The following is a 55,969-nucleotide window of genomic DNA, read 5'->3' on the forward strand; positions in this document are numbered from 1 at the left end:
GTTTGGTAGTAGATAGGATCGTCTCCATCTGTCCCTCCTGCAATGGCTTTTTCTGGCATATTCGAAGTATGACAGGAGATTCTTTCAGCAATCTGACGTTCACCTTACACTAGCCTTAAATTTGCTGCAAAAGCCGATTATCCCGCGCCAAAGCCGCTATAGTAGAGAGAGGTGATGACAGATGGACGAACTGAAACAGAAAAAGCTGCTTATCGTCGATGATGAGCCTGAAATCCGAAAAATGATCGAGCATTTTTTGCGCAAAGAAGGATTTATGCGCATTTACCATGCGGGCGATTGCAGAGAAGCGCTGGAGCTTTGTCGTTCCATCCAGCCTGACCTCGCCATTCTTGATGTCATGCTGCCGGATGGCGACGGCTTTTCCTTGCTGCAAGCGATCCGGCATATTTCGAACCTGCCTGTGCTGTTTTTGTCTGCCAAAGGACAGGATGAAGACCGAATCCTCGGCCTCGGACTGGGCGCGGATGATTACATCGTGAAGCCGTTTTTGCCACGGGAGCTTGTCTTGCGGCTAACGGCTATTTTGCGCAGAGTGTACATTCCCCACACGCCGGAAAAACGCCCTGTTTTTCAACTGGACGACCGTCTCATTGACTTGGAGGCTGGCACCATTCGTCATGGCGGAACAAATATCCCGCTGACCGCAAAAGAAATCGCTCTGCTCGGCAAGTTTTATGAGAACTACAATCGCATCGTCACGAGCGACGCGCTCTGTCAGGCCGCATGGGGCGACGACTATTACGGCTATGAAAATACGCTGATGGTGCACATTCGGCGCATTCGGGAAAAAATCGAAGCGAATCCTTCCCGGCCCGCTCATTTGCTGACCGTGCGCGGACTCGGCTACAAGCTGATCGTAAAGGAGGAGTAACGATGGAAGGCACCTCGCGCATTATCAAACGTTTTGTTCACGCCACCATCCTGATTTCGCTGCTGCTCTTGGCTCTCAATGCTGTCGTGCTCTTGATCTGGATCGGCAGCGGGATCAGCGATGGCGCCTCTCCTTCCGCTGTTGTGCATTTCGTCAGCGACGACTTGCATGGCAAGCGAGACGCCTATGCCATCGCTCCCCGCTCGCAACAACTGTTGGAGCAAAACGGGGCGTGGGCCATGCTGATCGACTCCAAAGGCTACGTGGCATGGAAGTTCCAGCTCCCTGCCGAACTGGAACGGCCGTACTCTCTCGCAGATGTAGCCAAGTTTTCACGCAGCTTCCTGGGCGATTATCCGGTCTTCACCTGGGAACATCCAGATGGCCTTGTCGTCGTCGGTTACCCGAAAGGCTCCTACGCCAAATACCAGCATATTCTTCCGGTTGGCTGGGTGGAGAATTTGCCCGGGAAGGCGTTCTTTTTGTTGGCAGGCAACATCGTGCTGGCTCTGTTGCTCTCGCTGTTCATCGGTTCCAGACTCATCGCTTCCATCCGCCCGCTGACAAGCGGCATTCAAGCGTTGGGAGCAGACAAGCCTGTCCAGATTGAGCCAAAAGGCGTGCTGGCGAATCTGGCGGTAAGCATCAATCATGTGTCCGCCCTGCTGCAACAAAAAAACGCAGCTCTGAAAGCAAGAGACGCGGCCCGCTCCAACTGGATTTCCGGCGTTTCCCACGACATCCGTACGCCGCTTTCCATGCTCCTCGGCTACGCGAGCGACATCGCTGACAGCCCGGAACTGCCGGCAGAACAGAGGCGCTTGGCCGCGATCATGCGCCAACAAGCCGAGCGCATCCGTTCTTTGGTGAGTGATTTGAACCTCGTCTCCATGCTCGAATACGAGATGCAGCCGCTGGGCAAAAAACCGCTGCGGTTGTCGGCAGTCGCCAGACAAGCGGCCTCGGAGCTGTTGAACAACGGACTGGATGAGCGATATCAGCTGGAAGTAGAGCTTGGAGATGAATCCCCGCAAATCGATGGGGATGAGCGCCTTTTGTTGCGTGCCCTTGCCAATCTTTTGCAAAACAGCATCGACCATAATCCGGCGGGGTGCCAGCTGCGCATCCAAACCTTTTTTGATCCCGGCAACCAAGCTTGTCACGTAGTCGTCTCAGACAACGGAAGCGGAATTTCCCCAGACGAACTGCCCGACTTGCTGGAACTGCCTTACGCAAGCAAACGCAAACGCCCGCGCCAGAACGGACACGGCTTCGGCCTTCCCATGGCCGAGCGAATTGCCAAGGCTCACGGAGGAAAGCTGTCGTTATCGAGCGAGATCGGCAAAGGCTTCTGCGCGAGTATGGAGCTGCCTGTCCTCTCGCAAAAAGAAAAGAGCAAGCCGTAATGGCCTGCTCTTTCTCCGGTTAGATTTCTTACTATTGCGAATAAAAGGTTCGTGACTGCGGTGCAAAAAACAACCGTACGTCACAGCACGGCGTCCCATTTGCTCACTAATTTTTTGCATTCACCGGATTTCAGTTGGTTCGCTCCGTTTGACGCTTATCGCTGAATAGCTGTGTTAAGCTAATCATTCAATCCTTTTCCGTTTAGAATTTGCTCCATGTATTTTTCCACTCTCGCCACTCGCGTCTTGGATTGTTTCGGTTCAGAAAAATAATAAAGGTATGCTCTCTGCCGTCCCGGTGTCAACGCTTCGAAGGCAGCTTTCAGGTCAGGATTTTCAGCCAATTTCGTTTGAAATTCTTCAGGAGCGGTATATTCTTCTGTCTTCTTGAAATCCACTTCCAAACCGGCTTTTTCCACTTCAATAGCCTGATGAATATAGGCTTTCAAGACGTCTTCCATCTCCACGATTTCTTGTACGTTGGTAAAGCGAATTTGCCGCGCCGCCTGTACATTTTCCGTCTGCTGGATGAGGATTCCGTGCGGATCTTGCAACAACGCACCTTTGTGGAACAGGAGCGCACAGTATTCTTTGAAACCATGGATTAAAACGACGTTCTTTTTCTCAAGCGTGTAACAAGGATGCATCCATTTAAAATCTTCGGTCAGCCCACAGTCGAGAACGATTCTGCGCAACTGCACAAATTCTTCCTGCCACTTTTTCGCTTTGCTTAAAAATTCGTCGACCTTCGGATGCGCACTACTATTTGTCATCAAAGAGCACTCCTCTTCCATCTTTTGATCAACTGACAGTGAAAAGAATGTTCATTCAGTCGTAATAACCTCTTGCTCTTAATTTTGCCCATTCTATCATAATTAAGACTGTGACTATGCGAACAACCGCGACAATTCACTTGCACGCAATTGAAAAACCTCCCATTCGAGCACTCTATCCCGTTTGCTGCAACTGGAAGGCTTTTCATTTGTGTGTATGGAAATGATCATCCATTCATCTAGCATTGCGGACGGAGGTAATCAGCGGTACATCCGGCTATCCGGTTATTATGCCAACGCCTTTTCCAGCTCGCTGCACCACTTGCTCCAGCCGTACTTCGCTCCACCCAGTGCCTGCTCATTGGAGATTCCGGATTGTTCGAGATGCAGGTTAACTTTTCCGTCTCCTAAATCCTGTAGCGTCCAGACAACTGTGTGCTTCTCTCCCCCGCTGCCCCACGTGTAGGACAAGCGGTTTGGTTCGTCTACGATAAGCACTTCGCCCTCAACGACTCCATCCCAATATTCGGTCGGCTGAGTGCGAAACTGAAAACGATGTCCCACCACAGGTTTAAAATCATTTTCCATCGGCTCTCCAGTCTGGATGTTGCACACCCATTTGGCCAGCTTGCTTGAATCAGTCAAAGCGGACCACAGCTTCTCAAGCGTTGTCTTGTACTGAAAATCCAAAGATAATGTCAAACTCATTCTGCTTCCTCCTCTAATAGTTGGTTCAAGCGCAACAAATTCGCACTCCAAAACTTGCTGTAGAAAGCCACCCAATCTTGAATTTCCCTCAGTGGAGCCGCGTTGAGCCTAAATCGCGTTTCCCTGCCGACTTTGCGGTCGAGCACCAGTCCGGCCTCTTTCAGAATTGTCAAATGCTTGGATACCGCCGTCCGGCCCATTTGAAACTGTGCCGTTAGTTCATGAAGCGGCAGCTCCTCTGCTCCGGCCAATAACTCAATCAGTCGTCGCCTGGTTGGGTCCGCTACAGCATCAAACACATCCCGAGACTGGTTGTTTTCGTTTTCATTCTCGTTCACAACACTCCCTCCAAAATATTAATTTCTGTAGGACATAGGTATTGGTGGCGCGAAAGGACGAATGTTAATTTTGAGCACCTCCCTAAAGTTTGCACCCTGTGAATGCAGCGCCCATGCGGCGAGATTTAGCGCGGAATAAAAGAGCGGGAAGATAGCAGAAAACTCGCAATCACCGTAAGCGTTGGCAAACACATGAGAGAAAGCTGCACCAGTCATTCAAATGTAGATACCAGCGTGAACCATTCTTTCAGCCGAGGTAAACCTGGCACGGCAAGAGCGATGGCTCCGAGCACTTTTCAAATCTCGGGGATGGTTAAGAGGGTTAAGATAGTCAAGACGGTCAAGATGTATAGCGGGCAACCAAACTTCGCCACCAGCTCGACGCTTCTCCCGCTTGCATCAGTTGACCAATGCAACTTACCATCACCGTTGCTGCGAGTAAGAATGTCGCTGACCAATAAGCAGTTATTTTTCCCCAGGGCTGAATTTCTACACTCGCGATTGTTCTGGCCCTGATCAGCTGGTCCATCTGTCTCCCCTCTCATCCATATTTCCAATGAGGCTTATTCAGGTTGTGAGCTTTGCAAATGGTTTTTTCTTATTGGACACCTTTTAGTGTCTGTTTTGATAATAAGACACTAAAAGGTGTCCTGTCAACAAGAGCTTTTTTTCTGCATAGGTCTGAAAGTCAGTGCGTGGGGAGAATTTGTCCCCTGAACACGTGCTAAAAAGCCTCGGCGCGTTAATGCCGAAGCTATCTATGTCCGCTAGCTCAAATCCCCTGGAAAATTGTATACTTGCTACCCAATCTATATACTTGAACGGATGTTAGGATGCTGACAAGGAGATAGGTGCATCTTGCGGGATTGTGGGTCTCCCCAACATAGGGAAATCGACAAATACACGCTCTCCCTTCGGCTGTGACTTATGACTCGCTATACGTTTGCTCTTTCGTCATTTGCTTCCCATATAGCAAATGCGCCATAACCTAAAAACTCGCGCACCTCAAGAAGTTAGCGCCTGTAACGCTCAGATCACTCATGAAAATCGCTCCTGTTCGTCTTTGTGTAAACTTCAGCCATTGGCAAACGCCAACTCAACACAGCTTCGGCAAACGCAAAACATCTGAGAAGATGAACAAGCCAACTGAGCCATCCCCGAAAATGAATGTCGCGTCTTAGCGCACGCGGCAATGCCCCCTTTATTTTTCCTTAGTGTGCGCATCTTCATGCAATGCTGTTCCCTCCCTCGTTAACAAATTGTCTGGTTTGTCGAACATAAACAATGTAAATTCAGACATATGAGTTGTACGATAATATTGCCTGTTGTTCATTTTCTTTCTGATCCGTTGAATTCCAATCCTCTCCCAAATTATGCGTTTGTGATCGATATTCATGTGTTACGCAATAACTCGGCTACGCCTGAAAGCTATGCCATTGCCGGAGTGATCCGGACGTCTACTCAATCAAACGTTCCTCTTCCTCCAACAAATGCTAACGGAATAACTACATTTGACATTATTTTCATGTCCCAAATAGATAGTGGAGACGGAGTGAGCGTTCAGGTCAAGTCCGCTTTTAACCATAGATTCCTGCGGGCTGCCCTTGTTAACACGAGATGAGCTGCATGATTATTCCAAGCACAAATCCGAGTTTCTGTTTTCTGATGCAAAACAACTGACAGGCAGACTTTTATGCAGCGCCCCTGAACTGAACTTGCCATCAATCGCAAGAAAGAGAGTGCTTTTTAAGTGATTTCCTTACCTCGGAACGGAAATCCATTCGATGAAACCACATGTTATCGCTCGTATGAAAGACAGTGCAAAAAAAGTGGATAATCCGCATTCACTGTTGAATCGGATTATCCACCAATTGCTCCCCAAGCTTGGGTCTATTTTTCTATCTTAATCTACCTGTCCGCGATCGCCTCCACGCCATCCGCCTGCTTCATCGCTGTATGCGGCAGAACATCCGTATAACTCAGCGCAACAATACTATTCAAGACGTTGTACAAAAAATGCGGCTTGATTTGCGATTGCAAAAACGCAACCTCCAGATCGACCGCCTTGGCGAGCGACTCCTTCATCGCCAGCAGGCTGCCGATTCTTGCCTTCAGCTCCGCCAGTTCGAACGGCTTCGGCAAGAAGTCGTTCGCCCCCGCTTCGAACGCCGCTACCTTGTCTTGCGGTTGAATCGCAGCCGTCACCATCAGCACGGGAAGCTCCAGCAGCGTTTACGTTTTGCGAATCTCCTGGCACACTTCGTACCCCGACATGCCCGGCATCATCAGGTCGAGAATGACAAGATCTATCTTATGCCGCTGGCTGATTTGTTCCAGCGCCTCATAACCGTTTTTGACGGCAATGACGTTATAGCCAAAAGGCTCCAGCGGCGCATCGAACAGATAGGGAATGTTTTGCGCTTCGATTCCTGTGCCTGTGTCCTGAACCGAAATTTCAATCATGCCGTCCGTCTGTCGCCGCTGCCGTTACGGCAATACTGCCGCCCTCGGTATGCTTGACCGCGTTGTCGATCAGATTGCCGATGTTTTCAAACCGTAAACCGCTGCCGTATCGCCGACTTTGATCCGCAGACGGTATGTTGCCATGCCCAAAGTATTCATCTGGTCCGACCACGAGCCCGGCACTTCGATCCGCCTCGGCAAACGATTGTTTTCATTCGCGGGGGAGGATGTGAAATCTTCATGGAAGAGTAGCTTGTCCGGGTAAAACTCCCATTCGCCGTCCAACGGAACGATGCCTTTGTCTGCAAACCGACATGCGGTCAAATCCAGCAGCCCGTTCTCCACCCTTGGCGTCTGCTTCCCGTCCGGCGAGAACCAAACGAGAAACATGCCGTATGTTGCGGCCAATATGACCAGCGTGACCAGTGCCGCTGCAATCGTTTTTCTCATCGTCCGCTCATCCCTGGTGTCTCATTTGTTGATACAATCTTACCGTCTCCTCTTCCATCGCGACCCCCAGCTCATCGCGAATGACCCGCTCCAACTGCCAATAAACGCGTAGCGCCTCATTGCGGTTGCCCGCTTCCAGATGCAATTTGATGAGCTCGCGGCCATCCGTCTCCGACTCCGGTGCAATCGCCAAAATGCGCTGCAAGCTGCCCGCCGCGAGTACCGCATTGCCGCCCATTCAAAAGAGCCTGTACATGCGGCGAAGTGCACGGATGTATTGGCTACATTTCTGATTTCCTCGACACAAATGGTCCTACTCCTTGCTTTCGTCGGTTTCGCCTTCGTTCCCTGCAAATCGTTTCCGTCCCAACAATAGCGGTAAAATGGGGCACGTCCCCTGCTTGGTAACACCCTCGCGTCACCCCATTCTTGCCGAGTTGCTTACTCCGCAATCGCTTTCTTATGCCGCATGCACCAAGCCACGACCATCTCGCGTAATTTTTTTTGACGGTAGAGCAGCATTTCTACTACCATTTCTTTTTCGAGTTTTGGCAATACGTTTTCCGGTACTGTCTCCACAATGTCTCGTATCATGTGTTCAGGAATTTTCTCGATTTTATCCACATGCGGCAAAAGCTGGCGAAAGGTGCGGATATAGGCGCGCAAGCCTCTTGGATAGTGGAAATTGTATTTGCTTACATTCAGCCAGTAATCCGCGCTCCAATGGATTTTTCTCCACGTAACTCCCCCTAAAACCGCGCTGCCGTGGTCGATCAAATAAAAATCATAGTGCTTCCCTTTGAGGAAAACAATCAGATTTCCCCCGTGCCGATCAATGTTGCAAATCCATATATCAAAAACAAACGTAAGTAACAGTTGTTCGGGATTGTGCAAATGTTTAACGGGCGAACCGCCTGTTTTTTTGGTTAGCTGGAACCAGTTGAAATGGGCGGCCATCGGCTTAGCAATGGAGACGATCCCTTGCTTTCCCTCAACAACCGTTAGTTCTACAGTCGCTACGTTTAGCTCCAGCAGCTTGGCTAGATGATAAGCAATCAGCTCGTTTGCAATCACATTGCCCCACTTCGCGTTTTTCTTGCAAGGAAATTTGAAGTATCCTCGTTGAATTTTGCCGTTCACAGATCGCCAGACGGACCAGACTGTGCCGAATCTGCGAGAAAATTTGCGGTGAGTTCTCCACTTGTTTGTGCTCATCCCTCCACCCCCTTGTACAATTTATGTAGGACAGGCAAGGCGAGGAACGGCATATATAATGACTGGCCGAACTCATTTATTTGTCAGTTTCTCGGTGTTTCGGATGAACTCTCATTTGTCGAGGAAGTCACGCTCCTACTGCCTGTGCGCTAGTCTCCCCATCTGCTTCGCTCGTCATTTTAGGACAATCATTCATTATCCGTTTTCTCGTTATGGTATTTGTCACAATCCCAATTCCACAATCCTTGCCGTCCGTTCACCGGCACCGGAGCGATCGGCTTTACGTCAACCATCTGCCAGGCAAACCTTCCGCGAGCAAACCAACCGAAGCTGAGTTCATTGCCTTTTATCGGTATCGCCGCATCATCTGCGTCACGCCAGGCGGCAACTTCGCCTGTTCCGGGGGCGATAATGATTTGCAGGCAATCTTCAAGCTTTACGGTTGCAATCACCGCGCCTGTCGGCAAATTATCTGCCGAGTAGCCATGTTTGGAAAGGACCGACCGTATTGGCTCCCTGTAGCACGCCTCCTTGTCCACCTTTTTGGCCGCGTGAATCGCGAGAGGGCCGCGGTATTTCGTGGCCCACCCCCGGGTTTCAAAGCGTTTCTCGCCAAGAGCGATCAATGTTGCCCAAGGCTGGTGGATCGTGATTGTCTTCATGCCGTTTCCTCCTGTGAAATCCTCGAATCTTTCTACCGAAGTCCCTTCTTAATGTAAGGACAATTTGTCGCGACATTAAGGAGGAGATTATTCATGCTGAAAAAGGGTTATTGTTGCGTTCCATTCAAATTTATTTATCAGTATAAAACAAACAAACCGCCCTGTGGACGGTCTACATTATATGGCACTTTAGCAAATTGAAATTGGATAAATCGACTCACGCAGGATAACAGATCGCTCCAAAGATCGGAATCGAAAATGTGTTTACGCAGCAACGTAGTCTCGTTGAAGGTAAGGTGAATGGCTGTATCAACATACTAGCGATCTAGACTTGTTCGAATGAGATAAGATTAGCCCCCTTTTATGAAAAGAGGGCACTCATCCAGTCACACAAACCTATGCTCCATTCACTGCGGCATTGAGATAACCAAGTCTAGCATCCTCTCCGTATCCATGCCACTATCGTTTTACAAGCACCCAGACGATTTCGCAATCTTCGCTCCCGTCGTTGTATGCCCAGTGGGCCTCGCCAGCAGGAATAAGAGACGCATCATTTGCTGACATCCGATATTCACCTTCTTCCGTACCGGCAAGAATCGTTCCTTTTACGACGATTGAATACTCGTCCTGCGCATGACTCCCCGAACCGCTTAAAGGAATACGCGCACCAGGCGGAACGACGACGACACCGAAAGTAGCTTTTCCGTTCTCTACCTGCTCTTCGGTAAACAATATTTTCAGGGTTACACCTGGGCGATCTTCCGGTTGAATCGCATTGGCATTTACAATGAGCATTGCTGTTCCCCCTGTTCAAAAGACTGACGCAGCGGTGTCACCCCTTCTACACGATACGTTGCCTTGTCCAGCTCTACTCCGTACAAATCTCTTGCTTGTTCTACGGAAATATAGCCATTTTTGGCATCCAGGACGACCTTCTCTACCGGACGTTCCAGCGGGTTGCCGTATCCTCCGCCTGTTGCGGTAACAAGGCGCACGACATCTCCTTTATTAAGCGGAAAGCGTGCATATTTGCCAAATGGACCAACCACTTCGCCATTGGCTTTGACGATCTCAAATTCATTGCGGGAGCCGTCATGCCCCCCGTTAAAGCCCCATGGCAAATATTTGTGACGGCCAAAGGTTGCCGTGATCGTCTGACCATCAGACATCGCGCGGTACGAGCGGATAGCTCCTGAACCGCCGCGATATTTACCGGCACCAGCCCCATCCGTACGCAGGCTGTACTCCTCAACCATGATGCCATAACGTGTCTCGGCTACTTCGACCGGCACGTTGTACGTTTCCCCATCGCCGATGCAAAACTGTCCGGCCATCCCGTCCAGTCCGTCTCCTGCGCCCCATCCTCCGACTGAAGGCTCAACCACAAGGAACGGTTCGTTCGTATCCGGATGGATGCCGGATAGCACCACCCCGCACACCGAAAGCAGATGCCCCGCATTCAACCGATGGGGAACGACCGGTGCCAGTGCCTTCCAGACGAGATCCGCTCCATACATCATGGTTTCCCAGTAGGTTGATACGGCTGCCGGGCGTTCCGCTGAGAAAATGGAACGGTCATCGATAAGAATGTGGAGCGGGCGGAAAACGCCATCGTTTACATCCTGAGACGGGTTGGTCACCGCAAGGAAAATGACGCGAACGGCGGAAACCAAGGCGGTATAGGAGCAATTGACTGGACCCAGCACTTGCGGATGACTACCGCGGAAATCGCAAATAAACTCGTCATCGGTAATCGTGACCTTCACCTGTACCTTGAACGGACCGTTTCCAACTCCGTCATCATCAATAAAATCTACGGCTTCATACGTGCCCTTAGGCAGCTTGGCAATTTCTTTTACCGCCAACTGTTCGCCATGTCTTAACAAATGGTCAATGGCATCCTTCACTACCGCTTTTCCATGCTTATCGCACAATTCGCGAAAGCGCTTCTCCCCTGTTCGCAATGCTGCTACCTGCGCCCACATATCACCAAGCGAGAGATCGGGAAAGCGGACATTTGCTGCAATGATATCAACCAACGGCTGATTCAGCTTGCCTGCTTCAAATAGTTTGACGCAAGGAAATTGCAAACCTTCCTGAAAAATCTCCGTGGAGTCGGTCGTCCAGGAACCCGGGTCTTTTCCGCCTACTTCGGTCCAGTGGGCCTTGTTGGCCGAAAAGGCAATCAGCTCGCCCTCGTAAAAGATTGGCAGCACAAGACCTACATCAGACAAGTGGGAACCTCCTCCACCGTAAGGATCATTTATGATGATGATATCCCCCGGCTTTAGCTCCCCATGCTCGGAAAACTTTTTCAAAGTTTCCTTCACCATAAAGGTCAGCATCCCGATAAATCCGGTCACACCGTTGCCTTGCGTCAGAAGTTGACCTTTTGCATCTGTCAAGCCGCTGGCGAAATCGAGCACCTCGTAAATAATCGGACTCATCGACGTGCGCGCCAATGTATGAAACATTTCTTCCCCAATGGCGATCAGGGAATCTTTCACAATCTCAAGCGTAAACTGGTCATGTTTCAACGTTGTCTCACTCATCTGACTACACCCCCGTAGTAATGATTAGATTGCCATATTCATCAACAATGAGATGCTGTCCAGGATAAATGACCGTTGAAGAAGAAGGTTCCTCGACAATTGCCGGACCCTTCACCGCGCTTCCGGCATTCAGCAGCTCGCGGTCGTAGACTGTCGTGTCAATCCATCCATACTCTTCGAACAGAACCGGACGCACTTCTTTGCGCGCTTCCTCGCTATTGTCCCCTTGTCTTCCCAGACTGGCTATCCGTGGTTTTTGCACCATGCCGAACGCCGTTAGATGGAGGTTTACAATCTCCGTCGGTGCATGCTCCAGTTTGAACGTGTAATGCTGCTCGTGCAGGTCATGGAAGCGATAAATCACTTCCTCAATCGCTTTTGCATCCATCAGTCCATTTGGCACGGGAACCTTGACAGCATGCTCCTGTCCGACGTAACGGATGTCCGCATAGCGTACGAACAGTACTTGATCCGCTGCAATTCCTTCGCGCTCGTATTGGTCGGTCGCTTCTTTTTCCAGTTGGCTCCATTCGCGATTCAGTTCTTCCTGATTCAGTCCGTTCATTCGGCGAATATACGTCTGGATGTAGTCGTGCCGCAAGTCAGTCATCAGCATGCCCCATGCGGAGAAGACCGAAGCCGCAATCGGGATGATGACTTTTTTCACACCCAATTCCTTGGCCAATGCCAGCGCATGCATCGGTCCTCCCCCTCCGAATGCAACCAGGGAAAACTCCCGCGGGTCGTAACCCTTGCGAATGGAAATGAGCTTCAGCGCATTCAGCATGTTGGAGTTGGCAATGCGGATAATTCCCAGTGCCGCCTCTTCCACGGAGATGCCGAAGTGCTTTGCGATCTTTTCGTCGATCGCTTGCTTGACCGCTTCCATATTTACCTCGTTTTGAAAATTGGCAGGCGATAACCGCCCTGTAACCAAATTGGCATCGGTTGTAGTCGGACTTTCACCGCCACGCCCATAGGCGACCGGCCCTGGCAACGCCCCGGCCGACTGTGGCCCCACCTTTAATGAGCCGGCACCGTCGATCCAGGCAATAGAACCTCCGCCATTCCCGATCTCCACGATATCAACCACTGGTACTTTAATCGGATATCCGGCATTTCGTTCATCTTTCTCAATCCGGTATTCGGTCGTAACCTTTACTTCCCCTTTGTCAATCAGGGAGCATTTGGCCGTCGTCCCTCCGATATCAAAAGCAATGATGTTTTCTTCCCCAAGAATTTGCCCTAAGATGGCTGAGCCAAAAATCCCGGCTACTGGCCCCGACTCGACCATGTTGATCGGCGTTTCTTTTGACTGCTCAAAAGTAGTCGTGCCAGAGTTGGACTGCATGATATATTTGTTGCCGTCAAGCCCGATGTCGTGAAGATGGTTACTCAACTTGTCGATGTAGGACTTGGCAATCGGCTTGACATAAGAGTTCAGCACTGCCGTACTGGTCCGCTCGTACTCGCGCCATTCCTTGGTCACCTCATGCGAAGCCGTCACGGCTACCTCCGGCCAAATTTCCCTGATCGCTTCTACCGCCAGCTTTTCATGAATGGGGTTGGCGTAGGCATGCAGGAATGAGACCGCAATAGCCTCGACTCCCTCCGCTCGCAGTTGCTCGACAGTGGCCTTCACCTCTTCCACCGCCAATTCGGTCATGACTTCCCCCTTATAGTTGATCCGCTCGCTGACCTCCTTCCTCAGAAAGCGCGCAACAAACGGAGTCGGCTTCTGATAACGAACATTGAACAAATCGGGACGGTTGCCTCGGGCAATTTCCAACACATCGCGGAACCCTTTTGTCGTGATTAACCCGGTCTTTACTCCCTTGCGCTCCGTCAATGCGTTGATAATTACCGTCGTTCCGTGGATAAAGGTCGCGATTTCCAAAGGATCAATCCCAGCCTTTTGAATCACTTGGATAACCCCTTGCTCAAAATGGGGCGGTGTTGTATCGCTTTTAGCGGTACCGATTTTACCGTGCTCATCTAGGTACACCAGGTCAGTAAACGTTCCTCCAATATCTGTAGCTACACGCATAGGAACCACCCTTCTAGGAGTAATGGAATGTTACAGCATTAATGCAAAATCTCGCCTTCCGTTTCCTTCAGGAAAAGCGAAGCCACAAATGTAACGACAAGAAAAGCGGAGATAAAGGAAACCGTAGTCAAAAAGCTGCTGTTGATCGCCAGCATGGCTCCGATTACACTTGGTGCAATCGCGTTGGCTACACGCTGGCCGGTCATCCCTACAGAATAGCTGACACCGCGGACCTCTGTCGGATACAGCTCAGCCATCCATGTATCCCATACTCCCCACGCCCCCAAGCTGAAGAACGAAAGGGCAAAATTCCAGATGTACATTTCCTGCAAAGTATTTGCGTTGGCAAATCCAAACCCGCTGATCGCTGCAAAAAAGACGAACAGCGCCATTACTTTTTTGCGCCCATATTTGCCCGTCAAATACGAGGAAACCATGTAACCGGGAAACATGAAGAGGGCGGATATAGCCATAAAGCCCATTCCTTCCGGCGCACTCAATCCTTTTTTCGCCAAAAGTGCCGGCATCCAGGAGGACAGTCCCCAATATCCCCAGGAAAAACTAAAGTTGATGACGAGCTGCAAAATTGTCGAACGCCGGAATTGCCCGCTAAAAATCTCCAGGAAAGAACCTGTTTTCACATTCTCCACAGCAAGCTCGACGCTGTTGATCTCTTTTTGCATCGTGCCTTTGGAAAGTTTGTCAATAACCTCCTTCGCCTCCGAATGGCGCCCTTTTCCGGCCAACCAGTACGGCGACTCAGGTACAAACGCAGCGATTGCCAGAAACCACAAACCGGCAAGCGAACTGACGCCAATAATCCAGCGCCAGCCCAGCTCCATAAAGAGGTAGGTCGTGCCAATGGCAAGCAAATAGCCTACTGGCCATCCAGAAGCCAGATACACCGCAGCCTTCCCACGCACCTTCATGGGGAGCAGCTCCTCGAAGTAGGGGAACGTTGCCACCAAAACCCCAGAGAGCGCCACACCGGACAAGAAGCGGGTCCACCACAGCATTTCGTAGGTGAGTGAGAATGCACTAATAAGCGAAATGATTCCATAGAGGCCAAAACTGATAATCATTGATTGCTTGCGGCCGATTTTATCAACGAGCTTTCCCCATAGCAGGCATCCCGGGATCATCCCGAGATAAATGGAGCCGATAAGCGATCCGATTTGAGTGCCGTCCAGTTGAAACTCGCCGCCAATTGAAGCGCTTGCCAGAATGACAATCATCATTTCCCACGATTCAATCACAAAGGAGAAAAAAAGCACCAATCCCGCTTGCCAATGCTGACTGGTAACCGGCATGTTTTCAAACAGCGCCCCAACGGGTACTGATCGCTTTTGCAGTACCTCCACTCCGCTTTCTGCTCTCATAAATGGCCCCCCTTATCTCTTCTCACAGCCGCTAACTTTGTTTTTAAAACAGCTTCCAGCAGGCCACTTCTTCATCAGGCGGCGACTGGTAGCCATCCAGCTTGCTGTGGCTCCAACCGAATTTTTGGTTGAGCTCTATCAAAAATTCGGCGTATTTAAAAGGTGCAAGGCTTGCGTCAATAACCGGAACCCCCAGCTCCTCCTGAATTTCCCGATAAAAGCCAAATTCAATCGTGCATCCCAGCACAAGCACATTGGCTCCATCCTTCTCGACAGCCTCTCGCGCCGCCTCACGCATCCGCTGCATCGTCACCTGATGATCTTTCTGAAAATCGTGCACGCCCATATCGAGTGACTTGAAAGAAGCCAATTTGTCGGCAAAGCCATATTTATGGACGTTCTCTCTCATCTCCGGTATCCACTTGCGCCGCCCGACAATGATCGAGATACTCTCGCCCAATGTCGACGCAATATGCAAGCTGGCTTCTGCCGGAGCCGTGACGACCATTTTTTTCGAAATCTCTCGGGCCGCCCTCAAGACAGGATCGTAGAAGCAGCCGATAATTGCCGCATCGTAGCCGTCTTCTTCGGCTTTTTTAATCACGCGGAGGATTTCCGGCATCAGCATCACTTCGTAGCAGTTGTACTCCAGATGAGTCGGTCCAGGACCCGGGGTCAAGGAAACCACATCCACAATCGTCCCCGCCTGCTTGATCCTGTCAAACTCGCTCTTGAAAATGGTGTTGAACAAATCAGTAGTGACCGGATTGATCCACAAAATTCTTTTCTCCATGCGAATGCCCCCTCATCGGTTTTGGTTTTTCCCAATCTTGTGTGTCCATCATGCAGCCCACAGCCCCCTATCCTGCATAGCTTTCAATCATACTGCTTGTTTCTGTTCACATTATTTCACACAAAAATAATAATCTTAATATTTAAAACAAACAAAAAACAGCCTGTATCTTTGTCTATCACAGACAAACCGAGCTGCTTCGCGCTTCTATTATGGCAATAGCTTCCTGGCCTTCAGCGCCAGATGGAAATTCAATCTTTCCTCAGGCTTTTTAAAAGGATCAAACCCGAGAATCTCCTTCACTTTTTCAATCCGGTATTTGACCGTATTGGGATGTACGAACAACCGCTTTGCGACATCTGTAAAGATTTCCTTTTCATCCAGATACGCTTCTACCGTCTTTACCAGATCCGTTTGATTTTTGGCATCATATTGATAGAGCTGATCGAGAAGCCCCGCTGTAAACTGGTCTAACAACTTGCCGGATAGTTCCCCCAGAATCCCGAATACCCCCAGCTCATTCACTGCTGTAATACTGCCCGTCCCAAACATTTTGCAGCCGAGCTCAAGGGCTTGCAGCGCTTCCCTGTAGCTTTGGTCCAAGTTCAACGGCGACGGATAAAAACCGCCGATTCCGGCAGATACGCGGGCTTTGCCGCTTCCCGCTTCGATAGCCTCTTTTAACAGGACCGCAAGATTTTTCGCTTCCTGTTGCGAATGTTGCTTGTCAAATTGCCTGTCAAAATGAATGAAAATGACCAACATGTCCCCCTTTACCACAAAATTGCATTTGGGAGCATGCTGATTGATCGTTGACCGGACCGCCGCGTGAATGCGGCTTTCCAGTTTCCCCATCTCTTTTTCAAGCCCATCGCTGAAGTCAAAACGCATGACCAGCACCATATGTTTTTTCACCAGGTTAAGTCCGACCGCTCTCGCCCTCTCGTACAAATCCTCTTCTCTAACATATTTCCCTTCGAACATTTCCGTCAAAAAGTCGCTTCGCATGCGTCTTTTCGCCTCGGTAATCGCCCGCTGCTTGGCAATCTCCAGAGCGACCGCAGTAGAAGCGTGCGAGATGGCAATGAAATCAAGCTCTTGTAAGAAAGCCCCCATCTCTAAGGTAAAAATGTACCCCAGAGGATCGCTTATCACTCCGGCAGGCATAACGATCAGCCGTACAGACCGCCCCTCTATCTCAAACAAGCTGGAGTGAAACGCCATCTCCAGCGCAGAATCGTGGGTCCAGTTTCCAGCTTTATCAAACTGAATCCGCTCCGACATTTCTGTCATAAGCAAACACTTTTTTAAAAACGAATGTTCTTCCGCTTCTTTTGACCCTAAAGCCAAAATTTCGAACATATCGTCGGTAATCATGACTGGCTGCTTGATTAATCCGGTCAGCGTCTTGGCAATCGCATTCACATCGCCGCCATGCAGTATGACGCGGGTCATCTCCCGGTTAATCTCTTCCGATTGTTTCAACAACTGTGATTGCCGATTCAGGATCGTCCCTAACACGGCAGAAAAAACCGTAGCATAAGGCATCGCAGGAGGCAACAAAATGACAGGAAGGCCGGAAATATTCGCTGCCTCCACGATCGCCTTCTGCATGATCTTGTCAGCAATCATCGGATGAATCCCCAGAGCTGCTGCCCCGTTTTCAGCAAGCTTTTTAATCGTATTCACTTGCGCCTCCAGATCATCTTTCAAGCTGTGAAAGGTGGTCAGCACAAGCTCGCCTCCCAAAACCAAATGCTCCACTTCGGTTATGGGCATTTCCAAAACATTTACCTGATTGATGATCCTGTCCAAACCATCGAAACCGGCGATAACACGTAAACTTTGCAGCGCGTCCAACCGCAGCATCTCCTGCACCGTAATCCCCATTTTCGATCCTCCTCTCGGCCTAACCTTCCTGGAAGTAGATAAGACACGTTTCCTGATTCGTTGATTAGACGAGCTTTACAAGATCATACTGGTTCGTAAGAGAGAGTTGCGGATATTATTGTTTTTTCTAGCTCGTTCATTTTTGTTTGGCTTCGTTCATGTATTTGTAAGTCTGGTCGGGAAAGTCTTAATTGCGAATAGTCGCATTTATTATACCATTTTGTATTTGGATTGACTTTTGGTAGTGGTAGTGGCAGTGCCTTGGGCAGTCTGGGCATTTCGCTTGGGTTTCTGGATGAATATCCGAATACTACACTGGAAAACATCCGTACGATGATTAACTCGAGTTATGGAATGGCTTCTGTCCTTCTACGACCAACGAGGGCAACACAGCAGGGAGAACCGTACTCGCCTTTTTTGCAAATTGAACCTGCAATGGCTTATCAATACGGTTTACCATTGCTACTTGTGATTGAGGACGGGTTTCCGGCAGGCGGCATTTGGGGAGGGGCTGGTCAGCTCGCTCCATTTACTCCCATCGTTTGGTTGTTTCTGGTTCTGTATTGGTAGATGATTTTTTAAAAAGTCCCCAGTGGAAATCCGCTCTGAAAAACTGGGCCGGACAAGTTAGAAGCGGGTACTTTATACAGACAGGACCCGCATTTCAGTATCGCTGTGATGACTGAAAATTGAGTCAGTTCATGCATAACGAGACTTCGCTGTCAACGCAAAAAAGCCACCTCTGCAGGTGGCTTTTTTTATGTAGGTGGAGGCGGGGGGATTCGAACCCCCGTCCGAAAACAGCGATACATGAGCATCTCCGAGCGCAGTCACTCATTTAAATTTCGGCGACGGATTCGCGGAGTGACGCGCTGACCCGTTACCTAGCCTGATTGATCTTCTTCCTTCGGCTCCAGGCGGAAGCCTCCGGCGTATCCCACTAAAGTTGAGCGCTAGTCATGCCACATGGGCGATGGAATGGTAGCGCCTCACTGGTTATTAAGCAGCGAGAGAAAGTTGTTTGTTGCCAGTTAATGGCGTTTGCGTTGGTGACGAGGTCCGCAACCCCCCGGCTCGCTTCTCATGCTCTACCATCCCCGTCGAATCCAGAACGCCCCCGAGGTATAAGGTGAGAAAAAGTCCAGATGACGAGCCATTATCGACATCCAGACTGTGTTTACAAGTCAGTCCATGCAAGCTTGTACCGCTTGCTGTTGTTCCACTACTATAGCACAAGCGATGGCGGAAACTCAACGTTGATTGCTGCCAGGCTTGCCATAGCCATCCATTATGCCTTTTGGCGGTCGCGCAAGGCGCGCTCGACTTCGCGGGCTGCGTCCTTTTTCTTGAGGTCTTCGCGCTTGTCGTAGTTCTTTTTCCCTTTGACGAGAGCAAGCTCGACTTTGGCCCAGCCGCCTTTCAAATAAATGCTCAGCGGAACCAGCGAGTAGCCTCTTTCGCGGATCAGACCGTTCAACTTGAGGATTTCCAGCCGTCTCATCAGCAGCTTGCGGGTGCGCTCCGGTTCATGGTTGAAACGGTTGCCCTGCTCGTACGGGCTGATGTGCACGTTGTACAGCAGCAATTCGCCATTTTGCACGCGGGCAAAGCTGTCTTTGAGCTGGACGCGCGCTGCACGCACGGCCTTGATCTCCGTTCCGGTCAGGGCAATGCCTGCTTCGAATACTTGCTCGATGTGGTAATCGTGGCGTGCTTTTCGGTTTTGGGCGACTGTCTTGGTTCCGGTTTTATCTTTTGACATGGAGATCACCTCACTCGTACGTACTGCGTATCGTAACAGTTAGTCTAGCAAATTTTGCCGATGGTGGCAAGCGATTTTCCCGGAAGCTTCGGGGGCTTTCCTGGCCGATTGGCACTCAAATCAAGCCCCCTTGGCTCTTATACAATCGTTTAACGGCGCTTCCGTTTGACCTGGCTGGCTACATTCTTGCGGTTTTTCTTTTTGGAGCGGACAAAATCTTCCCAGAAGCCTTTCTGGTTCTGTGATTGATTTTCTTCTCCGCCTATCCCGATTGGCAGTACCTCTTCCTTGGCACCTGCTGATCCGGAAGCTGGTGGACGAGAAGCTTTTGTTCCTTCGCTTCTGCGGCGATCCTTGTATTTTTGCCGGATTTCAGCCGGGTGCTTTTTGTCCTTTTGGCGATCTGGACGTTCTGGACGACCTCCGCGGGAACGATCCTGCTTGCCGCGAGTCGGCTTGCGCTCTCCTCCGCGTCCGTCGATGACGCGCGGTGTACGTTCGCGGCTGCCGCGGAAACCTGCCGCTTTGGTCATGCCGACGATTTCAAAATCGATGGTGCGTTCATCCACGTTGACACTCGCCACGCGAACCTGCACAACATCCCCGATGCGGTACTGCTTGCCAGTCCGCTCCCCTACCAGCGCATACATCTTCTCATGGTAGTGATAGTAATCGTCGGTCAGGAAGCTGATGTGCACCAGCCCCTCGATCGTATTGGGCAGCTCCACGAAAATTCCGAACGAGGTAACACTGGAGATGACGCCTTCAAATTCTTCTCCGATGTGCTCTTTCATGAACTCCGCTTTTTTCAGGTCGTCCGTCTCACGCTCGGCGTCCACAGCCAGTCGCTCGCGCTGGGAAGCGTGCTCGGCGATAACCGGCATTTGCTCCGCCCAATACGCCAAACGCTTCTCTGACAGGTTGTTGCCCTGCTCGATCCAATCCCGAATGCGGCGATGGACAATCAGGTCCGGGTAGCGGCGAATCGGCGATGTAAAATGCGTGTAAAACTCGGTGGACAGCCCGTAGTGACCGAGGCTTTCCGCGTCGTAGCGCGCTTGCTTCATGGAGCGCAGCATGACCGTGCTGATGATGATTTCTTCCGGCGTGCCTTTGACTTCCTCCAAGAGCTGTTGCAGCGCACGAGGATGCACAGAGTTGCCTTTTCCCCGGATCGAATAGCCGAAGTTCGTGATAAACTCCATGAAAGACATGAGCTTCTCCGCGTTCGGGTCTTCGTGAATGCGGTACATGAACGGCTGCTTCATCCAGTGGAAATGCTCTGCCACTGTCTCGTTGGCTGCCAGCATAAATTCTTCAATAATCTGCTCGGCAATCGAGCGCGTGCGGAAGCCGATCTCTGTCGGTGTGCCTTCTTCGTTGACAAAAATTTTCGCTTCGCGGAAGTCGAAGTCGATGGCTCCGCGCTGCATCCGTTTGGAGCGCAGCTTCAGTGCCAGCTTCTTCATTTCCTCGAACATCGGGACAAGCTCGCTATACTTCTCAAGCAAAGCTTCGTCCTTGTCTTCCAGGATGCTGCGCACATCGGCGTACGTCATGCGCTCGTTGGTACGGATAACGCTGAGGAAAATATCGTACTTCACCAGCTGCGCATTTTGGTCCATCTCCATATCGCAGGAGATCGTCAGCCGATCCACTTTTGGATTCAAGCTGCATATCCCGTTCGACAAGCGGTGCGGCAGCATCGGGATGACACGGTCGACCAAATAGACGCTCGTACCCCGGCGATACGCTTCATTGTCCAGCGCAGACTTTTCACGGACGTAGTAGCTGACGTCGGCAATATGCACGCCAAGCCTTACATTTCCGTTCGGCAACACTTCAAGCGACACGGCGTCGTCCAAATCCTTCGCGTCCGCTCCGTCGATTGTGACCATCATCCGGTCGCGGAGATCGCGGCGTTCCTTGATTTCGTCTTCGGAAATTTCGTCCGGCGAAGCCTCTGCTTCTGCCAGCACCTCATCCGGGAACGCTTCCGGCAGATTGAACTTGCGGATAATCGACAGGATATCGACTCCCGGGTCGTTTTTGTGCCCCAGAATCTCGACGATTTCTCCTTCTGGATTCACCCGTCCTTCCGGGTAGCGGACGATATTGACGACTACTTTGTGGCCGTCTACCGCTCCGTTGTACGCCGTTTTCGGGATGAAAATGTCTTTGCCAATCCGCTTTTCATCCGGGATGACAAACGCGTAGTACGTCTCGTCCTTGAACGTCCCGACAACTTGGGTCATTCCCCGCTCGACGACGCGAACGATCCGTCCTTCCAGGCGATTGCCGCCCGCTTCCTTTTCCACACGAACCAGCACGGTATCACCGTGAATCGCTCCGTTCATGTCGTTGGCGTGTACGTATACATCTTCCATGTCAGGTGTTTCCGGGATGATAAACCCAAAGCCTTTTGGATGGCTTTGCAGACGTCCGCGCACCAAATTCATTTTTTCAGGTACACCATATCGATTCGCACGAGTGCGGATAATCTCTCCGCCGGCTTCCAGTGCGTTCAGCGTCTTCACCAGTTCCTTGAAGGAAGCTGAGTCCTTGATTTCAAACGCTTCCTCCAGTTCCTTCACTGTCATCGGGTGATAGGCCTGCTCGCGCATGAACGCGAGTATTTTTTCTTGATCTGTCATTCACAAACCTCCTTTTTTCGCGTGGCTCTACCGCGCTGTTCCATTTCTCCATTACTATGTAGTATTCACCGTTCATCCACATCGCAATCGGAATAGCGAAAAAGACAGCAAGTCGCACTCGCTGTCTTTCGGCTATTCGTCTATTACGCTCCTGTTTTCAAGAAATACCCGAGCAAAATCGCAAAAATCATGAAAGCAACCGCAAATACAACGGTCAGTTTCCCTAAAAGTGCGTCAATCCCACGGGCTTTTTGTTTGCCCATCAGTTGCTCTGCACCGCCACCAATCGCTCCCGAAAGGCCGGCACTCTTTCCAGATTGCAGCAACACGACGATAATTAAGCCAATACTTGCGATCACAAGTAAAATTTTCGCAGCCAATGCCATCTACATTCACCTCAAAACGGATTTCCAAGGCGGTAAAAAACCAATATAACCACTTTATCATACTTGTCTGGTTACAGCAACCCGCTATCCTTTCCATTATATGTGGAGCAATCATCCGCAAAATAATCTCCGACTTTTTAGGCACAATAGATAGAGATAGTGAAAGATTGTTTACACAAAATTGGCAAATTGTGTACTTTCTTTGTCTGTTTGGCAGTCGCCTTGCAACTGTCAAGATTTTGCCGTAAAATTGCAGTTGAACCTTTATTATTTGCATCGGGAGGTCTTTGTCAAATGGCTGGGTCCAACAAAAAAGACATGAATCAAAACGACGTAATTGATTCCGCGAAGGCCTTTTTCACTTCGTTTGGTATCTTGTTTCTAGTTTTTCTCATTGCACTCGTAGGATCGATTATTTTCCCGCCAAAACATGGGGAAGAAGCTCAAGGTGGCGGCGCACCTACTGCCAACATTGACGCTGCAGCTATTTTCAAACAAAACTGTGCTTCCTGTCACGGGCAAAACCTTGAAGGAATCGCAGGTCCAAACCTGACCAAAGTCGGGGCAACTTACAGCGCTGAAGACATCGCCAAAATTATCAAAGAAGGTAAAGGCGGCATGCCTCCAGGAATGCTGAAAAAGCAACCAGAAATTCAAGCGGTTGCACAATGGCTGTCGGAGCACAAATAAGTACATAGATAGCCGTAAGGAGAAACACCGAAGACTCGTCCTCTTCGGTGTTTTGCCGTTGATGGGGGGATTTGCATGAGCACCGTCATGGAGATTGAATCGTTGGGCAAAAAAGTTTTCGCTTCTGCCGATTCCTGGCTTTTTCGCGACTTGAACGCAACCATCTCAGAACCTGCTATTATTGGAATCCTCGGAAAATCCGGTCAGGGCAAAAGCACGCTGCTCCGCATTTTAGGCCGACTGTTGGCTCCCGATCACGGAACCGTCCGAATGGAGCAAAAAGCAATGGAGCAATGGCCGAGCGCCTTGTGGCGAATGAAAATGAGCTACGTCGCCCAGCAGGCGACCATGCTGCCCGGTACGGTAGAAGACAATTTGCGAACCGCAAGCATGCTGCACCAGCGCCCTTTTGACCAACAGCTCGCCCGCGCCCTGTTTGAACAGCTTCATCTGGAACAGGTCGAATGGTCGAAGCCAGCGCAGCAACTGTCTGGCGGCGAAAAACAGCGTGTAGCCCTCGTGCGGACACTGCTCCTGCGTCCGGCTGTTCTGCTATTGGATGAAGTCACAGCCTCGCTGGATACGAGAAGCAAACTGGCAACCGAGCAATTGCTCGTCGATTTGCACAAACAAACAGGCACGACCATCCTCTGGGTCACGCACGATCTGGAAGAGGCGAAAAACAACTGCGAACGCATCTGGTTCATGGCAGATCATCAGCTGCAGGCAGACATGCCCAGCCACGCGTTTTTTCAGGCGCCGCCCACCGAACAGGCGCGGGACTTTTTGCAGACATCACTAGCACAAGCTCATCCAGGCGCGAAAGAGGTACACCATATATGACGTATACATCGATCTGGATCGCATTTGCCTTCGTACTGATTGCCCTCCTCCTCTCCTTGTGGCAGCGGCTTGGGCTGGAAAAGGAAATTGCCGTCGGCACGATCCGCTCGACGCTGCAACTTTTGGCGATTGGCTACGTGTTGCATTTCGTCTTTCATTCGGACAGCATCCTGTTCATTTTGCTGCTCATCGCCATGATGATTGCCGTCGCCTCCTGGAACGCGGCGAGCAAAGCGAAAAAGCTGCGCGGCATTTTTGGGCGCATCGCTCTTTCGCTTGCGCTCACGGAGCTGGTCACCATGGGGCTGTTGGTGACGCTCGGACTGGTTTCGCCGACACCTCAGTACCTGATTCCGATGAGCGGCATGATTATCGGCAGCTCCATGATCGTTTGCAGCCTGTTTCTTACCCATATGAACAGGGAAGTGGAAACCTCGCGCGGCGAGATCGAGGCGCTTTTGTGCCTGGGAGCGACTACCCGGCAAGCGGTGCAAATCGTCCTCAAGCGCGCCGTGAAAGCAAGCATGATCCCTACTTTTGATACGATGAAAACGATTGGGCTTGTCCAGTTGCCCGGCATGATGACGGGGATGATTATTGCTGGCGCCAGTCCTATCGAAGCTGTTCGTTACCAGATTCTCATCATGCTCAGCTTCAGCTCGTCTGCTGCTGTCTCCGCCGTTCTGATCAGCATGCTGAGCTATCGGCTCTGGTTTACACGCGATTCCATGTTGCACTCATAACGTTCTTTCCAAAAACTGTCGGTCATGTTTCCGGCAGTTTTTTTCGTCTTTTGTAATGAAAGCACGCCTTGGTCGTCAAATTACAAGTAGAAAGCATAAAAGGTGGTTCAGCTATGGACAAAAACAGCATCATCGAGCAATGGTTTCTGCGCTATAGCGACGACATCTACAAGTTCCTCGTCTACTACACCGGAAACAAGGACGTGGAGGATCTTGTCCAGGATGTGTTCCTCAAGGCGCTGCGGTCACTGGAGTCATTCGAAGGCCGATCGCAACCGAAAACATGGCTGCTCACCATCGCCAGACATACAGCGATCGACTTTGCCCGCAAAAATCGGCTGCGCAACTGGCTGCCGGACAAATGGCTTGCCGGGGTTCAATCGGAAGCAAAAACGCCGGAGGAAATTTTGCATCTGCACGCCGAACAGCAAGCCCTGTACCAAGCCGTCAGAAAAATGAAGCCCGCTTATCGCGAAGTATTGATCCTGCGCGGGATAAAGGGGTTATCTCCCAAAGAAACGGCCGAAATTCTCGACTGGTCGGAAAACAAAGTAAACGTGACCATGCACCGGGCCATGAAGGCGGTAAAAGAGCATTTGATGCAAGACAGAAAGGAGATGGTAGGCGATGCCATCTAAAACAGACGACCAGCTTCTAAACGACATGAAAGGACTACCTGACATGAAAATGAACCAGGATAAAAAACAGGAAATCATCTCCACGATCCGCTCGACTGACACTCATTCCTTGCCTAAACGAACAGCCGCTTCCCCCGGCCGCTTCTCTGCTCTGGGTAAAGGCTTGGCCGTATGCTCTGTTCTGGCGGCCACGATCTGGATGGGAGCGACCCTCATCAGCAACAACCAGCAAAGCACCATGCCGGAATCAATCACAAGCAACACGCCCGGCTCGACTTCTGCTTCCCCTGGCCCAGCGGCTGGAAAAGGAAATGCCGTAACCCCTGCGCCTGTTCAGCCGCAATCGGAGCAATTGCTGCCGCTCATCCGCAAAGACGCCGAAAAAGGCAAAGTGATTGAGGTTCCTTACAGCGTGGAGCAGACTGTTTTTGATCAAGTCGAAAAAGATTGGGGCAAGCCGGATCATACCGATCAGGCAAACGGCCTGACCTACTCCACCTATGCCAAACGCGGTGTCGTGTTCGGCTACAACAAAGGCATGCAGGTGGTCGATATCCGCACGAACGATCCCCGCTTGGCGAAACTCAATGCGGACATGGTGGAAAAGGCGATGGGAAAACCCGGCCGTATTTCCGAGTTCGCCGGTAAAACGATTTACACATACGACGTAACAGACAAATACCAAATCAAGTTTATCTTCCAAGGCAAGAAAACCGCCAGTGCCAAGGATCTCGTCCTGGTTCGCTACAACGTCTACTACCCGCAAGGCAACAAAAACCTGATGCTGTACGGAAGCAATGCCGATATTTTGCAAAGCATCCGCGATCTGGCCAAAAACGGGCAAACTTTCGGCAGCGAATATCGCGTCGAAAAAGACTTATTTGATGACATCGAAAAACAGATCGGCAAACCAGATATCGTCGCGACCTTCAATGGAATTACCTACAATACCTACATGGACAAAGGATTGGTCTTCGCCTTCAACAAAGGCATGCAAGTCGTGGATATTCGCTCCTACGATGCACGCCTGCAAGCAATCAGCCAAGCGGAAGTTCTGCAAACGTTGGGCAAGCCGAACAGTGCCACGACCGCAGCAGGTGAAACCATCTACACGTACAAAGTTACGCCTGACTACGAGTTGAAAATCATCTTTAGCGGAACGGGCGGCAAGCCGGAGAAACTCTACATCGATCACGTCAACATTTACTATCCGCGCGGCACGATCAACAACATGGCAGGCTGATCAGCACCATTTTGTACGCAAAAAAAGACGAGGGCACCCGCCCCCGTCTTTTTGCTTTCCAGCTTATTTGCCGATGATGTAGCCTTCCAGCTCATCCAGCACTTTGTTAGCCGCGATTACGCCGCCGGAAGTGTTCCAGATCGTATCATCCACTTTGAACGCTTTGCCAGCTTTTACGACATTCAGGTTTTTCCAGAGCGGATCGTTCGTCCATTCTTGCTCCAGCTTGGACGCTTCTCCTTTGCCTGGCTCATACGTGAAGTAGAACATGATGTCGCCGTCCATTTCCGGAATGCGCTCTTTGGTTACTTCTGCTGCGAACTCTTCTTTGTCCTGGGATGCTGGACGAGCCAGGCCCAAGTCTTTGAAAATGGAGCCAGTGAAAGTGTCTTTGTAGTAAATACGCACTTTACCAGGCATGAAACGTACGACGGAAATTTGCGTTTTCAGCTTGTCGCCCGCTTTTTCCTTGAAGTCTGCTACGCGTTTGTTCCAGTCAGCGATGACTTTCTCGCCTTCCGCTTTTTTGTTTACCGCTTCTGCGTACAAGTTGAAGTTTGCTTTCCAGTCGCCGCGCGGTTCTTCTACGAATACAGTTGGTGCGATAGCGGACAGTTGTTGGTAAATTTTCTCATGACGGAACTTCATACCGAGAATCAAGTCTGGCTTCAGCGCAGCGATTGCTTCCAGGTTTGGCTGGCTTTCCGTACCAACCGACTTCGTTCCTTCGAGGAAAGATTTGGTAAAGTCGTAAAATTGAGTCGGGTCAATAGTCGAACCAACTGCACCTACTGGCTTTACGCCAAGCGCCATCAATGTTTCAGTACCTTGGTTGGTCAGCATAACGACGCGTTCCGGAGTACCTTTGATTGTGGTTTCGCCCATCGCGTGTTTTACTGTATAAGATTGGCCGGAACCGTTGGAGTTGCCTGTAGCTTGGTCAGCAGGCTTCTGTTCTGCCGGTTTTTGCTCTGTTGCTTGCGGTGTGCCACAACCTGTGACGATCAGCAACAGCGCCATCAAAACGGCGAAGAACGCTTTACCGCCTGCGGTCCGATATGTACGAGAAAACATGATGTGAGGACCCCCTTGATTTTTGTCTATGGAAAATGTGAGTCAAAGACATTGACTATCCTACCTTTATGCATGGCCACAGTCAAGCATAAAATGATAATGACTATCAGCATCATTGACACATATCCGAGCTGGCTCTAAACTTAGCATTGTGGCGGAATCGTTAACAAAACAGAACAACAAGAAATAGATAAGGATGTAGCCCTCATGAATTGTTTACTCGCAAGTAACATTCGGAAAATTCTGGGAGTGGTTATCGCCATTCTGCTCTTGCTTTACCTCAGCTATGCCAGCCTCGTTTTTGGCGTTATTGACACCAGCTGGCAAAACGCAATCGACGCCTACACCCATTTCAACGGTTCGAACGAACATATTGTCATTAAAGAAGTTCGGGTTCCCCGCGTGCTGAACGCGCTGACGGTAGGCTTTTGTCTCGGCCTGGCCGGGACCCTGCTTCAATCGTTAACGAGAAACCCTGTTGCAGATGTCGAGTTATTCGGACTGAACGCAGGCGCTTCTCTCTTTGTCGTTTTTGCCGTTACCTTTGTCGGGATCAGTTCGCTGACGGAGTTTACCTGGATTGCCTTTCTGGGGGCGGCGGTCGCCGGATTTGTCGTCTACTTGCTTGGCTCGTTTGGCAGAGACGGCCTTACGCCTGTCAAGCTGGTGCTTGCGGGTGCGGCGATTACGGCTTTGGCCGCTTCGATTCGTCACGCCATGATGGTCTTGAATGAAAAAGCTGCCGACGAGGTGCTTTTCTGGTTGGCTGGCTCTGTCGGGGGAAGAAAGCTGGAGTATTTGGCAACCGTCTTTCCTTATATGGTCTTTGCCTGGATTGCCGCCTTCCTGTTGGCCCGTCCGATTCAGACGCTGCTCATGGGTGATGATGTGGCAAAAGGGCTTGGGCAGCGCACACTGCTAGTCAAGCTGTCGACAGGTGTGGTCATCGTTCTGCTTTCCGGCTGCGCCGTTGCGGTTGCAGGGCCGATCGGCTTTGTCGGGCTCGTCACGCCGCATCTGGCTCGCTATCTCGTTGGAATCGAAACACACTGGGTGCTTCTGTACAGCGGCCTGCTCGGCTCGATCCTGTTGCTGCTCGCCGATATCGGCGCGCGCTTTATCGCCATGCCAGCCGAGGTTCCTATCGGTGTCATGACAGCCCTGATCGGTGTGCCGTTCTTCATCTATGTCGCACGAAAGGGGCTGGATAAGGAATGAAACCATACCTCTCTCTGCGGTTTGGCAAACGTCTGTCTTTTCAGCTGCATAAAAAAACCGTTCTTTTTTCCGGCATCGCTTTGCTGGTTGCACTCGCTGTCACGGTGATCAGTCTCGGCATGGGCGAGATGAAAATTGCGCCACTCGATGTCGTCAAAGTCCTTCTCGGCATCGGTTCTGATGAAAATGCTCTGATCGTCCAGCAATTTCGCCTGCCCCGCATCCTGACTGCGATTCTGGTCGGTGCTGCCTTGGCTTCGGCCGGGGCGATCATGCAAGGAATTATCCGCAACCCGCTCGCTTCACCTGACGTTCTCGGCGTAGCCGGAGGGGCTTCTGTTGCGGCTGTAGCCTTTTTGCTCGTCTTCGATACTGTCAGCATCAAATGGCTGCCGCCTACCGCTTTTCTCGGCGCCTTGCTGACCACGTTTCTTTTATACGCGTTGTCCTGGAAAAAAGGCGTCACGCCGATGCGCCTCGTCATGATCGGTGTCGGAATCAAGATTGCTGCGGGCGCGTTCGTCACGATCCTGATCATGTTCAGTCCGTTTTTGCTGCAAAACAAAGCCTTGCTCTGGTTGACCGGAAGCATCTACGGGGTAGACTGGAACGATGTGTTCATGATCCTGCCATGGGTCGTCATCCTGATCGTCGTTGCGGCTGTCCTGGCACGACGGGTCAATATCCAGCAGCTCGGGGATGACGTGGCGACAAGCCTGGGAAGCTCGCTCCAATGGGATCGGTTCCTGCTGCTCATGATTTGTGCAGCTTTGACCGGAACAGCCGTTTCTGTAGGCGGAGACATCAGCTTCGTCGCTTTGCTCGCGCCGCATATCGCCAAGCAGCTAATCGGGCCGTCCTTTGGCGGTGCCCTGCCTCTGTCGGCATTCCTGGGCGCCGTGATTGTGCTGATTGCCGATCTGATCGCCCGCATGGCTTTTTCTCCAATCGAAGTGCCTGTCGGGGTTTTCACTTCTGCGATTGGCGCTCCGTTCTTCATCTATTTGCTGTACAAAAATCGAAATCGTTAGCGAAAGGAGTCTTGCCCTCATGCAAGCTTTGGAAACCCGCAAACTGACCTTGTCCTACGGGGAACGCAACATCATCGAAGCGCTCGACTTGAATATTCCGCGTGGAAAAATTACGGTTTTCATCGGCAGCAACGGCAGCGGCAAATCGACACTGCTGCGCTCCCTCGCTCGCCTGCTAAAGCCAAAAGAAGGAGCCATTCTGCTTGAGGGCGAATCCATCGCCAAACGCTCTACAAAAGAAGTGGCAAAGCGCCTGGCTATTCTCCCGCAAGGACCTTCGGCACCGGAAGGCTTGAGTATTCACCAGTTGGTCAAGCAGGGGCGTTACCCTTATCAAAACTGGCTTCAGCAATGGTCGGAAGAAGATGAGCAAATGGTGAAGAAAGCGCTGGAAGCAACTCAACTGACGGAAATGGCCAGCCGATCCGTAGACAGCCTCTCCGGCGGTCAGCGCCAACGAGCCTGGATCGCCATGACGCTGGCTCAAGGCACCGATACGATTTTGCTCGATGAACCGACAACGTACCTCGACATGTCGCATCAGATTGAAATTCTCGATCTGTTGTATGAACTGAACGAGACTGAGCAGCGGACGATTGTAATGGTTCTTCACGATTTGAATCTGGCTTGCCGTTACGCCCACCATATTGTCGCCGTGCACAATCAGACGGTTGTGGCCGAAGGGGCGCCGGAAGACATTTTGACGACCGATCTCGTCCGCACCGTGTTCGATATGGATTGCCAGATCACACTCGATCCGTTGTACGGCACTCCCATGTGCATCCCTTACAGCAAATGCCGCATCGGTGGCAACACCGCGAAAGCAAAAGAAGCAGTGATGTCGTAAGCGACCGCTACTCTGAAAAGACTGCCCCTGCCTGTTATCCAGGAGCAGTCTTTTTTTCATGCGAAAAAGCAAAACATCCGCTGATGCCCATTGCCTGCTTCGCTCATAAGATGCAATAGCAAGGGCTAACTGGAATTGACTTTGGGAAAGGAAAGAAAGGAGGGGGCCGAAATGCCACACCAGATGCGCGAAGAGTGCGTTCGTCTGCCAAAAATATACGATTGGGTGCTAACGACCAGCTATTCCCGCTCGCGGCTGCCGGTTCCTGAGCCTTTTTTCACTCAGTTGAAAAACTGTCTGCAAAGCGGCATGGCGATCTCCGTGAGCTGCCTGCCCCCAGACGACCCTTGCACTTGTGCCCCTATCCGCTGCCACCTCCACGCCCCTCTGCGCCGGACTTTTCACATCGTTGGCGGCCAGCGTGTGCCGATTGCTGTTGCCCGATTTATCGTCGAAGCAACTGTTTCTGTTCTCTTTTTTGCAGACGGCGACTTGCTTTTTGAGCTTCCTGTCCCGCTCGCTTTGGAAGAGCAGGCAGCGATCAGCCTGCCTCCCCCTTTAGATCTAGAAAACATCTCCTGCCGGATCGCAGCGGCTGAATGTCGCGCTGATTCAGCACTGTTGCCACAGATGGGGCTTATCGAAATCGATGCTTTTGCCTGCCTGGAAATGGTGGTCGAAGCCCCGGCCGTTTTGCAGGTGATGGGACGTCACTGCACTCCGCGGTCCGATTCGATTCCCGTTCCTCCCCGCAAGCTCCCGCTAAGCTGTACCCCCTTTCGCCTGCCTCCGAACTGCCCCAGGCTGACTGCTCCTTGAACAAAAAGAAGCGATGCCTGCGCATCGTCTGCACAAGCATCGCTTCGTTGTATTTCGTTATTTTTTCAGGTTGTAGAAAGCTTTGCGTCCGCCAAAACGAGCGGTATCAGCCAGCTCATCCTCAATGCGCAGCAATTGGTTGTACTTCGCTACGCGGTCAGTACGGGAAGGCGCACCTGTCTTGATTTGTCCCGCATTGGTAGCTACTGCGATATCCGAGATGGTGGAGTCTTCGGTTTCGCCGGAACGGTGGGAAATAACAGCTGTGTAGCCTGCCAGCTTCGCCATTTCAATCGCTTCAAACGTCTCTGTCAGCGTACCGATCTGGTTTACTTTTACCAGAATGGAGTTGCCTGTAGATGTTTCGATACCGCGCGCCAGACGCTCTGTGTTGGTTACGAACAAGTCGTCACCTACGAGCTGCACTTTGCTGCCCAGCTTGTCAGTCAGAGCTTTCCAGCCATCCCAGTCGTCTTCGGACAGGCCGTCTTCGATGGAGATGATTGGATATTTGCTTACCAGATCTTCGTAGAACGCGATCATTTCTTCGGTTGTTTTCACAACGCCTTCGCCTTCGAAGTGGTATTTGCCGTCTTTGAACATTTCGGTAGCTGCTACGTCCAGAGCGAGGAACACGTCTTTGCCTGGCTCATAGCCAGCTGCCTTGATCGCATCCAGGATAGTCGTAATCGCTTCTTCGTTGGATTTCAGGTTTGGAGCGAAGCCGCCCTCATCGCCTACTGCCGTGCTCAGTCCTTTGTCATGCAGCACTTTTTTCAGGGAGTGGAAAATTTCCGCACCCATGCGCAGCGCTTCCTTGAAGGACTCTGCACCTACTGGCATAACCATAAATTCCTGAATGTCTACAGTGTTGTCGGCATGCTTTCCGCCGTTCAGGATGTTCATCATTGGAACTGGCAGCGTTCTTGCGTTGAATCCGCCCAGGTAGTTGTAAAGCGGCACTCCCAAAGAGTCAGCAGCTGCGCGAGCTACTGCCATGGAGACGCCGAGGATCGCATTTGCGCCCAGCTTGCCTTTGTTGTCTGTACCGTCGAGCTGGATCATCGCCATATCGATGCCTACTTGATCCAGAGCGTCCATGCCGATCAGCTCAGGCGCAATGATTTCGTTGACGTTTTCTACTGCTTTCAGAACGCCTTTGCCCAGGTAACGGGACTTGTCGCCGTCACGCAGCTCAACTGCTTCATAGGCACCTGTGGATGCTCCGGATGGTACTGCTGCGCGGCCCATGGAGCCATCTTCGAGGTACACTTCCACTTCCACAGTCGGGTTGCCGCGGGAGTCCATAATTTCGCGTGCGTAAATGTCAGTAATCATTGCCATTTCTCGTCCATCTCCTTTTAAAATGCGAGTCGCCCCACAAGTATTTGGTATGGCTATCCAGACATCTATCAGTGTGTCTTAGAGACGCCTATTTTGCAAGTAACGATTTCCCTGTCATTTCAACAGGCTGTTCTGCTCCCAAAAGGTCGAGCAAGGTTGGCGACAGATCGGCCAAAACTCCGTCTTCTCTGAGCGTAGCGCCTGCTTTGGTCACAATGACTGGCACAGGGTACGTGCTGTGCGAAGTGATCGGACGCCCATCTGCATCCAGCATCAAATCCGCATTGCCGTGGTCTGCCGTGATGATCGCCGCCCCGCCTTTGGCCAAAATCGCATCGACGACCCGACCGAGGCAAGCGTCGACTGTCTCCACCGCTTTGATCGTCGGCTCCATTTTACCGGAGTGACCCACCATGTCGCAGTTGGCAAAGTTGAGAATGATCGCGTCGAAATGATCGGCTTCAATCTCCGCCACGACCGCATCTGTCAGTTCAGGCGCACTCATTTCCGGCTGGAGGTCGTACGTCGCCACTTTTGGCGAAGGAATCAGGATGCGCTTCTCGCCTGGAAACTCCTGCTCGCGGCCGCCGCTGAAAAAGAAGGTCACGTGCGGATATTTTTCCGTCTCCGCGATGCGCAGCTGCTTCAAGCCTTGCTGTGCCAGCACCTCGCCCAACGTGTTGTCCAAGTTGGAAGGCTTGTAAGCGACATACCCGTTCACCGTCTCGGAAAAATGCGTCAGGCAGACGAAGTGCAGATCGCGCGGGTGGTTCTCTCCGCGATCAAAGCCGCGGAAATCATCGTTCGTAAAAGCTTGCGAGATTTGGATGGCACGATCCGGGCGGAAGTTGTAAAAGATGATGGAATCTCCGTTCTCGATCGTCGCTACAGGCTTGTCGTCAGCGCCAAGGATAACCGTCGGCATGACAAATTCGTCCATGATCGACTTTTCATAGGATTCCTTGACCGCCTGAATCGGGTCGTGATAGGCAGGAGCATCCGCATACACCATGGCGCGGTAAGCTTTCTCTACCCGCTCCCAACGCTTGTCGCGGTCCATCGCGTAGTAGCGACCTTGCACCGTTGCGATCTGACCAACGCCGATTTCCGCAATCTTCGCTTGCAACTGCGCAATGTATCCGACGGCACTGTCCGGGGATACGTCGCGCCCGTCGAGGAAGCCGTGAATATAAACGCGGTCAAAGCTTTGCTTTTTGGCCAGCTCCAAAATCGCGTACAAATGCTCGATATGGCTGTGCACGCCTCCATCAGACAAAAGCCCGAACAGATGCAGCTTCTTGCCGTTTTGCTTCGCGTGCTCGATGGCAGCAATCAACGTCTCGTTTTCAAAAAAGGCGCCTTCCCGAATCGACTTGGTGATGCGAGTCAAATCTTGATAAACAACGCGGCCCGCACCGATGTTCAGGTGCCCTACCTCGGAGTTCCCCATCTGCCCTTCCGGCAAGCCGACAGCCAGTCCACTCGCTTCAAGCGTTGCATGAGGGTACTCGTTCCAGAGGCGGTCAAAGTTCGGTTTATTGGCTTGCGCTACTGCATTGCCATACGTTTCGCTCCGCAAAGCAAAACCATCCAAAATCAACAGCGCTACCGGTTTCGGTCTTTGTGCCATTTGTTTCTCCTCCTCCTATTGCTGCTGTGCACCTGCCACAAGCTGCAAATAGCTGTCTGCTGCCAGGCTCGCTCCGCCTACCAGCGCGCCGTCGATATCAGGCTGCGCCATATAGCTTGCGATGTTCTCCGGCTTGACGCTGCCGCCGTACTGAATCCGCACGGCTTCCGCTGTCGCTTGGCCGAATCGCTCTGCTACGACACTGCGAATAATCGCAATCGTCTCGTTAGCGTCTTCAGCCGTAGAAGATTTGCCTGTGCCAATCGCCCAAATCGGTTCGTAAGCAATAATCGCTTTTGCCACCTGCTCGGCTGTCAATCCGGCAAAAGCTCCTTCTGTCTGCGTGCGCACGACGTTAGCTGTCTCGCCTGCTTCCCGCTGCTCCAGGCTTTCTCCGACACACACAATCGGCACCAGGTCTGCTGCCAGCGCAGCGACCACTTTTTGATTCACCGTCTCATCTGTTTCATTGAAGTATTGACGACGCTCGGAATGGCCGAGAATCACGTATTCGACGCCGATCTCTTTCAGCATGGACGCGCTGACTTCCCCTGTGTATGCCCCTTGCTCGGCAAAATGCATGTTTTGCGCGCCCACGGCAATATCCGTTCCTGCCAATGCCTCTGTCAAAGCAGCCAAAGCTGTAAATGGTGCGCAAATGACTTTTTGTACGCCGGAAGTGTTGTTCCCTGCTTTGGCTTCTGCTGCAAAAGCTTTCGCCTCGGCAATCGTCTTGAACATCTTCCAGTTCCCCGCGATAATTGGTGTCCGCATGCAAACTCCCCCGCTTCGCTCTTATTCGTGATCTGCCAGTACAGCAACGCCCGGCAGTTCTTTGCCTTCCATAAACTCCAGAGACGCTCCGCCACCTGTAGAAATGTGGGTCATCTGCTCGGCTACGCCTGCTTTTTCCACCGCAGCTACCGAATCGCCGCCGCCGATGATCGTCGTTCCTGTGCACGCAGCCATCGCTTTGGCTACGGCAATCGTGCCAGCTGCAAAAGCGTCCATTTCAAATACGCCCATAGGACCGTTCCAGACAACCGTTTTGGACTCTACGATTACACTGTGGTATTGCTCCACCGTTTTTGGCCCGATGTCGAGCGCCATCCAGCCTTCCGGAATCGCGTCGATCGCCACAACCTTTTTCTCGGCATCCGCTGCAAAACGGTCTGCGACAACGACGTCGACTGGCATCAGCAACTGGACGCCGCGCTCTTTTGCCTGCTCCATCAAGCTGCGCGCCAGATCGAGCTTGTCATCCTCACACAGCGAAGCACCGATGCCGTAGCCCTGTGCTTTGAGGAATGTATTCGCCATGCCGCCGCCGATGATCAAGTGATCCACTTTGGTCAGCAGATTTTCGATGACAGCAATTTTATCTTTGACCTTTGCTCCGCCGACGATCGCCGTAAATGGACGCTCCGGCTTGGACAAGGCTCCGCCCATGAAGCGGATTTCCTTTTCCATCAAAAGCCCCGCAACAGCCGGTATGTACTGGGCAATTCCTGCTGTAGAAGCGTGTGCCCGGTGTGCGGCTCCAAAAGCGTCATTGACAAACAGATCGGCCAGCGCCGCAAAGCTTTTTGCCAGTTCTGGATCGTTCTTTTCTTCTCCCGCATGGAAGCGTACGTTTTCGAGCAAGATCACGTCGCCGTTTTCCATGCTTCCTACTACCGCTTCGACATCTGCCCCTGTGGAATCGTCAAGCTTACGGACTTCCTTGTCCAGGAGCGCAGACAAATGGGACGCGACAGGAGTAAGGCGCATCTCTTCGACTACTTGCCCCTTTGGACGGCCAAAATGGCTCGCCAGGATTACTTTCGCTCCTTTTTCCATCAGGAAACGGATGGTTGGCACAGCGGCACGGATGCGAGTATCATCTGTGATGGTCCCGTCCTGCATCGGCACATTAAAGTCGACACGGCAAAATACGCGCTTGCCTGCCAGCTCAACATCGCGGATAGATTTCTTGTTCATGAACGATCCTCCCAAATCAATGGCTTTTTATTCGGAAAAAACATATGGGAAAAGGGAGATTGCTCTCCCTTTTTTCACAACAGTTCTATTTTACGTGTTAGAAGCCGCGCTGTGCAACAAAATGACACAAGTCTACGACACGATTGGAATAACCCCACTCGTTGTCGTACCAGGAAACTACTTTCACCATGTTTCCTTCCAGTACCATAGTGGACAGAGCATCGATTGTGGAGGACGCCGGGTTTCCGTTGTAGTCGGACGATACAAGCGGGTCTTCGGAGTAGCCCAGAATGTTTTTCATCGGGCCTTCAGCTGCTTCTTTCAGCGCGCTGTTCACTTCATCTACCGTTACGTCAGCTTTCAGCTCAACGACCAGGTCGACAACCGACACATTTGGAGTTGGCACGCGCATAGCGAAGCCGTTCAGCTTTCCTTTCAGCTCAGGCAGTACGAGCGCTACTGCTTTCGCTGCTCCAGTGGAGGTAGGAATGATGTTTTCCGCAGCGGCACGGGCACGACGCAAGTCTTTGTGCGGCAGGTCGAGAATTTGTTGGTCGTTGGTGTAGGAGTGAACGGTAGTCATCAAGCCGCGAACGATGCCGAATTTATCGTTGAGCACTTTGGCAAACGGAGCCAGGCAGTTCGTTGTGCAGGATGCATTGGAGATGACGGTGTGCTTCGCAGCATCGTATTTGTCTTCGTTTACACCCATAACGACCGTGATGTCTTCATTGGTAGCAGGGGCGGAAATGATGACTTTTTTCGCTCCGCCTTCCAGGTGCTTCGCTGCGTCTTCACGCTTCGTGAATCGGCCAGTAGACTCCACGACGATTTCCACGCCGTAGTCTGCCCATTTCAGTTGAGCAGGATCACGCTCTGCGAGAACCTTGATTTCTTTTCCGCCTACGATCAGCGTGTTTTCTCCCGCTTCTACGGAGAGATCCAGAACGCCGTGCACGGAATCGTATTTCAGCAGGTGAGCGAGCGTTTTCGCGTCAGTAAGATCGTTTACTGCGACGATTTCCACGTTCGGATTGCCAAGTGCTGCGCGGAATACGTTGCGACCAATTCGTCCAAATCCGTTAATCCCTACTTTTACCATGAGAAAAACCTCCTGATCGTTAACTAGCTTTATTCTTTATGGCTATCATCCCACCTTCCGGAAGAAACCATCGGGTGGAGAGAATGGTGACAATCGGCAACAAAATGCTGAAAAATACAAAGGGCAACGTCTGTACGGTGGGAACTCCCAGCGTCAGAGCCATCATCATCGACAATCCGTTCCACGGAATCAGCACAGGCATGACTACCGTAGAATCGAGCATGGTTTTCCCCAGCAACTCGCGCCCTTTGCTCCATTGGGAGAATCGGTCCAAAAGCGTCGTTCCCAGCACCAGAATCGGAATGGTCTGGTTACAGCTGATGATGATAACCAGGAGCGACAAAGCAGTTGCTTTCGCTACCAGCAGCGTCGGATTTTTCGTCTCGCCCATCCATTTATCGACAATCGGGGCAAGAATTTGGGCCTGGTTCAATATGCCGTTCAAAAACCCTGCCAAAACAATCAGCAGCAGGACGTTCAAAATGGCAACCATCCCCCCGCCGTGTACAAGCTGATCCAGCCTTGTACCTGAGTGCAGCTCGTAGCCGTTCAGCATGGCGGAAAAAAACGTGCTGACATCAAGCTGCCCGTGAACGAGCACCATCACCGCACTGACGACAATGCCGAGCAAAAGAGCCGTTACGGCCTTGATCTGCAGGGCAAAAGACCCGATGAGGACAAGCAGCGGCAGCATGAGCAGCCAGTTAATCGAAAAGTGGCTCGTCAAAAGCTCCTGATACATTTGAATCATTTCGCCTGAACCTGCCTGTGACCGGAACAGGTCGAGAGCGAGAAACAAAACGGCGCATATGCCTGTGGCAAGCATGGCAGGACGTCTCGTTTTTCCATCTTGCGCTTCTGTCATCCCTACATTGGAGAGGACAAGCAGACGGCTGCTGGATATCGGTGAAAATCGTTCCCCCACCATCGCTCCCGAGATCAAGGCTCCGCCCGTAATCGCTGGCGATATCCCTGCTGCGTGGGCAATCCCCATCAAGGAAAGTCCGATGGTGCTAAGCGTGCCGACAGACGTTCCAAGCAGGTAACTGACTGCTCCTGTCAGCAAAAAGGAGAGAACGAACAAATAGTCGACGTTGACGATGGACAACCCGTAATAAATGATCGCGGGTATCGTTCCTCCCATCATCAAAAGCGGAATCAGCACGCCCACCAAAAACAGGATCATGAGAACCGGCTTCGTCTTCTTGACACCTTCCCAGCCAAAGGCGAATTGCTGCCTGATGGAAAAGCCCAGCTTTCTTACACTTACCAGTGTGACCAGGATCGCAAAAACAATCCCCCATGCGATCGGCAAACCGAGCGACAAACTGAGCACGATTCCCGCAATCATCGCCAGGATCGGCGTAACTTGCGCCATAGACATACGATCAACTTCCTTCCCCGTTACAATCGTGTGGACAAGAGTGCTCTTGCCGCTCCCTCATCTGTAATGAGTACATTCTGACACGATTGTTTGGCAAAGGAAAGAATCGCTTTTGCCTTGCTTTCGCCCCCTGCTATGGAAAGCACGGTTTCAGCCTTGTGCACTTCTTCCAACTGAAGTCCGATAGTCGGCATCCGGTGGACCGTTTCGCCTGCTTCATTAAAGTAGTAGCCAAACGCTTCGGATACCGCTCCCGCTTCTGCCAGATCAGCCAGCTCTTCTTCGGAGTAATTGCGCCGACGAGCCATGGCGATCGCGTCGCCAATCCCGTGCAGCACGATCCGCGTATTTTGCAAAAGCGCGAGAACGTCTTGCACCTGAGGCTCTTTGAGCAATGTTTGCAGCGCTTCCGGGTGCAACCGATCCGGCACGTGCAGCAGCCGATAAGTAGCCCCTGTCTTGGCAGCCATCGCGGCAGCGAGCGTGTTGGCTTGCAGCTCCACTCTCTCGCCCAGCCCGCCGCGAGCAGGTACGAACTGTACATGCTTGAACGAAGCGGAAGGCGTCAGGTGATTGGCTACGCTGGCAATCGAAGTGCCGCCAGTCACAGCGACAATATCGCCCTCTTGGATCGCTTGCTTCAAAACTCTCGCGCCTACGCGTCCAAGCTCGGCTTTGACCCAGGGAGACTGGTCTGCATCGCCCTGCACCACGATCACTTCCGGGATGCCGAGCTTCTTTTGCAGCCCTTCTGCCAAGTCCCGGAGGCCAAACAGCTCGCCGACAAGCGGCTCCATGTCGTCCAACACTTGCTGTCCTTCGCCGCTCAACTGCATTCCCGCAGCGGTAACCGTCAGAAGCCCTGTCTCTTTCAACAGCTCTACCTCGGAACGCAAAATGCGCTCGGTAGTGTTCATCGCCTGAGCAAGCCCTCTGCGCCCAATCGGCTGCAAGTGATAGATCGATCGGAGCAACATGTACCTTTCACGCAAGACCCTGGTCAGGTCAGGCAGCAACTTCTGTTGCAGTTCCAGTAAACGTCGCATGTGCTTACATCCTTGGCTGTAAAATTGATCGGGACGTTTTTTGTCCCTGTATATACATTTTTTGTCCCGATTCGTACAAAAAAAAGATCACTTGCTACAACTTGAATGTAGCATATCGCAGGCAAACATGCAAGCTCCCCCTGACCTAAATATTGGCACAGGGGGAGCTTTTTTCAGTCAATTCTGACGCCTGGCAAATTCCGCTCGCAGCTCTTCCATGGTCACGACATGAGTGATCGAGCGAAATACGACCTCTCCATCAATCGCGACTACCGGAATCACCAGCATCATCTCTTCGTGCAGCTGTTCATCGCTTTCGATATCCACGACGCTTAGCTGTAAAGGAAACTCCTCTGCCAAAGCGCGGATGATCAGTTCCACATCTTCGCACAGATGGCATTTTTTTCGTCCGTACAAGACAATTTCAAGCTGCCTGTTGTTCATTGGCTTTTAAAACCTCTTTCGTTTGGCCGAGGATGGAATCAGCATTTCCTCCCGATACTTGGCGACCGTGCGGCGAGAAATCTCGATTCCTTCTGCAAGCAGCATTTCCCCCAGCTTCTGGTCGGAGAGTGGCGCCTTGCGATCCTCCTGCTCAATCAGCGCCTTGATCCTGCGTTTTACGCTCTCGGAGGACGTTGCAGACCCGCTGGAAGTGGTGAGTGCCGAAGTGAAAAAGTATTTCAGCTCGAAAATTCCCCGCGGCGTTTGCACGTATTTGTTGCTGGTTGCCCGGCTGATCGTCGATTCATGCAAGCTGACGCGCTCGGCAATTTCCTTTTGCGTCATCGGCTTCAAATAATGGATGCCCCGGTCAAAAAAGTCGCGTTGCATGTCCACGATCGCCTGCGTTACGCGCATGAGAGTCAGCCGGCGCTGTTCCAGGCTCTTCGCCAGCCACATGGCGGCGTTGAGCTTGTCGTGGATAAACTGCTTCGCTTCTTCCTGACTTTTTTGCTGACTGAGCATTTTTTCATAAAAGCTGTTGATTTTCAAGCGCGGAGCCGCCACATCGTTGACTAGCACCACGTACTCGCTGCCGACTTTTTCCACGGTCACGTCCGGGATGACGTATCTTGTCTCGGATTGAGAGAACTGAGCACCCGGCCTGGGATTCAGCGTCCGAACGAGATCCGCCATCGTCTGCACTTCCTGCGGCGTGCAGCCTACTTTGTCGGCAATGCGCTGGTAACGGTTGTCTGCGAGGTCTTGCAGGTGGTTGCGGACGACCATGACGATCTTCTCGTCATCGAGCGCCAGGTGCTCCAACTGCAACAGCAAACATTCCTCCAGACTGCGCGCCGCTACTCCTACCGGGTCAAAGTGCTGCAAGACCGACAGTACATCCTCAATCTCCAGCATCTCTACTCCGAGATTGCGGCTCGCTTCCTCCAGCGTTATTTCCAGGTAACCTTTTTCGTCCAGGTTTCCGATCAAAAACAGTGCGATTTGCCTTTGCAAAGGGGAGAAGCCCTTCACGTAGCCAAGCTGCCGCTCCAGATGCTCATACAAGTTTTCGCTGCCTTGCTGAACATAATCCAACGGGTTGTAAGTGCTTTCATTTTTTGCCGGAGAGTACTCACCCGTCGCGCGGTTGCCAACGATTTCCTTCCAGTCAATCTCTGGCGCCGGCTTTTCGGCTTTCGCCGAGGCCACTTCTCCCGCTACTTCCAGGTCGAATACAGGATTTTCGTTGGCCTGATCCTGCAAATAGGAAATCAGGTCAACAGCTGAGTATTGCAATATGGTAATGGCTTGACGCAATTCCGGCGTCATCACTAATTTCAGCGTCTGTTCTTGATACAACCCCAGTCCCATGTTCATGAAGTTCGCCCCCTTCCCACTGCTTCTTGCGAGATGTCTCTTTAATTTTCATTATATTCGTTCTCTCTTGCAATTTTCCTGCCAATTTTTGAAGATGATCTGCAAAAATTAATGCTCCGCTTCTGTTCACACTCATGAAAAAAAATCACACAAAATCTCGTTTTTCGTTTGCATTTTCCTGTGGTAATCCCTTATAATTGATTAGTGTCACCCATTCACATCATACGCCTGTAGCTCAGTGGATAGAGCAATGGTCTCCGGAACCATGTGCGGGGGTTCGATTCCCTTCAGGCGTACCATATGAAAAAAGACTGGACTCGTTCCAGTCTTTTTTGTTTTCCCTCGGTCTGACCTTGTCTTTCTACCTGAAAGCCTGCGACAGCACATCCCCATCGCAGGCTCGCAGGCAAACCATTCATTCGTTCTGCGCTACTGATCCAGCTCTTTCTGCGCCAGCTCTTTCCCCGGAAGCGGATCTACCTGCTCCGGTTTGCGGGCATAAGCTTTGTTTGTAATCAATATCGTGAGTCCGATGATGAGGACAAAGACAATCACCAACGCAACAATAAACCCCGTACTCATGCAAGACACCTCCGCCTGTTTTCCTTCTTTCATTATAGCCTATTTTTTCGTCCAGTTTGAACCGTCCTCCGTTTGCCAATTTTTCGTTTTCCATATTGTCCCTTTCTATTCTGAATTTGGTGATAGGAAAATAACCCCAATAGCTCGAATACTATGACTATCTTGACACGAATCTGCAAATCCAAATAATTGAATGCCAAGGCAGGATAGCTATGACAGATAAGCTCACGCCCACATACAAGTGGAAAAAAAGGCGCTCCCACCCCGACGCGGCGAGACTCTTCTTCCCGGATCAGATTTTGAAAGCATTTTTTCACTTTACGACAGACGCCATCTCAATCAGTGACATGAACAACCAGATCGTTTTGGTCAATCAGGCATTTGAACAGTATTACGGCTGGTCGCTTGCGGAAATCAACGCCTCCCCGTACTGCTTTATCCCGGACGAGCTTGTCAGCGAGACGAGACAGTTGTTTGATGCCGTCCGAAACATGGGCGTGCATTTGACCAACTACGAAACGATCCGCAGGCGAAAAGACGGCACACAGGTGGAGGTTACGTTGTCCGCCGCCCCCATACGCGACGCAAACGGAAGCATCATCGCCGCTTCGTGCCTCACGCGAGACATTTCCGAGCGCAAACGGGTCGAAAAAGCGTTGCTTCAAACAGAAACCAAGTATCGACTGTTGATAGACCATACCCAAGATATCGTCACGATTTTCGACGAGTCGCTGAAGCGTGTCTACGTTTCCCCCTCTGTCGAGCAGCAATTGGGCTATTTGCCTTCCGAACTCGTCTCCCCCGGCAGCCTGGAGATTACACATCCAGACGATTTCCCCCTGCTTTTGACCAAGAAGCAAGAAATTTTCGAAAAGAATCAGCCGGTTTTCCTGGAATTTCGCTCCCGGCACAAAAATGGAACATGGATTTCTTTTGAGACACGCGGGATTCCCGTTGCTTCCGAGGATGGCACGGTGAAAAACGTCATGTTTGTCTCCCGCAATGTCATGGAGCGCAAAGTATCTGAAGCGGCCTTGTCCAAAATCAGAAAAGAAAGCCAACTTATCGCGGAGCATACGGACGATTTGATTTTGATAACCGACAAGCACGGAGACATCGTCCACCTCTCTCCCTCATACGAGCGAGTCACGGGAACGATGAGGCATGCCGGCAAGCTGTCCTTCAAAAACATTCACCCGGATGATCTGGAACGCGTCGACCTGCAATTTCAAGATTTAATGGAAACGCTGGAGCCGCGAACGTGTGAATTTCGCTATCGCACGGTGAGCGGCGACTGGCTCGTGCTGGAGGCAAAAGGAACCCCGATCCTGGCCGACAACGGCGAATGCGACGGCTTCATTATCGTTTCCCGCGATATTACCGAGCGGAGAAACAACGAGATGCTGCTGCGCAATGCCGAGAAACTCTCTGTCATCGGCGAGCTGGCAGCGGGCATCGCTCACGAAATCCGCAATCCGCTCACTTCGCTGCGCGGCTTTATTCAGCTGTTGAAGCCGACGCTGGTTGATCATCAAATGTACGCAGACATCATGCTTTCCGAGCTGGATCGAATCAATTTCATCGTCAGTGAGTTGCTCGTGCTCGCGAAGCCGCACAACGTCAAGATCAAATCTCTCCCGCTGGTCTTCTTGCTGAAAAATGTGCTGACCTTGCTGGCGTCAGAAGCAAACTTGAAGAACATCCGCTTCCACACCGCTTTTGGCTGCGATCCCCTCATCTCCGGGGAAGAAAACCAGCTCAAGCAAGTGTTTATCAACGTCATCAAAAATGCAATCGAGGCCATGAGCGGGCATGGAGATGTCACCCTGACCACTTCGGCAAAAGCCGCTGGCCAAGTGGTCATCACGATTACCGACAATGGCTGCGGCATACCGGAAGAGCTGCTTCCCAAGCTGGGCGAGCCTTTTTTCACGACCAAAGACAATGGAACCGGATTAGGGCTGATGATCAGCCGCAAAATCATCAAAGACCACGACGGCCATCTGGAAGTGAGCAGCAAGCCAGGTGAAGGAACTACGGTAAAAATCACGTTGCCGATTGTCGCCGCTGAAAAAGGGCTATCCTAAAGAAAGGCGTCAAGCCAAACCGCATGGAGGTGCCCGATGGATTTTACCAAGATGAGTACGAGTGAGTTCGTCGCCAAAATTCATGAATCACAAGCCAAAAACCTCAGAAGCCGCAAGCATCAAGGCTACGGCCATCCAGAAAAACGCCTGCCGAGCAAGCAAGGAATCTGGTAAACACAAAAACCCACCCAGGAGCTTATCGCTCGCTTGGGTGGGCTTTTGCTTATTGCGGGTCTTGCTTATTCAGGTTGCGATCTCGCTCGGACTTTTGCTTTTGCGTGCCCTGCGTCTTGCTGCTGTGTCCCTGATTGCCGCCGTTTTTCGTATTGCGATTGTTTGACATGCGAATCCCTCCTCATGTTAGCTGGTCTTCGTGCCAAACGTAGTATGTCCGAAACGGCCTGATCATACTGAGCGATTATTTCGCTTCCCCGATGTATACTTTTTGACCGTTCTCGTATTTGTACACATATACGGACGCGAACTCGTTGTCGCCTTTTTCGTTGAACGTTACGTTAACGAATTTGCCTTTGTAGTCTTTTGTTTTGTGCACAGCTTCCAGCACTTGCTCACGGGTTGGCTTTTTGCCGCCGTTCGCTTTGATCGCCTCTTCCAAACCGCTGAGCATTACACCCATGGAGTCATAGCCAAAGGATGTGAAGATACCCACTTTGTTGCCAGTCGATTTTTCAAAGTCTTCGATCCATTTCTTGCCTTCAGGTGTAGCCCCTACATCGCCGACAGTAGAAGTGAACACTACGTTGTTCGCGTTATCGGCACCAGCGATTTTCACCAGGTCAGCAGAGTCGTAGCCGTCTCCACCCATGAAGATGCCTTTGTAGCCTTTTTCGCGCGCTTGCTTCACGATAATGCCCGCATCGGAGTAGTAACCGCCGAAGTAGATCATTTCCGGATTTTTGGATACGATCTGGTTGATGACGGCACTGTAATCTTTCTCTCCAGCTGTTACCCCTTCAAAGCCGACAATTTCCACGCCGTCTTTTTCAAATTGCTTTTTCACTTCTTCAGCAAGCCCTTGACCGTAAGCAGCCTTGTCGTGCATGACGAACGCTGTTTTTACGCCCAGTTGGTTTTTCGCATAGATCGCTGCCTTGGAACCTTGCTGATCGTCACGCGCACAGATGCGGTGTACGATCTTTTTGCCTTGCTCCGTCAGGTCAGAGCCTGTCGCAGATGGCGATACCATGACGAGCTTCTCTTGATCGTATTGAGCAGCAGCAGTGATGGAGGCACCCGTTGTTGCGTGGCCTACAACCCCTACTACATCAGGATTGGAAATCAACATTTGTGCGACCGCTACCCCTTGTTTCGGGTCAGCCTGGTCGTCTTGTGCGGAAAGCTGTACTTCAAAGCCGAGTGCTTTGAACGCCTCTTGTTTTTCTTTCAGGGCATATTCAGCACCTGCTTTGGCCGTGCTTCCGTAATCGGAATATTGACCGGACATCGGACCGACTACAGCGATGACCAGTTTTTCCCCAGCCCCTCCGCCTCCGGTGCTTCCGCCGCCGTTTGCATTCGATTGTGGTGCGCTGGACTGGCCGCCCCCGCAGCCTGCAAGCAATGTCCCCAGTGCTACGGTAGCAGCCAGGATCGACAGTGATTTTTGTTTCTTCATAGCGAAACATCCCCCTCTTTATTTACGTGCAAACTATGAATCACTCTTTTATTGTAGGATATTTTAGAAAATTTGCAATAGAAATGATAATATTTTGGTTGTTTTATTGTGGAAGTTTATATTCCTGCATGATATATTTTCTGAAAATTAAATAAAATAGCCACACCCGTGAAAGGTGCGGCTTCTTTTTTGGTAAATATTTGTTACTCTTTGTATTTTTGGGAATACGCTTTGCACATAACGTATATAGCCACTACCACAAAGCCAACCAGCAACGCTACACTGGCAAACGTGGTTCCTTGCATTTTTGTAAGTCCCCTCTCGATTGCGCCTGCTTTTTCTCTATTATACGAGAAGCCACAGGGCAATCACAACGGAGGAATCATCCAAAGCGTTACTTGTTGATCTCGGTAGTCAGTTTGTATGTCCATGTTTTTGCATCGTAGGACACTTTTGCACCAAGCTCTTCCGCGATGAACACCAGCGGTACCAATACGCCACCAGTCACGGGACGCGGCGGGTTTGCTACACGGGTTTCTTTTCCGTTTTTGTATGCAAACGTGTTGTTTTCATACATGCGCAGGCCGTACTTGTTGTCTTTGGAAACCAGCAGCGATTTGGTTGTGGAATCCCAAGCAGCTGCACCGCCCAGTGCGACTGCCAAAGTGCTTGCATTGACATAAGCTACCCCGTTCTCAGTCACGATGTCCTGAGGAAATGGCAGCTCTTTGCCGTTAAGTTGAACCGTGATTTTGATTTGTTGTTTGGCAGGTGCCGTTTGAGCAAAAGCCGCTGTTGCAGCTACGCTTCCGGTCAGCAAAGCAGCTGTCAGCATCAATGTGGAAAACTTGCGAAGCATAATAAACACCCCTTGATTGTTATGAAATGAATTCCAATTTTGTGTTTTTCGACACAAATCTTCATATTCCTCCTTTTTTGTTCCATACTTTTCCTATGTAAAGGATTAGCCAATTATGCCAAAACTATGGGAATCAACGCATGCTATCCCGCGAACAAATGTTTTTGTGCACAACCTGTGGATAAAACTGTGGATAATTATAAAGATGGGAGGGTGCCTTCATGGCAGGCGAGCGATTTTTTCTGATATACCAGGAAGCCAGTGACGAAGAATGCCTGTTGACGATCCAGCCGTACAAAAATCAGCAGGAGCTGGCAGAAGCCATCAATCACTTATCGGCCTTGCAAATAGACGAGTATACGATCATCAAAGGGAAAAAAATGAAGGCGACGCTCAAGCTTGCCGTTGATCTGGCGGAAGCGGAGGACACAGAGGAAGAATGAAATCATTCGTTCCGCCATAGGTTTAGAGAGAGACAATTTGGCAACCATGGTAGGGAGGGCGTGCACTTATGTGTTTGACCTTCATTGACCTTTTGTGTATGATAATCTTACAAAGAGAGGAGGAAGACTAGATGCACATGAATTTGATTCCAACCGTCATTGAACAGACAAACCGCGGTGAACGTGCTTACGATATTTATTCGCGCCTGCTCAAAGACCGCATCATCTTTCTGGGAACTCCCATCAACGACACGGTAGCCAACATTGTGGTGGCCCAGCTGTTGTTCCTTCAGGCGGAAGATCCGGAGAAAGACATTCATCTGTACATAAATAGCCCGGGCGGTTCCATCACTGCCGGCATGGCGATTTACGATACGATGCACTTCATCAAACCTGACGTTTCCACCATTTGTATCGGAATGGCTGCTTCCATGGGAGCTTTCCTGTTGGCTGCCGGAACAAAAGGCAAGCGCTATGCCCTGCCGAACAGTGAAGTCATGATTCACCAGCCTCTGGGCGGTGCACAAGGTCAAGCAAGCGATATCGAAATCGCGGCAAAACGCATTTTGAAAATGCGCGACCACTTGAACACCATCCTGGCTGAACGGACAGGACAGCCACTGGAGCGCATCCAAAAAGATACGGATCGCGACAACTTCCTCTCCGCTGCGGAAGCAGTAGAGTACGGACTGATCGACAAAGTGATTACTTCAGAGCCATCTGCGAAAAAGTAACGACTTTCGTCACAAAAACACTCGTGCCAACGACTGGCCGAGTGTTTTTTGCATCTACTTCACAATTCCTCCAACTGGCTGACATACACAGTCAAGCTGTTGCCCGGATTTCTTTCCTGATGAATACGCGCTGTGGACGTCTTCTCATCGACAGAGTCGATCCATACCGATTCACCCTGGTATTCTACCTTTATTTTCTCAGGAGAATAAAGGATTGCCTGCGCTCTTGTCAGATCCATGGCTTCGTCCCTCTTATCGCTCGTTTTCTAAGGCTTGCTGCGCGGAGCTTGCCCCTGTCATCGTATCCACGCTGGTTTCTTCGATCAGACCGTTCTGATCAGAAACGATTCCGCCGCCAAGCCCTTCATTGATCATCCGGTCGATGTCCATGTCATAAGAATCCCGGCCTTCGTTGCAGCTATCCTGACACGTGTCACGATTGCTCATGAGTCATTCCTCCTTTTTGCGCTCTACATTGTTTAGCAATACCCTCCGTTCACGAAATTGATGCATGGGCATCTGTACAAAAAAAGACACTCCCCTTTCGGGACAGTGTCTTCATCCATCTTTCTACTCTTCCTTGCTTACCAACGTCGTGAGGCTCGATACTGCCTGGGAGGCATCCGGCCCTTCCGCCAAAATGGTAATCTCCGTTCCGGAGCTGATCGCGAGGCTCATGATACCCATGATGCTTTTCGCGTTAACTTTTTTGTTGCCTTTTTCTACGAATACTTCCGATACAAAGCGGTTGGCCTCCTGCACGAAAAAGGCAGCCGGACGAGCCTGCAAACCGGTCTTCAACTGAACCACAACCTGCTGTTGAACCATGAATGGACCTCCTTACTTGTAGACTATTATCCTTTAGTATAGCATGCAATTACATCGAAAGATTTTGTTTTTCTCGTATTTTGTCAGCGATTTCATTAATTTTTCGCAAGCGGTGATTAATTCCCGATTTGCTGACAACTCCACTCGGGACCATTTCCCCCAACTCTTTCAAATTGATATCGGGGTGAGCCACGCGAAGCTCCGCCACTTCCCGCAGGCGTCTGGGCAAATTCTCCAGCCCCATTTCCTGATCGATGAGCTGAATGTTTTCCATTTGTCTTGTGGCAGCGTTTACCGTTTTGTTGATGTTGGCAATCTCGCAATTATGCAGCCGGTTTACAGAGTTTCGCATGTCCTTGACGATCCGGACATCTTCGAAGTACAAGAGAGCCTGATGCGCACCGATAAGACTTAAAAACTCGGTAATTCTCTCGCCCTCTTTTATATAGAGGACGTACCCTTTTTTCCGCTCGATGCACTTGGCATTTAGTTTATACCGATTGGCGATCTTGGTCAATGCTTCGCAGAAATCCTGGTAGGAAGTGAATATTTCCAGATGGTAGCTGGACGCTTCCGGGTGATTGACCGATCCGCCCGCCAGAAAAGCTCCACGCAGGTAGGCGGCCCGGCAACACGACTTTTTCACGATTTCAGGAGCGATCCCCGGTACGAACGAGAGACTGCTGTCCATGATCGCCAGGTTTTGCAAGATCTCATTGGCCTGGTTGGGTATACGCACGATGTAGACGTTATTCTTTTTCAGACGCATTTTTTTGCGGACGAGCAGCTCACAGTGCGTCTGAAACAGCTTTTTGATCAAGGTGTAAATCCTTCTGGCAATCGCCGCGTTTTCCGTCGTCACATCCAGCACCAGGCGTCCTGCCCCGAACTGCAAGCTCCCATTCATGCGGATCAAGGCAGACAATTCGGCCTTGTTGCAGCAATCGGCGCCCTCCATCATGGTCAGTTCTTTCTTGGTATGTGCGGCGAATGACATCGAACTTCACTACTCCTTCTCTATCTTCAGCACCTTTCGTCTGCGCTTGACGAGTGAAACGACTTGCTTGCTTACTGCATGCGCATCATGACGCAGGTAACCGTCCTCGAATGTGACCAGCGGCTTTGCAACAATATGCAAGCCGAGCTGACGCAGCTTTTTCAGATCGCACGGGACGGGAGCAGCTCCTTTTTCCGCGTATTTCTCCAATACGTGGTTCGGCAGCTCTGCTGAGTTGACAATGATCGTATCTAAAAATGATTCGTTAACATGTTCGTACATAACCTGCACATGCTTGGAGGCGGAAAAACCGTCCGTCTCTCCTGGCTGTGTCATTACATTGCAAATGTAAATCTTTGGGGCCGTAGAGCGTCTGAGCGCAGCAAACAAGCCTCGCACCAGCAAATTGGGCAGTATGCTCGTATACAAGCTGCCCGGGCCAATCAAAATGGCATCCGCCTCGGCGATGGCCAAAAGAGCTTCGCTCAGCGGCACAGCATCCACAGGATCAAGGAAAACCCGTTTGATTTCCTTGCCCGTCAGCGGTATTTGGGATTCGCCCACCACGATGGAGCCATCCGTCATCTCCGCTTTCAGACGAATGGATTGCGTAGATGCAGGCAGTACATCTCCTCGCACTGCCAAAACCCCGCTTAACGTTTTCACTGCGGTCACAAAATCTCCCGTGATTTCGTTCATCGCCGCAAGTAGTAGATTTCCCAAATTATGCCCTGCTAATCCCGTGCCTGAGGAAAAACGGTACTGCATGACTTTTTCCATCAACGGCTCCGTATCGGCCAAAGCAGTCAACACATTGCGAATGTCTCCCGGTGGCAGCATATCCATTTCCTCGCGCAGACGTCCCGAGCTTCCCCCATCGTCTGCTACGGTTACGATCGCTGTGATATGCACCGGCTCATGCTTCAGACCGCGCAAAAGGACGGACAGACCCGTTCCTCCGCCAATGACGACAATTCGTAATGGCCTTGACTGTAGCCTCCCCATTCCCTTAGTAGGCATATGTCACCTCATTATTTCTGATACAAATAAACAGGTGGCTATCTCATGTGCATCGTCTTGCTTTTTCTTCCTGCCATCCTATGCTCACTTGTTCTTTTCCATGTCTCGATGACTGACACGGATGGTAAAATCTTTTCCGAACGTCTCCCCCAAATGCTCGGCGATGGCGACTGAACGGTGTTTTCCTCCCGTGCATCCGATGCCGATCACCAACTGGCTTTTCCCTTCCCGCTGGTAATGCGGCAACGTATACGCCAAAAAGTCCGTCAGCTTCTCGATGAACTCTTTTGTTTCCTTGTGTTTCATCACGTAATCAGCCACTTCTGGATCACATCCGGTCTTGGGCCGCAATTCGTCCACGTAGTGAGGGTTTGGCAAAAACCGGACATCAAACATCAAGTCCGCGTCAATCGGCGTACCGTATTTAAAGCCAAACGACAATACATTGATCGTAAGGGGTGATCCTTGTTGTGCGTATTGGTTGATGATTTTTTCACGAAGCTGTGCCGGCTTCATTTGACTCGTATCGATAATCTGATGCGCCCAGCCCTTCATTTCCTGCAACAAGCGGCGCTCAGCATGTATTCCTTCCAGAGGGGAACCGTTCGGTGAAAGCGGATGTCTGCGACGGGTTTCCTTGTAACGGGAAACCAGCGTTTGATCGTTCGCATCGAGATAGAGGATGTGGTACGACAATCCCTCCATCTGCTCCAGACTCTCGATCGTTACGGACAGACTTTCGAAAAACTCCCGTCCCCGCAAATCGATAACCAAAGCGACACGCTCAATACTCCCGCCAGACTGTTTGACCAACTCGGCAAATTTGGGAATCAGTACAGGGGGCAGGTTGTCGACGCAAAAATAACCCAAATCCTCCAAGCTTTGTACAGCAACTGTTTTTCCCGCACCTGACATTCCGGTAATGATCAGGAGATTAATGGCCTTGTCGTTTCCCAATTCCGTCACGCAACTCGCCTCCTACGATTCTGACAATAGCATACCATAATCACTGCCCTATTCGCACCTTTTTGGGCGCTTCCCCACTTTTCCCATCTGTTTTTCCAAAGCGTACAAGCTGTTTTTGGACAAAAAAAGATGCGCGACTGCATTCTCAGCCACGCAACAATGTTTATATAGATAAGGGGGTCAATTCATTGTCTTTATCTTACCCTTGAATTATTTCACCCATGTTACAAGCACGTTAAGAGATTGTGACATTTTGTTCCTTTATCTTTTCGTTCAGCTCTTCCACGTAATGTTGCGCGGATTGAGCAGCGATCGAACCGTCTCCGGTCGCGGTTACGACTTGACGCAGCATTTTTTCACGAACGTCGCCGGCTGCGAACACGCCTTTTACTTTTGTGTACATTTTTTCATCAGTCAAAATGTAGCCAGCGTCATTGGTGATGCCCAGCGAACGGACGCTTTCTGTCAGTGGGTCCATACCTACGTAGATGAACACGCCATCTGTCGCAAACTCGCTTTGCTCACCTGTTTTGGTGTTTTCCAAAAGAACGGATTGAACTTTTCCTTCACCGCGAATTTCTTTGACGGCGGAATCCCAGATCACTTCGATCTTTTCGTTTTCAAAAGCGCGTTTTTGCAAGATTTTTTGGGCGCGGAACTGATCACGACGGTGTACGATCGTTACTTTGGAAGCAAAGCGGGTCAAGAATACGGCTTCCTCAACCGCAGAGTCTCCGCCGCCTACTACAACCAGCTCTTTGTTGCGGAAGAAAGCTCCGTCACATACCGCGCAATACGAAACGCCGCGGCCGGACAGTTCTTTTTCTCCCGGCACTCCGAGCAGACGGTGCTCTGCTCCGGTAGCAACGATCACAGATTTCGCCAAGTATTCCTTGTCGCCTGCGATTACGCGTTTGTACGGCTCTTCATCGCGGATTTCCTTGATCTCGCCATAAGCGTATTCAGCGCCGAATGACTGTGCATGTTCAAACATTTTGGTAGACAGGTCAGGTCCGAGAATGGAGCTGAATCCTGGATAGTTCTCGATTTCCTCGGTGTTGGCCATCTGACCGCCCGGGATGCCTCTCTCCAGCATCAAAGTGCTCATATTGGCGCGGGAAGTGTATACAGCAGCCGTCATACCAGCAGGGCCGGCTCCGGCGATGATCACATCATAAACTTTTTGATCGCTCATATATGTTGCCTCCTCGTCTGACACGCTTCTTTATTTATAGTTATTATAAAGTAATAATCTATTTAAAATCAAGCGTCGACAATACTTTGACACACTTCGAGACGGTTGCAGCCGAAACTCCGTACTTTTGAGCCAGGTGCGCTTGCGACTTCTTGCTGTTTACCACAGTTCCGTATACATATTCTAATGCAGCGATCCATGCAACTGCTTTCCGCACTTGTACTTGGCTGAGCATATATTCATGATGCACGTTCCACACCTGAAGGCACCACTCTCCTGCCTCCTGCTGGCCCTCTGCGATCAAGTAGCGGTGAATACCCTCTTCCACACTCATCTCACCTTGTACGATCCCCGTGTGGCTGGCGTGCTTTGCCGAGTCCGGCGCATCCTCAGGCATCGCCGCCCCCATGTCAGCCAAAGCGAGCAACGCCAGCTTTTGCAGTTGAGGGTTGTCCGTCTGGTAGTAAAACTGGCGAACGGCATGTTCAGCCTCGTCATCGCCGATCAACGACAAAGTTTGCAAAACGGCGAATTTGACTTCGTCCCGCCCATGCTGCAAAGCCCACAAAAGCGAAGCACGAATCATCGGATCGTTTTTGAAATCCTCTACTCCCGTAAAAGGCGCTTTTTCCCACGAAACATCGCGTTGCGGAGGATTGTATTGATAAGGGATCGGCTTTATAGTTTCCCCTTCTTGCTCGCTTTTTACCATGTGAATGTACTGGTCAGCAATTCCGGATTCCGGGTCCATCTGCTTTGCTTTTTGCCACCAGCGCAGTGCCTGCTCTTTTCGTCCGCTCAAATACGCCGAGATCGCCGCGTAGTGGTACGTGCAAGCCTCGTGCGGACGGCCAGCGCGCAGCATTCGCTGATAGTGGAAGAAAGCTTCGTCATGCTGTCCCAGGACTCCCATGGTCGTCGCCAGCTTGTAGGTGTTCTCCGGATGGAACGGCACGACTTTTTTGAGCATGTCCATCAAAGCCAGCAGCTCAACAGTATGGTTGTGATGGGAGAGCAAAACAGCCAGATTGCACAAGGCATGCAAATTGCCATGCTCTTTTTCCAGCGTCTTCTCGATCGTCTCCATCGCTTGCTGGAAGTCGCCCACGTAATAATAGGCGAGGGACAAATTGTTCCAGGCTGGCAAAAAGTCAGGGTCGGCTTCCACGATTTCTTTCAAAATGTCCAAAGCCTCCAGGAAGCGGCCTTCTTCCAAGCTGCGACGTGCCCGCTCATGTTTGCTGTACACATCTTCATTTTCGCTCGGGAGAAAATGACGCGGCGGCAAGTCCAGCTCGAAGTAAATGTAATCGAGCAGTTCTTCCGCTTCCTCCCGATAATGTCCGTTGCCGGCTTCCTGCAAATAGCGCACAGCCATTTCTTCAGCCATCTGGTAATCTTCGAGATTGGCGTAGTTGTTCGCCATGTAGAAATACACTTCTACCATGGACGGGTCCCATTTTTCTATAACCTCATAGAGGACTTCATTCGATGCTTCAAACTGCCCCGTCTCAGCGAGGGCACTAGCCAAATGACAGTGGCACTCAGCGTTGGCTGGTTCCATCTCGACAGCCCGCCGAAACGATCGCAGTGCTTTCTCATAGTCGTACCGATTCAAAAAGCGCATACCACGGTCAACAAAAAAAGTGGCATCTTGTTTGAAGTCAACGACAGTCGTTTTTTTCAAAATACTTTTGGTATGTTTCATAAAACCTCCAACATCGTAGGAGCAGCACTTCAAGTATCGTACCAGAAGCGGTGCCAGCCTACAAGCTGACTCGTCTTTTAAAGTGTTCATTTCACAGGTAAAAGCAGGAAAACACCACTGGCGCATAGCAAGTGGTGTTTACGAACGGAAATGGAGCGGACGACGGGTCTCGAACCCGCGACCTTCGCCTTGGCAAGGCGACGCTCTACCAATTGAGCTACGTCCGCATAGTTTATCGTGTTTTCTTTTTCTATGTTTTGTAAAAACTGGTGAGCCATGAAGGACTCGAACCTTCGACCCTCTGATTAAAAGTCAGATGCTCTACCAACTGAGCTAATGGCTCTCACATGGTGGCTCGGGACGGAATCGAACCGCCGACACGAGGATTTTCAGTCCTCTGCTCTACCGACTGAGCTACCGAGCCACATACTTTTTCGCCATTTCTTCTCTAGAAACAAGAAATGGCGGAGCTGACGGGACTCGAACCCGCGACCTCCGGTGTGACAGACCGGCGTGAACTCCAACTTCACCACAGCTCCATTATGGAAGGTTTTGTTCCTTCAAAACTGAATACGCATGATTGCTAAGCATGTGTGGATAAGTCCTCGACCGATTAGTATTCGTCAGCTCCACGCGTTACCGCGCTTCCACACCGAACCTATCAACCTCATCGTCTATGAGGGGTCTTACCAGCTTGCGCTGTGGGAAGTCTCATCTTGGAGGGGGCTTCACGCTTAGATGCTTTCAGCGCTTATCCCGTCCGCACATAGCTACCCAGCTGTGCCACTGGCGTGACAACTGGTGCACCAGCGGTGCGTCCATCCCGGTCCTCTCGTACTAAGGACAGCTCTCCTCAAACTTCCTACGCCCGCGACAGATAGGGACCGAACTGTCTCACGACGTTCTGAACCCAGCTCGCGTACCGCTTTAATGGGCGAACAGCCCAACCCTTGGGACCTACTTCAGCCCCAGGATGCGATGAGCCGACATCGAGGTGCCAAACCTCCCCGTCGATGTGGACTCTTGGGGGAGATAAGCCTGTTATCCCCAGGGTAGCTTTTATCCGTTGAGCGATGGCCCTTCCATGC

54 protein-coding genes, 5 tRNA genes, 1 rRNA gene, 1 other RNA gene and 2 pseudogenes (2 of these 63 running past the window's edge) are annotated in these 55,969 nt (G+C 51.1%); 16 read left to right on the top strand and 47 right to left on the bottom strand.

Translation table 11 applies throughout. From position 1 onward, the window contains the following. A protein-coding gene (locus NST23_RS25015; RefSeq protein WP_173597689.1) for an ABC transporter ATP-binding protein crosses the window boundary here: on the bottom strand, positions 1–28 show its 5' portion. Its footprint begins 884 nt before the window's first position; 28 of the gene's 912 nt are visible here — the first part of the coding sequence; it begins with the start codon at positions 26–28; its stop codon lies beyond the left edge, outside the window. A gap of 153 nt (positions 29–181) precedes the next feature. Here NST23_RS25015 and NST23_RS25020 point away from each other — a divergent pair, with 153 nt between their 5' ends. Together NST23_RS25020 and NST23_RS25025 are read left to right on the top strand one after the other, a co-directional pair. Further along, positions 182–892 carry a response regulator transcription factor gene (locus tag NST23_RS25020; RefSeq protein WP_340964869.1) on the top strand — a complete coding sequence of 237 codons (711 nt, stop codon included), beginning with the start codon at positions 182–184 and terminating at the stop codon, positions 890–892. Positions 893–894: 2 nt separating this feature from the next. Continuing rightward, positions 895–2,298: a sensor histidine kinase gene (locus NST23_RS25025; RefSeq protein ID WP_340964871.1), complete on the top strand. Its 1,404-nt coding sequence runs from the start codon at positions 895–897 to the stop codon at positions 2,296–2,298. Between the two features lie 179 nt (positions 2,299–2,477). On the opposite strand, the gene NST23_RS25030 is transcribed toward NST23_RS25025, so the two are convergent. From NST23_RS25030 to secG, 20 genes and pseudogenes are all read right to left on the bottom strand, one after another. Beyond that, positions 2,478–3,071 (bottom strand): YdeI/OmpD-associated family protein, encoded by a 594-nt coding sequence (locus NST23_RS25030; RefSeq protein ID WP_122963708.1) that lies wholly within the window; start codon positions 3,069–3,071, stop codon positions 2,478–2,480. Between the two features lie 288 nt (positions 3,072–3,359). Continuing rightward, positions 3,360–3,779, bottom strand: a complete 420-nt coding sequence (locus NST23_RS25035) for an SRPBCC family protein (protein WP_122963707.1) — start codon at positions 3,777–3,779, stop codon at positions 3,360–3,362. Next, positions 3,776–4,117, bottom strand: a complete 342-nt coding sequence (locus tag NST23_RS25040; RefSeq protein ID WP_173599417.1) for an ArsR/SmtB family transcription factor — start codon at positions 4,115–4,117, stop codon at positions 3,776–3,778. The genes NST23_RS25035 and NST23_RS25040 overlap by 4 nt, the downstream gene beginning before the upstream one ends. 18 nt (positions 4,118–4,135) lie before the next feature. Continuing rightward, positions 4,136–4,646: pseudogene (locus NST23_RS25045) on the bottom strand (DoxX family protein). A 1,379-nt stretch (positions 4,647–6,025) separates the two neighbouring features. Then, positions 6,026–6,202: a histidine kinase gene (locus NST23_RS28530; RefSeq protein WP_445662506.1), complete on the bottom strand. Its 177-nt coding sequence runs from the start codon at positions 6,200–6,202 to the stop codon at positions 6,026–6,028. 75 nt (positions 6,203–6,277) lie between these two features. Beyond that, positions 6,278–6,580: pseudogene (locus tag NST23_RS28535) on the bottom strand (response regulator); the annotation flags it as partial. 69 nt (positions 6,581–6,649) lie between these two features. Then, positions 6,650–7,030 carry a hypothetical protein gene (locus NST23_RS25055; protein WP_122963703.1) on the bottom strand — a complete coding sequence of 127 codons (381 nt, stop codon included), beginning with the start codon at positions 7,028–7,030 and terminating at the stop codon, positions 6,650–6,652. A 7-nt stretch (positions 7,031–7,037) separates the two neighbouring features. After that, entirely contained in the window at positions 7,038–7,268 is a 231-nt protein-coding gene (locus NST23_RS25060; protein ID WP_173597695.1) for a bacterial transcriptional activator domain-containing protein, read from the bottom strand. Positions 7,269–7,471: 203 nt separating this feature from the next. Continuing rightward, complete coding sequence (locus NST23_RS25065) at positions 7,472–8,245, bottom strand: HipA family kinase (protein ID WP_340964872.1); 774 nt, start codon at positions 8,243–8,245, stop codon at positions 7,472–7,474. Between the two features lie 188 nt (positions 8,246–8,433). Continuing rightward, positions 8,434–8,907: an ASCH domain-containing protein gene (locus NST23_RS25070; protein WP_340964875.1), complete on the bottom strand. Its 474-nt coding sequence runs from the start codon at positions 8,905–8,907 to the stop codon at positions 8,434–8,436. 459 nt (positions 8,908–9,366) lie between these two features. Further along, positions 9,367–9,702, bottom strand: coding sequence for a cupin domain-containing protein (locus NST23_RS25075; RefSeq protein WP_173599421.1), 336 nt, complete (start codon positions 9,700–9,702; stop codon positions 9,367–9,369). Further along, positions 9,690–11,459 (bottom strand): hydantoinase B/oxoprolinase family protein, encoded by a 1,770-nt coding sequence (locus tag NST23_RS25080; protein ID WP_122963698.1) that lies wholly within the window; start codon positions 11,457–11,459, stop codon positions 9,690–9,692. The genes NST23_RS25075 and NST23_RS25080 overlap by 13 nt, the downstream gene beginning before the upstream one ends. A gap of 4 nt (positions 11,460–11,463) precedes the next feature. After that, the gene (locus NST23_RS25085; RefSeq protein ID WP_122963697.1) at positions 11,464–13,506 is read right to left on the bottom strand and encodes a hydantoinase/oxoprolinase family protein; all 2,043 of its coding nucleotides are present in this window, start codon (positions 13,504–13,506) and stop codon (positions 11,464–11,466) included. 38 nt (positions 13,507–13,544) lie between these two features. Further along, positions 13,545–14,885, bottom strand: coding sequence for an MFS transporter (locus NST23_RS25090; protein ID WP_122963696.1), 1,341 nt, complete (start codon positions 14,883–14,885; stop codon positions 13,545–13,547). 43 nt (positions 14,886–14,928) lie between these two features. Continuing rightward, positions 14,929–15,678, bottom strand: a complete 750-nt coding sequence (locus NST23_RS25095; protein WP_287103071.1) for an aspartate/glutamate racemase family protein — start codon at positions 15,676–15,678, stop codon at positions 14,929–14,931. A gap of 210 nt (positions 15,679–15,888) precedes the next feature. Beyond that, a complete protein-coding gene (locus NST23_RS25100; RefSeq protein WP_287103073.1) occupies positions 15,889–17,568 on the bottom strand; it encodes a PucR family transcriptional regulator in 1,680 nt (559 codons plus the stop codon). Positions 17,569–18,332: 764 nt separating this feature from the next. After that, positions 18,333–18,687: a transfer-messenger RNA gene (gene ssrA, locus NST23_RS25105) on the bottom strand. Positions 18,688–18,856: 169 nt separating this feature from the next. Next, the gene (gene smpB / locus NST23_RS25110; RefSeq protein ID WP_122963688.1) at positions 18,857–19,330 is read right to left on the bottom strand and encodes an SsrA-binding protein SmpB; all 474 of its coding nucleotides are present in this window, start codon (positions 19,328–19,330) and stop codon (positions 18,857–18,859) included. Positions 19,331–19,479: 149 nt separating this feature from the next. Further along, positions 19,480–21,984: a ribonuclease R gene (gene rnr / locus NST23_RS25115; RefSeq protein ID WP_217023269.1), complete on the bottom strand. Its 2,505-nt coding sequence runs from the start codon at positions 21,982–21,984 to the stop codon at positions 19,480–19,482. 143 nt (positions 21,985–22,127) lie between these two features. Then, positions 22,128–22,370 carry a preprotein translocase subunit SecG gene (gene secG, locus NST23_RS25120; RefSeq protein ID WP_003843341.1) on the bottom strand — a complete coding sequence of 81 codons (243 nt, stop codon included), beginning with the start codon at positions 22,368–22,370 and terminating at the stop codon, positions 22,128–22,130. Between the two features lie 294 nt (positions 22,371–22,664). On the opposite strand from secG, the gene NST23_RS25125 reads away from it, so the two are divergent. The 5 genes from NST23_RS25125 to NST23_RS25145 all read left to right on the top strand — a co-directional run bounded on the left by NST23_RS25125 (position 22,665) and on the right by NST23_RS25145 (position 26,527). Beyond that, positions 22,665–23,060, top strand: coding sequence for a YqzM family protein (locus NST23_RS25125; RefSeq protein WP_173597700.1), 396 nt, complete (start codon positions 22,665–22,667; stop codon positions 23,058–23,060). A 75-nt stretch (positions 23,061–23,135) separates the two neighbouring features. Then, positions 23,136–23,903: an ABC transporter ATP-binding protein gene (locus NST23_RS25130; protein WP_173597701.1), complete on the top strand. Its 768-nt coding sequence runs from the start codon at positions 23,136–23,138 to the stop codon at positions 23,901–23,903. Beyond that, positions 23,900–24,646, top strand: coding sequence for an ABC transporter permease (locus tag NST23_RS25135; RefSeq protein ID WP_122963684.1), 747 nt, complete (start codon positions 23,900–23,902; stop codon positions 24,644–24,646). Before NST23_RS25130 ends, NST23_RS25135 begins: the two co-directional genes overlap by 4 nt. 113 nt (positions 24,647–24,759) lie before the next feature. Beyond that, complete coding sequence (locus tag NST23_RS25140; RefSeq protein ID WP_122963683.1) at positions 24,760–25,284, top strand: RNA polymerase sigma factor; 525 nt, start codon at positions 24,760–24,762, stop codon at positions 25,282–25,284. Further along, on the top strand, positions 25,274–26,527 hold the full coding sequence (locus NST23_RS25145; RefSeq protein WP_242774074.1) for a YjgB family protein: 1,254 nt from the start codon (positions 25,274–25,276) through the stop codon (positions 26,525–26,527). Before NST23_RS25140 ends, NST23_RS25145 begins: the two co-directional genes overlap by 11 nt. A 63-nt stretch (positions 26,528–26,590) precedes the next feature. On the opposite strand, the gene NST23_RS25150 is transcribed toward NST23_RS25145, so the two are convergent. Beyond that, on the bottom strand, positions 26,591–27,601 hold the full coding sequence (locus NST23_RS25150) for an ABC transporter substrate-binding protein (RefSeq protein ID WP_122963681.1): 1,011 nt from the start codon (positions 27,599–27,601) through the stop codon (positions 26,591–26,593). 207 nt (positions 27,602–27,808) lie between these two features. Here NST23_RS25150 and NST23_RS25155 point away from each other — a divergent pair, with 207 nt between their 5' ends. The 4 genes from NST23_RS25155 (at position 27,809) to NST23_RS25170 (ending at position 31,516) form a co-directional block, all read left to right on the top strand. Then, on the top strand, positions 27,809–28,819 hold the full coding sequence (locus NST23_RS25155) for a FecCD family ABC transporter permease (protein WP_173599427.1): 1,011 nt from the start codon (positions 27,809–27,811) through the stop codon (positions 28,817–28,819). Next, complete coding sequence (locus NST23_RS25160; RefSeq protein WP_122963679.1) at positions 28,816–29,850, top strand: FecCD family ABC transporter permease; 1,035 nt, start codon at positions 28,816–28,818, stop codon at positions 29,848–29,850. Before NST23_RS25155 ends, NST23_RS25160 begins: the two co-directional genes overlap by 4 nt. Before the next feature lie 19 nt (positions 29,851–29,869). Continuing rightward, positions 29,870–30,697: an ABC transporter ATP-binding protein gene (locus NST23_RS25165; RefSeq protein ID WP_122963678.1), complete on the top strand. Its 828-nt coding sequence runs from the start codon at positions 29,870–29,872 to the stop codon at positions 30,695–30,697. A gap of 171 nt (positions 30,698–30,868) precedes the next feature. Beyond that, a complete protein-coding gene (locus NST23_RS25170; RefSeq protein ID WP_217023275.1) occupies positions 30,869–31,516 on the top strand; it encodes a hypothetical protein in 648 nt (215 codons plus the stop codon). Positions 31,517–31,573: 57 nt separating this feature from the next. On the opposite strand, the gene eno is transcribed toward NST23_RS25170, so the two are convergent. The 9 genes from eno to rpoN form a co-directional block, all read right to left on the bottom strand. Beyond that, on the bottom strand, positions 31,574–32,860 hold the full coding sequence (eno, locus tag NST23_RS25175; RefSeq protein ID WP_063230975.1) for a phosphopyruvate hydratase: 1,287 nt from the start codon (positions 32,858–32,860) through the stop codon (positions 31,574–31,576). A gap of 88 nt (positions 32,861–32,948) precedes the next feature. Continuing rightward, entirely contained in the window at positions 32,949–34,490 is a 1,542-nt protein-coding gene (gene gpmI / locus NST23_RS25180; protein WP_173597707.1) for a 2,3-bisphosphoglycerate-independent phosphoglycerate mutase, read from the bottom strand. 15 nt (positions 34,491–34,505) lie between these two features. After that, complete coding sequence (gene tpiA, locus NST23_RS25185) at positions 34,506–35,264, bottom strand: triose-phosphate isomerase (RefSeq protein WP_173597708.1); 759 nt, start codon at positions 35,262–35,264, stop codon at positions 34,506–34,508. A gap of 21 nt (positions 35,265–35,285) precedes the next feature. Further along, positions 35,286–36,470, bottom strand: a complete 1,185-nt coding sequence (locus NST23_RS25190; RefSeq protein ID WP_173599430.1) for a phosphoglycerate kinase — start codon at positions 36,468–36,470, stop codon at positions 35,286–35,288. 97 nt (positions 36,471–36,567) lie between these two features. Continuing rightward, positions 36,568–37,572: a type I glyceraldehyde-3-phosphate dehydrogenase gene (gap, locus tag NST23_RS25195; protein ID WP_063230979.1), complete on the bottom strand. Its 1,005-nt coding sequence runs from the start codon at positions 37,570–37,572 to the stop codon at positions 36,568–36,570. Between the two features lie 19 nt (positions 37,573–37,591). Further along, positions 37,592–38,956 carry a Na+/H+ antiporter NhaC family protein gene (locus NST23_RS25200; protein WP_340964877.1) on the bottom strand — a complete coding sequence of 455 codons (1,365 nt, stop codon included), beginning with the start codon at positions 38,954–38,956 and terminating at the stop codon, positions 37,592–37,594. 20 nt (positions 38,957–38,976) lie between these two features. Further along, positions 38,977–40,002, bottom strand: coding sequence for a sugar-binding transcriptional regulator (locus tag NST23_RS25205; protein ID WP_122963672.1), 1,026 nt, complete (start codon positions 40,000–40,002; stop codon positions 38,977–38,979). A 177-nt stretch (positions 40,003–40,179) separates the two neighbouring features. Further along, on the bottom strand, positions 40,180–40,446 hold the full coding sequence (locus NST23_RS25210; RefSeq protein ID WP_173597711.1) for a glutaredoxin family protein: 267 nt from the start codon (positions 40,444–40,446) through the stop codon (positions 40,180–40,182). A 6-nt stretch (positions 40,447–40,452) separates the two neighbouring features. Beyond that, a complete protein-coding gene (gene rpoN / locus NST23_RS25215; RefSeq protein ID WP_173597712.1) occupies positions 40,453–41,826 on the bottom strand; it encodes an RNA polymerase factor sigma-54 in 1,374 nt (457 codons plus the stop codon). A gap of 224 nt (positions 41,827–42,050) precedes the next feature. Here rpoN and NST23_RS25220 point away from each other — a divergent pair. Further along, positions 42,051–42,125: transfer RNA gene (locus NST23_RS25220), tRNA-Arg, on the top strand. 130 nt (positions 42,126–42,255) lie between these two features. Here the strand turns inward: NST23_RS25220 and NST23_RS25225 are convergent. Next, positions 42,256–42,408, bottom strand: coding sequence for a hypothetical protein (locus tag NST23_RS25225; protein ID WP_167470261.1), 153 nt, complete (start codon positions 42,406–42,408; stop codon positions 42,256–42,258). 212 nt (positions 42,409–42,620) lie between these two features. On the opposite strand from NST23_RS25225, the gene NST23_RS25230 reads away from it, so the two are divergent. Both NST23_RS25230 and NST23_RS25235 read left to right on the top strand, forming a co-directional pair. Beyond that, positions 42,621–44,495, top strand: coding sequence for a PAS domain-containing sensor histidine kinase (locus NST23_RS25230; RefSeq protein ID WP_173597713.1), 1,875 nt, complete (start codon positions 42,621–42,623; stop codon positions 44,493–44,495). A 36-nt stretch (positions 44,496–44,531) separates the two neighbouring features. Beyond that, a complete protein-coding gene (locus tag NST23_RS25235) occupies positions 44,532–44,669 on the top strand; it encodes a DUF4023 domain-containing protein (RefSeq protein ID WP_083955789.1) in 138 nt (45 codons plus the stop codon). A gap of 244 nt (positions 44,670–44,913) precedes the next feature. Here the strand turns inward: NST23_RS25235 and NST23_RS25240 are convergent, their stop codons facing one another. Continuing rightward, positions 44,914–46,131, bottom strand: a complete 1,218-nt coding sequence (locus NST23_RS25240; RefSeq protein ID WP_173597714.1) for a branched-chain amino acid ABC transporter substrate-binding protein — start codon at positions 46,129–46,131, stop codon at positions 44,914–44,916. A gap of 394 nt (positions 46,132–46,525) precedes the next feature. Then, positions 46,526–46,990 carry a copper amine oxidase N-terminal domain-containing protein gene (locus tag NST23_RS25245; RefSeq protein WP_122963665.1) on the bottom strand — a complete coding sequence of 155 codons (465 nt, stop codon included), beginning with the start codon at positions 46,988–46,990 and terminating at the stop codon, positions 46,526–46,528. Positions 46,991–47,211: 221 nt separating this feature from the next. Here NST23_RS25245 and NST23_RS25250 point away from each other — a divergent pair, with 221 nt between their 5' ends. Continuing rightward, on the top strand, positions 47,212–47,433 hold the full coding sequence (locus NST23_RS25250; RefSeq protein WP_063230986.1) for a hypothetical protein: 222 nt from the start codon (positions 47,212–47,214) through the stop codon (positions 47,431–47,433). A gap of 131 nt (positions 47,434–47,564) precedes the next feature. Further along, positions 47,565–48,167: an ATP-dependent Clp endopeptidase proteolytic subunit ClpP gene (gene clpP, locus NST23_RS25255; protein ID WP_063230987.1), complete on the top strand. Its 603-nt coding sequence runs from the start codon at positions 47,565–47,567 to the stop codon at positions 48,165–48,167. A gap of 59 nt (positions 48,168–48,226) precedes the next feature. Here clpP and NST23_RS25260 read toward each other — a convergent pair whose 3' ends face one another. From NST23_RS25260 to NST23_RS25320, 13 genes are all read right to left on the bottom strand, one after another. Continuing rightward, on the bottom strand, positions 48,227–48,406 hold the full coding sequence (locus tag NST23_RS25260; RefSeq protein ID WP_122963663.1) for an H-type small acid-soluble spore protein: 180 nt from the start codon (positions 48,404–48,406) through the stop codon (positions 48,227–48,229). Positions 48,407–48,419: 13 nt separating this feature from the next. Next, positions 48,420–48,614, bottom strand: coding sequence for a hypothetical protein (locus tag NST23_RS25265; RefSeq protein WP_063230989.1), 195 nt, complete (start codon positions 48,612–48,614; stop codon positions 48,420–48,422). A gap of 123 nt (positions 48,615–48,737) precedes the next feature. After that, entirely contained in the window at positions 48,738–48,995 is a 258-nt protein-coding gene (locus NST23_RS25270) for an HPr family phosphocarrier protein (protein ID WP_173599431.1), read from the bottom strand. Positions 48,996–49,044: 49 nt separating this feature from the next. Next, the gene (whiA, locus tag NST23_RS25275; RefSeq protein WP_122963662.1) at positions 49,045–49,992 is read right to left on the bottom strand and encodes a DNA-binding protein WhiA; all 948 of its coding nucleotides are present in this window, start codon (positions 49,990–49,992) and stop codon (positions 49,045–49,047) included. A 9-nt stretch (positions 49,993–50,001) separates the two neighbouring features. Beyond that, positions 50,002–51,012, bottom strand: coding sequence for a gluconeogenesis factor YvcK family protein (locus tag NST23_RS25280; RefSeq protein ID WP_122963661.1), 1,011 nt, complete (start codon positions 51,010–51,012; stop codon positions 50,002–50,004). An 84-nt stretch (positions 51,013–51,096) separates the two neighbouring features. Beyond that, positions 51,097–51,978: an RNase adapter RapZ gene (gene rapZ / locus NST23_RS25285; protein ID WP_122963660.1), complete on the bottom strand. Its 882-nt coding sequence runs from the start codon at positions 51,976–51,978 to the stop codon at positions 51,097–51,099. Between the two features lie 235 nt (positions 51,979–52,213). After that, on the bottom strand, positions 52,214–53,173 hold the full coding sequence (gene trxB, locus NST23_RS25290) for a thioredoxin-disulfide reductase (protein WP_063230994.1): 960 nt from the start codon (positions 53,171–53,173) through the stop codon (positions 52,214–52,216). A gap of 58 nt (positions 53,174–53,231) precedes the next feature. Then, the gene (locus tag NST23_RS25295; protein WP_122963658.1) at positions 53,232–54,881 is read right to left on the bottom strand and encodes a tetratricopeptide repeat protein; all 1,650 of its coding nucleotides are present in this window, start codon (positions 54,879–54,881) and stop codon (positions 53,232–53,234) included. 151 nt (positions 54,882–55,032) lie between these two features. Further along, positions 55,033–55,108, bottom strand: a tRNA-Gly gene (locus NST23_RS25300). 40 nt (positions 55,109–55,148) lie between these two features. Then, a tRNA-Lys gene (locus NST23_RS25305) sits at positions 55,149–55,224 on the bottom strand. 5 nt (positions 55,225–55,229) lie between these two features. Continuing rightward, a tRNA-Phe gene (locus NST23_RS25310) sits at positions 55,230–55,305 on the bottom strand. Positions 55,306–55,343: 38 nt separating this feature from the next. Continuing rightward, positions 55,344–55,420 (bottom strand) — tRNA-Asp (locus NST23_RS25315). A gap of 54 nt (positions 55,421–55,474) precedes the next feature. Further along, a 23S ribosomal RNA gene (locus NST23_RS25320) occupies positions 55,475–55,969 on the bottom strand (it continues 2,433 nt past the right edge of the window).

The organism is Brevibacillus sp. FSL K6-0770, assembly GCF_038000275.1.
In the GTDB taxonomy this organism is placed as follows: domain Bacteria; phylum Bacillota; class Bacilli; order Brevibacillales; family Brevibacillaceae; genus Brevibacillus; species Brevibacillus parabrevis.

Bases quoted from the DNA above. Each gene is read 5' to 3' on its own strand.
- NST23_RS25135 (WP_122963684.1), top strand. From the start codon at position 23,900: ATGACGTATACATCGATCTGGATCGCATTTGCCTTCGTACTGATTGCC.
- NST23_RS25200 (WP_340964877.1), bottom strand. From the start codon at position 38,956: ATGTCTATGGCGCAAGTTACGCCGATCCTGGCGATGATTGCGGGAATC.
- clpP (WP_063230987.1), top strand. From the start codon at position 47,565: ATGCACATGAATTTGATTCCAACCGTCATTGAACAGACAAACCGCGGT.
- tpiA (WP_173597708.1), bottom strand. From the start codon at position 35,264: ATGCGGACACCAATTATCGCGGGGAACTGGAAGATGTTCAAGACGATT.
- NST23_RS25035 (WP_122963707.1), bottom strand. From the start codon at position 3,779: ATGAGTTTGACATTATCTTTGGATTTTCAGTACAAGACAACGCTTGAG.
- NST23_RS25265 (WP_063230989.1), bottom strand. From the start codon at position 48,614: ATGAGCAATCGTGACACGTGTCAGGATAGCTGCAACGAAGGCCGGGAT.
- NST23_RS25260 (WP_122963663.1), bottom strand. From the start codon at position 48,406: ATGGATCTGACAAGAGCGCAGGCAATCCTTTATTCTCCTGAGAAAATA.
- NST23_RS25170 (WP_217023275.1), top strand. From the start codon at position 30,869: ATGCCACACCAGATGCGCGAAGAGTGCGTTCGTCTGCCAAAAATATAC.
- eno (WP_063230975.1), bottom strand. From the start codon at position 32,860: ATGGCAATGATTACTGACATTTACGCACGCGAAATTATGGACTCCCGC.
- gap (WP_063230979.1), bottom strand. From the start codon at position 37,572: ATGGTAAAAGTAGGGATTAACGGATTTGGACGAATTGGTCGCAACGTA.
- NST23_RS25245 (WP_122963665.1), bottom strand. From the start codon at position 46,990: ATGCTTCGCAAGTTTTCCACATTGATGCTGACAGCTGCTTTGCTGACC.
- NST23_RS25295 (WP_122963658.1), bottom strand. From the start codon at position 54,881: ATGAAACATACCAAAAGTATTTTGAAAAAAACGACTGTCGTTGACTTC.
- NST23_RS25060 (WP_173597695.1), bottom strand. From the start codon at position 7,268: ATGGGCGGCAATGCGGTACTCGCGGCGGGCAGCTTGCAGCGCATTTTG.
- NST23_RS25235 (WP_083955789.1), top strand. From the start codon at position 44,532: ATGGATTTTACCAAGATGAGTACGAGTGAGTTCGTCGCCAAAATTCAT.
- NST23_RS25155 (WP_173599427.1), top strand. From the start codon at position 27,809: ATGAATTGTTTACTCGCAAGTAACATTCGGAAAATTCTGGGAGTGGTT.
- NST23_RS25020 (WP_340964869.1), top strand. From the start codon at position 182: ATGGACGAACTGAAACAGAAAAAGCTGCTTATCGTCGATGATGAGCCT.
- NST23_RS25240 (WP_173597714.1), bottom strand. From the start codon at position 46,131: ATGAAGAAACAAAAATCACTGTCGATCCTGGCTGCTACCGTAGCACTG.
- NST23_RS25090 (WP_122963696.1), bottom strand. From the start codon at position 14,885: ATGAGAGCAGAAAGCGGAGTGGAGGTACTGCAAAAGCGATCAGTACCC.
- NST23_RS25075 (WP_173599421.1), bottom strand. From the start codon at position 9,702: ATGCTCATTGTAAATGCCAATGCGATTCAACCGGAAGATCGCCCAGGT.
- gpmI (WP_173597707.1), bottom strand. From the start codon at position 34,490: ATGGCACAAAGACCGAAACCGGTAGCGCTGTTGATTTTGGATGGTTTT.
- NST23_RS25145 (WP_242774074.1), top strand. From the start codon at position 25,274: ATGCCATCTAAAACAGACGACCAGCTTCTAAACGACATGAAAGGACTA.
- rnr (WP_217023269.1), bottom strand. From the start codon at position 21,984: ATGACAGATCAAGAAAAAATACTCGCGTTCATGCGCGAGCAGGCCTAT.
- NST23_RS25030 (WP_122963708.1), bottom strand. From the start codon at position 3,071: ATGACAAATAGTAGTGCGCATCCGAAGGTCGACGAATTTTTAAGCAAA.
- NST23_RS25095 (WP_287103071.1), bottom strand. From the start codon at position 15,678: ATGGAGAAAAGAATTTTGTGGATCAATCCGGTCACTACTGATTTGTTC.
- NST23_RS25055 (WP_122963703.1), bottom strand. From the start codon at position 7,030: ATGAGAAAAACGATTGCAGCGGCACTGGTCACGCTGGTCATATTGGCC.
- trxB (WP_063230994.1), bottom strand. From the start codon at position 53,173: ATGAGCGATCAAAAAGTTTATGATGTGATCATCGCCGGAGCCGGCCCT.
- secG (WP_003843341.1), bottom strand. From the start codon at position 22,370: ATGGCATTGGCTGCGAAAATTTTACTTGTGATCGCAAGTATTGGCTTA.
- NST23_RS28530 (WP_445662506.1), bottom strand. From the start codon at position 6,202: ATGAAGGAGTCGCTCGCCAAGGCGGTCGATCTGGAGGTTGCGTTTTTG.
- NST23_RS25160 (WP_122963679.1), top strand. From the start codon at position 28,816: ATGAAACCATACCTCTCTCTGCGGTTTGGCAAACGTCTGTCTTTTCAG.
- NST23_RS25125 (WP_173597700.1), top strand. From the start codon at position 22,665: ATGGCTGGGTCCAACAAAAAAGACATGAATCAAAACGACGTAATTGAT.
- smpB (WP_122963688.1), bottom strand. From the start codon at position 19,330: ATGTCAAAAGATAAAACCGGAACCAAGACAGTCGCCCAAAACCGAAAA.
- NST23_RS25085 (WP_122963697.1), bottom strand. From the start codon at position 13,506: ATGCGTGTAGCTACAGATATTGGAGGAACGTTTACTGACCTGGTGTAC.
- NST23_RS25280 (WP_122963661.1), bottom strand. From the start codon at position 51,012: ATGCCTACTAAGGGAATGGGGAGGCTACAGTCAAGGCCATTACGAATT.
- NST23_RS25190 (WP_173599430.1), bottom strand. From the start codon at position 36,470: ATGAACAAGAAATCTATCCGCGATGTTGAGCTGGCAGGCAAGCGCGTA.
- NST23_RS25065 (WP_340964872.1), bottom strand. From the start codon at position 8,245: ATGAGCACAAACAAGTGGAGAACTCACCGCAAATTTTCTCGCAGATTC.
- NST23_RS25210 (WP_173597711.1), bottom strand. From the start codon at position 40,446: ATGAACAACAGGCAGCTTGAAATTGTCTTGTACGGACGAAAAAAATGC.
- NST23_RS25205 (WP_122963672.1), bottom strand. From the start codon at position 40,002: ATGCGACGTTTACTGGAACTGCAACAGAAGTTGCTGCCTGACCTGACC.
- NST23_RS25230 (WP_173597713.1), top strand. From the start codon at position 42,621: ATGACAGATAAGCTCACGCCCACATACAAGTGGAAAAAAAGGCGCTCC.
- rpoN (WP_173597712.1), bottom strand. From the start codon at position 41,826: ATGAACATGGGACTGGGGTTGTATCAAGAACAGACGCTGAAATTAGTG.
- NST23_RS25250 (WP_063230986.1), top strand. From the start codon at position 47,212: ATGGCAGGCGAGCGATTTTTTCTGATATACCAGGAAGCCAGTGACGAA.
- NST23_RS25225 (WP_167470261.1), bottom strand. From the start codon at position 42,408: ATGAGTACGGGGTTTATTGTTGCGTTGGTGATTGTCTTTGTCCTCATC.
- NST23_RS25165 (WP_122963678.1), top strand. From the start codon at position 29,870: ATGCAAGCTTTGGAAACCCGCAAACTGACCTTGTCCTACGGGGAACGC.
- NST23_RS25080 (WP_122963698.1), bottom strand. From the start codon at position 11,459: ATGAGTGAGACAACGTTGAAACATGACCAGTTTACGCTTGAGATTGTG.
- NST23_RS25130 (WP_173597701.1), top strand. From the start codon at position 23,136: ATGAGCACCGTCATGGAGATTGAATCGTTGGGCAAAAAAGTTTTCGCT.
- NST23_RS25270 (WP_173599431.1), bottom strand. From the start codon at position 48,995: ATGGTTCAACAGCAGGTTGTGGTTCAGTTGAAGACCGGTTTGCAGGCT.
- NST23_RS25150 (WP_122963681.1), bottom strand. From the start codon at position 27,601: ATGTTTTCTCGTACATATCGGACCGCAGGCGGTAAAGCGTTCTTCGCC.
- NST23_RS25100 (WP_287103073.1), bottom strand. From the start codon at position 17,568: ATGGGGATTACGGTGCAGGAGATGCTGCGGTTGGACGCGCTGCAAAGT.
- NST23_RS25070 (WP_340964875.1), bottom strand. From the start codon at position 8,907: ATGAAGACAATCACGATCCACCAGCCTTGGGCAACATTGATCGCTCTT.
- NST23_RS25140 (WP_122963683.1), top strand. From the start codon at position 24,760: ATGGACAAAAACAGCATCATCGAGCAATGGTTTCTGCGCTATAGCGAC.
- whiA (WP_122963662.1), bottom strand. From the start codon at position 49,992: ATGTCATTCGCCGCACATACCAAGAAAGAACTGACCATGATGGAGGGC.
- NST23_RS25025 (WP_340964871.1), top strand. From the start codon at position 895: ATGGAAGGCACCTCGCGCATTATCAAACGTTTTGTTCACGCCACCATC.